The sequence below is a fragment of the Geodermatophilus arenarius genome, from assembly GCF_042654585.1.
GTDB lineage: Bacteria > Actinomycetota > Actinomycetes > Mycobacteriales > Geodermatophilaceae > Geodermatophilus > Geodermatophilus arenarius.
This window is the reverse complement of the sequence record NZ_JBHSGR010000029.1, coordinates 1-49,552: the sequence shown is the minus strand read 5'-3', so window position 1 is coordinate 49,552 and position 49,552 is coordinate 1. Positions and strand designations below refer to the sequence as shown.

The window sequence follows — 49,552 nt, the reverse complement described above, 5'->3', positions numbered from 1 at the left end:
CGCCGCGGCCGCCCGGCTGGCCCGCCGCCGCGGCGCGGAGGTCGCCGACCGGCTGCGCGCCGGCGCCGAGGAGGCCCTCGCCGCGCTGACCGGCTCGCTGACCCGCGCCGCGGCCGAGCGCGACGAGCTGGCCCGGCAGCGCACCGCCCGCGAGGCCGAGCTGCTCGAGGTCCGCACCCGGGTCCGCGCGGCGACCGCGGAGCTGGAGCGGCTCACCGACGAGGTGCACCGCGACGAGGTCGCCCGCGCCGAGCAGCGGCTGCGCATCGAGGCGCTGGAGGAGCGCGCCGCCGAGGAGTTCGGCGTCGACCTGCCCACGCTGGTCGCCGAGTACGGGCCGGCCGCTCCGGTGCCGCCCACCCCGGCGCAGGTCGCCGCCGCCGAGGCCGCAGGCGAGCCCGAGCCCGCCGCGGTGCCCTACGACCGCGCCACCCAGGAGCGCCGGGCCGCCCGCGCCGAGCGGGACCTCACCACCCTCGGCAAGGTCAACCCGCTGGCGCTGGAGGAGTTCGCCGCGCTCGAGGAGCGGCACACCTTCCTCGCCACCCAGCTCGAGGACCTCAGGGCCACCCGCCGGGACCTGCTGACCGTCGTCCGCGAGGTCGACGGGCGCATCCACGACGTGTTCGCGTCCGCGTTCGCCGACGTCGCCCGCGAGTTCGAGGGCGTCTTCGCCACCCTGTTCCCCGGCGGGCAGGGCCGGCTGGTGCTCACCGACCCCGAGGACATGCTCACCACCGGCGTGGAGATCGAGGCCCGCCCGCCGGGCAAGAAGGTCAAGCGGCTGTCGCTGCTGTCCGGCGGCGAGCGCTCGCTGACCGCCGTCGCGCTGCTGGTGTCGATCTTCCGAGCGCGGCCCTCGCCGTTCTACGTGCTCGACGAGGTCGAGGCCGCCCTCGACGACGTCAACCTGGGCCGGCTGCTCACCCTCGTCGAGCAGCTGCGGGCGACGTCGCAGCTGATCGTCATCACCCACCAGAAGCGGACGATGGAGATCGCCGACGCCCTCTACGGCGTGAGCATGCGCGGCGACGGCATCACCGGCGTCATCAGCCAGCGCCTGCGCGAGGCCGACGCCGCGTCCGCCTGAGGCGTCCTCAGACCCCGGAGGGGACCAGCAGGTCGACGACCAGCGGCAGGTGGTCCGAGGCGCCGGCGCCGTCGAGGACCCGCGCCCCGGCGACCTGGATGCCCGGGGTCACCCACACCTGGTCGATGCGCGCGTGCGGGGCGCGGGCGGGGTGGGTGAGGCCCTCCTCGCGCTGCCAGAAGCGCCACCGCGCCTGGTCCTCGCGCTCGCCCGCGACCTCCCAGGCGTCGGTGAACCGCTCGCGCAGGCCGGCGAGCTCGGGGGCGTCGGGGGCGGCGTTGAGGTCGCCGACCAGCACGCCGGTGGCCATGGATTCGGTGGTCAGCGCCGCCAGCAGCTCCACCTGCTCGGCGCGCTCGGCCGCCGACCGCGTCGTCAGGTGGGTGGTGGTCACCCACAGCGCGCCGCCGTCGAGCTCCACCAGGGTGCGCAGCGCGCTGCGCGGCTCGCCGCTGCCCGGCAGCGGGTGGACGTCGCTGACCAGGATCGGCAGCCGGGACAGCAGCGCGTTGCCGTACTGACGCCGTGGCGCGTCCCCGGGGCGGGCCTCGTCGATCGCCGGGCCCCACGCCAGCTGCACGTCCAGCGCCCGGGACAGCAGCAGCGCCTGGTCGACGTCCTCGCTGCGCTCGCCGAAGTGCCGGTCCACCTCCTGCAGGCAGATGACGTCGGCGTCGGCGGCGGCGAGCACCTTCGCCAGCCGCGGCAGGTCGTGCCGCCGGTCGTCGCCCACGCCGTGGTGCGTGTTGAAGGTGACCAGCCGGACGGGGATGGGCGGCTGGTCGGGCCCGGGGGCCGGCTTGACACCACGGGGATCGGTCACCCCGTCAGCCTGTCACCTCCGCCGCCGGGGCCGCAGCGGGCACCGGACCGGCCAGCGGCAGGTCGAGCACCTGCTGCAGGCACTCCTCGCCGTCGGCCCGGTGGTCGCTCACGTGCAGCACGAACCGCGCCCGCCGGCCCTCGAGCACCAGCTCGCCCACCTGGTTGCCGAAGAACGGCCCGGCCGCCTTGACCCACTCCACCGACGCGGGACGGACGCGGGCCGCCCGCGCGATCGCCCCGGTCAGCCGCCGCGCCCAGCGGCTCCAGCCGATGCGGAACCCGACCCGGATCGGGTGCGGCGCCTGGTTGTGCAGCGGCGAGACGGTGAGCTGGTGCACCCGCCCGGACAGGCCGCCGGGGGAGACCACCTCGGCGGCGTAGGCGTGGTGGACGTCGCCGGAGAGCACCACCGCCGTCGCCGGCGCCCGGCCGTGCTCGCCGCGGGCCGCGGCCAGCAGCGCGGCGGCCAGCCGGTCGAAGGAGTGCCCGAACGCGGCCCAGTGCTCGAGGTCGGCGGCCTGCCGCAGCGCCTCGGCCAGCCGGCCCAGCGGCCGCCCCTCGTGCCGGACCGCCAGCGCCTCGTCCCAGCGCTCGATCGCGTCGATCGCGTGGGGGAGCAGCCAGGGCAGCGACGTGCCGACCAGCAGGTGCTCGACGCCGTCCGCGACCGCGGCCCGCACCTGCTCCTCGATCCAGGCGAACTCGTCGTCGTCGACCATCCGGCGGGACTGCTCGTCGAGCACCCGCCCGGCCCGGCTGTCCACCACGAGCAGCCGCGCGTCGCCCCAGTGGCGCACGTAGCTCCAGCGCACCGACCGCGGGTCCCGGTCGGCGACCTCGGCCATCTCGCGCAGCACCGGCTCGGCGTCGGCCCCCTCGGGCAGCGCGCACACCGCCTGCCACGTCCCGCTGGCCGCCAGCTCGGCGGGGGAGAGGTTGCCCAGGTGCTGGTAGACCCAGTAGCTGACCATGCCGCCGGCGATGCGGTCGGCCCACCAGTCCGTCGTGGTCACCCGGCGCCGCCAGGCGGCCGAGGTGTTCCAGTCGTCGATCATCTCGTGGTCGTCGAACACCATGGACGACGGGACGGTGGCCAGCAGCCACCGCACCTGCGGGTCGCTCCAGGACTCGGCGTAGAGCCGCGTGTACTCCTCCAGGTCGTGCACCTGGGCGTCGTGGCGCACCGGCCCGCCCCGGCGCAGGCCCAGCCAGCTGCGCGTCGCCGGGGTCAGCTCGTCGGCGTAGACCTGGTCGCCGAGCAGCACCAGCGCGTCCGGCCACTCGTCCTCGGGCAGCGCCGCGACCCGCTCGGCGTAGGCGTCCAGCGCGTCGGGCGGGATGCCCTCGGCGACGTCGACGGTGCCCGGTGAGGCGTAGCGGCAGGAGCCGAAGGCCAGCCGGAAGGGCCCGGGCCGCCCGGGCGTGCGGATCCGGCTCGGCGGGAACGGCGAGCCCTCCTCGGGCCACACCCGGACGCCGTCGGTGCCGTCGGTCGACAGGTGCACCTCGTAGGGCGTGGTGCTGCCCGGCGCCAGCCCCTCGACGACGACGAGCGCGTAGTGGTGCCCGCCCACGCGGAAGGTGCGCGCGCTGCGCCCGAGGACGTCGACGGTGCACGGGCGGTCGGTCTCCACCCAAGCGGTCGCCGACACGGGGTCGACGTGTCGCAGGAGCGGGCCGAGCAGGAGGGCCGGGGGATCCCCGGCGGGCGGCGGCATGGCCGCCAGCCTCGCCCACCGACCCGGGTTCCGCCCAGAACCCGCTGAGCGCGAACTGGGAGACTGACCGGCATGGAGTTCGTGCTGATCGCGATCGCGATCGTCCTCGTGGCCCTGGTCGCCGGGGTGGGCCTCCTGGTGGGCCGCGGTCGCCGTACCACCCGGCTGGACGAGGACGCCGCCGCCGGCACCACGCTCACCCGCCCGCGGCCGCCCACGGCGCCACCGCCCGCGCCGCCGCGGGAGGACCGGCCGTCGGGTGCCACCGCCTCCGGTCAGGGTCTCGCGCCGGCCGAGCCGGACACCGTCTCGCCCGAGACGCCGCCCGCCGTCGAGCTGCCGCCGGCCGAGGCGGAGCCGGGCGTCGTCTTCGAGACGCCGCCGCCGTCGGCCGGCCGGCTGGTCCGGCTGCGCTCGCGGCTGGCCCGCTCGCAGTCCTCGCTCGGCCGCGGCCTGCTGACCGTGCTCGCCCGCGAGCGGCTCACCGAGGACGACTGGGAGGAGGTCGAGGAGACCCTGCTGGCCGCCGACGTCGGCGTCGCCGCGACCACCCAGATCGTCGAGCGGCTGCGCACCCAGTCGATGGTGCTGGCCACCGCCACGCCCGCCGACCTGCGCGCGCTGCTCGTCCGCGAGCTGACGGCCGTCCTCGGGCCCGACCTCGACCGGAGCCTGGCCACCGACCGGCACGGGGGGCGGCCCGGCGTGCTCCTCGTCGTCGGGGTCAACGGCGCCGGCAAGACGACGACGGTCGGCAAGATCGCCCGCGTGCTCGTCGGGGACGGCAAGAGCGTCGTCCTCGGTGCCGCCGACACCTTCCGCGCCGCCGCCGCCGACCAGCTCGAGACCTGGGGCGAGCGGGTGGGCGTGCTCACCGTCCGCGGGCGGGAGGGCGCCGACCCCGCGTCGGTGGCATTCGAGGCGGTGCGCACGGGCGTCGAGGCCGAGGTCGACACCGTCGTCGTCGACACCGCCGGGCGGCTGCACACCAAGTCCGGCCTCATGGACGAGCTGGGCAAGATCAAGCGGGTCGTGGAGAAGCAGAGCCCGGTCACCGAGACGCTGCTGGTCCTCGACGCCACCACCGGGCAGAACGGCATCGTGCAGGCGCGGGTGTTCACCCAGGCCGTCGACGTCACCGGCGTGGTGCTCACCAAGCTCGACGGCACCGCCAAGGGCGGCATCGTCGTCTCGGTGCAGCGCGAGCTCGGCATCCCGGTCAAGCTGATCGGCCTGGGCGAGGGCGCCGACGACCTCGCGCCGTTCGAGCCGGAGGCCTTCGCCGAGGGCCTGGTCGGCGCCGCGGACTAGCGGGAGGACCCCCTCCTCCCCACCCCTCGCACGCTCGGGGCGGTGCCCGGGAGGGCCGGACGACGTCGACGGAGGCTCAGACGCGGGTCGGGTCGAACCCGAAGGGCAGCTCGAGCCGGTGCGCGGCCAGCAGGTCGGCCTCGGAGAGCAGCTCGCGGGTCGGCCCGTCGGCGACCACGACGCCGCCGTCGAGCACCACCGAGCGCGGGCACAGCTGCAGGGCGTAGGGCAGGTCGTGGGTGACCATCAGCATGGTCACCGGCAGGGCCGTGAGGACCTCGGCCAGCTCGCGCCGGCCGGCCGGGTCCAGGTTCGACGACGGCTCGTCGAGCACCAGCACCTCCGGGTGCATCGACAGCACCGTGGCGACGGCGACCCGGCGGCGCTGGCCGAAGGACAGGTGGTGCGGCGGGCGGTCGGCGGCGCCGGCCATGCCGACCTGCTCCAGCGCCGCGGCCACCCGGGCGGCGACCTCGGGCTCGGGCAGGCCGAGGTTGCGCGGGCCGAAGGCGACGTCCTCGCCGACGGTCGGCATGAACAGCTGGTCGTCGGGGTCCTGGAAGACGATGCCGACCCGCCGGCGCACCTCCGCGAGGTTCCGCTTCTCCACCGGCAGCCCGCCGACGGTCACCCGGCCGCGCCCGCCGGCGAGGATCCCGTTGAGGTGCAGCACGAGCGTCGTCTTGCCCGCGCCGTTGGGCCCGAGCAGCGCCACCCGCTCGCCGGGCTCGAGCCGCAGGTCCACGCCGAACAGCGCCTGGTGGCCGTCGGGGTAGGCGAAGGCGAGGTCCTCCACGAGGAGTGCGGACGGGGGAGTGCTCACCCCAGCAGCATCCCCGCCGCGAGCACCGCGGCGGCGGACAGGGGCAGGCTCAGCGCCACCAGCCACGCCCCGGCGGGCACCGCGGCGACCGGCCCGGTGGGCAGCGCGCCGGTGTACCCGCGCGACAGCATCGCGAGGTGCACGCGCTCGCCGCGCTCGTAGGACCGCACGAACAGCGCCCCGGCGCCGGCGGCCACCACGCGCAGCGCCCCGGGCCCGCGGCTCCGGAAGCCGCGGGACTCCCGGGCCACCCGCATCCGGCGCAGCTCGCCGCCGACGACGTCGGCGTAGCGGACCATGAACGCGAGGATCTGCACGAGGACCGCCGGCAGCCGCAGCCGCTGCAGCCCGCGCACCAGCTCCCGCGGCTCGGTGGTGGCCGCGAGCACGGTGGCGGCGAGCACCGACAGCGTCGCCTTGGCCAGCAGCCCGAGGCCGGCGGCCAGCCCGCTCTCCGACAGGGACAGGCCGAGCACCTCGACCCGCGGGCCGCGCGACACGACCGGCAGCAGCAGCGCGAAGACCAGGAACGGCACCTCGACGACCAGCCCGCGGGCCAGCCGCCCGGCCGGCACCCGCGCGACGGCGGCCGCGGCGAGCACCAGGGCGGCGTACCCGGCGTAGGCGGCCGGTGCCCACCCCGCGTGCACCGGGGTGGCGACGACGACCAGCGCGAAGGCCAGCACCGCGACCAGCTTCACGTGCGGCTCGAGGCGGTGCACCACGCTGGTGCCGCTGACGTAGGCCGCGCCCAGCGGGCCGCCGTGCCCGGCGCCCACGTCAGTCCTCCGCGGAGGTGCTGCCCACCTCGGCCGGCCGGCCGCTCCGCCGGCGCAGCAGGAGGGTCAGGCCGCCGGCGAGCACCAGGGTGACCGCGACGCCGGCGATCCCGGCCAGCCCGCCCGACAGCCGGCCGTCGTCCACGCCCTCCACGGCGTAGTCGGCCAGCGGCGACCCGGCGGTGGCGCTGTCGCGGGCGGTGTCGGCGAAGCCGGTCTCGCCCGCGGCCCACTCCAGGCCGTCGGGGTGCGAGCTGGCGTAGTGGCTGACGAAGCCGGCGACGACGAGCGTGACGAGCAGGCCCACGAGCCACAGGCCGCGACGGCGGCTCATCGCACGGCCTCCTCGGTCCGCAGGCCCGGGCGGGTGGCGAGGTCGGCGGGGCGGCGCAGGTGCGCGGCGCCGTGCACGAGGTCCGGCCGCACCGACAGCACCGCGCCCAGCACCGCGACGGTGATGACCGCCTCGCCGATGCCGATGAGCACGTGGATGCCGCCCATGGCCGCGGCCACCGTGCCGAGGGGCACGTCGGCGACCCCGCCGGCGGCGAACAGCGCGACGAAGGCGAGCGCGGCCGCCGGCACCGACGCGAACGCCCCGGCACCGGCCGCGGCGAGCAGCCCGCCGCGGGTGCGCGGCAGGACCCGCAGCAGCAGGCGGAACAGGCCGTAGCCCACGCCGACGGCGACCACGCCCATGAGCGTCACGTTGGTGCCCAGCGCGGTGAGCCCGCCGTCGGCGAAGAGCACCGCCTGGACGACGAGGACGACGGTCGTGCAGAGCACCGCCGTCCAGGGCCCGACCAGGACCGCGGTGAGCGCGCCGCCGATCAGGTGGCCGCTGGTGCCGACGCCGACCGGGAAGTTGACCATCTGGACGGCGAAGACGAAGGCGGCGGTGAGGCCGGCCAGGGGAGCGGTGCGCTCGTCGAGCTCACGACGGGCGCCGCGCAGCGCGAGGGCGACCGCGCCGGCGGCCGCCGCGCCGGTGGCCACGGACGTCGGCGCGTCCAGGAAGCCGTCGGGGACGTGCACGCGGACCTCCACGGGACTCGCGGGCGGCCGGGTACCACCCGCGGGAACCTTATTGCACACCGTTTGCAACTGCACACCCCTCGCAGACGGACTCCGGGTGTGGCCGCGGCCACGCCCACGCGCCCCGGCAACACGGCCGTCACACGACCCCGGGACACGCGGCGCGGAGTTCACGGTCCGGAAACGCGGCGACGACGCCCCCGGAAACAACGCCCCGGCACCGTGAACGCCGCGTCGCCGCCAGGGAAGGGGGCGACCGCGACCCCGACCGTCCCCGGCCCGCCGGGGCCCGTTCCCTCGTTGCGGCCGACGGCCCACGACCCACCTCAGGAGGTTGCCGTGGTCAACACCGGCGACACCGCCTGGATCCTCACCAGCGCGGCTCTCGTGCTGTTGATGACGCCGGGCCTCGCGCTCTTCTACGGCGGCATGGTCCGCGCGAAGAGCGTCCTCAACATGATGATGATGAGCTTCGGCGCGCTGGCGCTCATCACCGTGCTCTGGGTGCTCTACGGCTACTCCGTCGCGTTCGGCGACGACGTCGGCCTCGGCCTGCTCGGCGACCCGGGCGAGTTCTTCGGGCTCAAGGGCCTCATGGAGGACACGACGAGCGAGGCCGGCGGCCTGCCGTCGATGGCCTTCGTCGGCTTCCAGGCGGTCTTCGCGATCATCACCGTCGCCCTGATCTCCGGCGCCATCGCCGACCGCGCCAGGTTCGGCTCCTGGATGGTCTTCGCCGGCATCTGGGCCACCGTCGTCTACTTCCCGGTCGCCCACTGGGTCTTCGACTTCACCCTCACCGACGACGACGGCGTGGTCACCCACACCGGCGGCTGGATCGCCAACGACCTGGCGGCGATCGACTTCGCCGGCGGCACCGCGGTGCACATCAACGCCGGTGCCGCGGGCCTCGCCCTGGCCCTGGTGCTCGGCAAGCGGCGCGGCTTCGGCCGCGAGGCCATGCGCCCGCACAACCTGCCGCTGGTCATGCTCGGCGCCGGCCTGCTGTGGTTCGGCTGGTTCGGCTTCAACGCCGGCTCCGCGCTCGCGGCCAACAACACCGCCGCCGTCGTCTGGGTCAACACCCTCGCCGCCACCGGCGCCGCCGTCCTCGGCTGGCTGGTCACCGAGAAGCTGCGCGACGGCCACGCCACCTCGCTGGGCGCCGCCTCCGGCGCCGTCGCGGGCCTGGTCGCCATCACCCCGGCCTGCTCCGCGGTCTCGCCGGTCGGCGCGATCATCGTGGGCGTCGTCGCCGGCGCGCTGTGCGCCCTCGCCGTCGGCCTGAAGTACCGCCTCGGTTACGACGACTCCCTCGACGTCGTCGGCGTGCACCTCGTCGGCGGCCTCTGGGGCACCCTGGCCATCGGCTTCCTGGCCGACCCCGACGCCCCGGCCGGCGTGGAGAGCCTCTTCTTCGGCGGCAGCGTCGACCAGCTCTGGCGGCAGGCCGTCGGGGCCGGCGCGGTGCTCGTGTTCTCCTTCGTCCTGACGCTGGTGATCGCCGCGGTCGTCAAGGCCGTCATGGGCTTCCGGGTCAGCGAGGAGGACGAGGTCGCCGGCATCGACACGGTCGTCCACGCGGAGTCCGGGTACGACTTCACCAGTCTCGGTGGCGGCAGCGGCTCCGCGCTGCACCAGGCCACCACCCCCAAGACCACGGAAGGGGTCCGGGCATGAAGCTCGTCACCGCCATCATCAAGCCCTTCAAGCTCGACGACGTGAAGAACGCCCTCGAGCTGATCGGGATCACCGGGCTCACCGTCAGCGAGGTCCAGGGCTTCGGCCGCCAGCGCGGCCACACCGAGGTCTACCGCGGCGCCGAGTACCAGGTGGACTTCGTCCCGAAGGTCCGCATCGAGGTCGTCGTCGGCGAGATCGAGGCCGCCCGCGTGGTGGACGCCGTCGTCGAGTCGGCCTCCACCGGCCAAATCGGCGACGGCAAGGTCTGGGTCACCACGATCGACGAGATCGTGCGGGTCCGGACCGGCGAGCGCGGCGAGGACGCGCTCTAGCCGGGTCCCGACCGGAGCCCGTCCGTCGGCCGGGGTGGTGGGGCGACCACCGCCCCGGCCGACGCCGGTGCAGCCCGTCGACCGAACCGACCAGGGGGGACCGTGCCGGACCTGAAGGGGCTGCCCGACCTGCCGCGCGCCGGGCGGGTGCGGGTGCTCGACGCCTGGCTGGGCGGCCTGCTGGCCGACGCCGTGGCCGGCACGCCGCCGCCGCGGCAGGGCCGGGGAGGCCCGCCCCCGCGCACCGGCACCGACGGCGTCGCGCTCGTGGCCGTGGGCAGCCTCGGCCGGCGCGAGCCGCCCCCGCACGGCGACCTGGACCTCGTGCTGGTCCACGACGGCCGGCCGGAGGTCGCCGCCCTCGCCGACGCCGTCTGGTACCCGATCTGGGACGCCGGCGTCCGGCTGGACCACTCGGTGCGCTCGGTGGCCGAGGCCGTGTCGGTGGCCTCCACCGACGTGAAGGCCGGCCTCGGCCTGCTCGACGCGCGGCTGGTCGCCGGCGACGCGGCCCTCGCCGCGGCGCTGCGCACCGCCACGCTGGCCAGCTGGCGGCAGTCGGCGTCGAGGCTGCTGCCGCAGCTGCGCGACCTGCGCCGCGGCCGCGCCCGCCAGGTCGGCGAGCTGGCCTTCCTCCTCGAGCCCGACCTCAAGGAGGCCTACGGCGGCCTGCGCGAGGGCCAGGTGCTGCGCGCGGTCGCCGCCGCCCAGCTCGGCGACGAGCCCTCCGCCGAGGCCGAGGCGGCCTACTCCTTCCTGCTCGACGTCCGCGACGAGCTGCGCCGCCGCTCGGGCCGGCCCACCGACGTCCTCGTGCGCCAGGAGCAGCGCCCGGTCGCCGCGGCGCTCGGTCTCGCCGACGAGGACGTGCTGCTGCGCGAGGTGAGCCTGGCCGGGCGCCGGCTGGCCTTCGTCGCCGACGACACCTGGCGGCGGGTGGAGGCCGCGCTGGTCCGGCGGCCGCGCGCCCGCTACCGCCGGGTGCGCCGCGAGCCGCTGGCCGAGGGCGTGGTGCGCCAGGGCGACGAGGTGGTGCTCGCCCGCGACGCGCGCCCGGCCGCCGACCCCGGGCTGGTGCTGCGCGGCGCCGCGGCCGCGGCCCGGGCCGACCTGCTGCTGTCGCCCTACACGCTCAAGGTGCTCGCCGTGCACTCGCCGCCGGTGCCCGAGCCGTGGCCGGCCGAGGTGCGCTGGTCCTTCCTGCGGCTGCTGGCCAGCGGCCGCGCGGCGGTGCCGGTCCTCGAGCAGCTGGACCAGGAGGGCCTGCTGGCCCGGCTGCTGCCGGAGTGGGACCGGGTGCGCTCACTGCCGCAGCGCCACCCGTGGCACCGGTTCACCGTCGACCGGCACCTGGTCGAGGCCGCCGCGGCCGCCGCCGAGCTCACCCACGACGTCGACCGGCCCGACCTGCTGCTGGTCGCGGCGCTGCTGCACGACGTCGGCAAGGGCTGGCCCGGCGACCACAGCGTCGTCGGGGAGCCGGTCGCCGCCGGCGTCGCCGAGCGCATGGGCTTCACGCCGGCCGACGTCGCCACCGTGGGCACGCTGGTCCGCCACCACCTGCTGCTGCCCGACACCGCCACCCGCCGCGACATCGACGACCCGGCCACCATCGAGCGGGTCGCCGACACGATCGGCCGGGACGCGCAGGTGCTGCACCTGCTGCACGCGCTGGCGCAGGCCGACGGCGCGGCCACCAGCACCTCGGCGTGGTCGCCGTGGAAGGCGCACCTGGTCGCGCACCTGGTGGCCCGCGTGCAGGCGCACCTCGGCGGCACCGTGGTCGACGGGGCCGACCCCGTGCTGCACCCCACCGAGCCGACGGTCACCCAGGCCGGCGGCGACGGCGCGGTCACCGTGGGGGTCGAGGACGTCGCCGACGGGCAGCAGGTGACCATCGGGGCGCCCGACTCGCACGGCCTGTTCAGCCGGCTCGCGGGGGTGCTCGCGCTCAACCAGCTCGACGTCCGGGCGGCGAAGGTGAACGTCGTCGAGGGCCGGGCGACCGCGGTGTTCGCCGTCCGCCCGCGGTTCGGCCGCGCGCCGCAGCCGACGATCCTGGCCGACGCCGTCCGCGCCGCCCTGGAGGGGACGCTGCCGCTGGCCGACCGGCTGCGCCAGCGCGAGGCCGACTACCGGCAGGACGCCGCCCGGTCCGTGCCGCCGCGGATCTCCTGGCACGACTCGGAGGTCAGCGGGGAGGCGACCAGCATCGTCGAGGTGCGCGCCGGCGACCGGGCGGGCCTGCTGTACCGGCTCACCGCCGCGCTCGTCGCCGAGGGCCTCGACGTCACCTCCGCGCGGATCGAGACCCTGGGGGCCGACGCCGCCGACTACTTCTACGTCTGCAACCCCGCCGGCTGCCCGATCGACGCCGGGCGGCGGGCCCGGGTCGAGGCGGCGCTGGTGGCCGCGGCGCGTGGCGCCGTCCCCGACCCGGCACGCACCGGCGGTGACACACCGGGCTGAGGCGACCCGGAACTGTCCGTGCCCCGTGCGACCGTCGGGACGAGGCGGGACGGACCGGTCCCGCAACCGACGCCGAGGGGGATCCGCGTGACCGTCCAGCAGACCGCAGCCCTGCCGACCTGGCCGTGCCGGGACTGCGGCGAGGACCGCGTGTTCGAGCAGCCGCCGTGCGCCGACGGGCACACCGACGACGCCGGTGGGTGCCCGGAGTGGATCTGCACCGGCTGCGGTGGTGCGCTCCTGGTCGGCGGGGCGGGGGTCGTCGGCGCGGCGGCGGTGCGGCGCGCGGCCTGAGCGGCACGCTCGACCGGGCCGGGACGTCCCGGCTGGATACCCTGGGGTCAGGTGGCGCGGCCCGTCCGCGCCCGTGACTGCTGAGGACTGCTCGTGTTCGAGACTCTCTCCGACCGCCTCGACAAGGTCTTCACCGGCCTGCGGGGCAAGGGCCGGCTCACCGACGCCGACATCGACGCCACCGCGCGCGAGATCCGCATCGCCCTGCTCGAGGCCGACGTCGCGCTGCCGGTCGTGCGTGCCTTCATCGCGGCGATCAAGGAGCGGGCGCGCGGCGCCGCGGTGTCGCAGGCGCTCAACCCGGCGCAGCAGGTCATCAAGATCGTCAACGAGGAGCTCATCGAGATCCTCGGCGGCGAGACCCGGCGGCTGCGCTACGCCAAGCAGTCGCCCACGGTGATCATGCTCGCCGGCCTGCAGGGCTCCGGTAAGACCACGCTGGCCGGCAAGCTCGGCCGCTGGCTGAAGTCCCAGGGGCACGCGCCGCTGCTGGTCGCCGCGGACCTGCAGCGGCCCAACGCGGTCAACCAGCTCTCGATCGTCGCCCAGCAGGCCGGGGTCGACGTCTTCGCGCCCGAGCCGGGCAACGGCGTCGGCGACCCGATCCGGGTGGCCGCCGACTCGATCGAGCACGCCCGCCGCACGATGCACGACGTCGTCGTCGTCGACACCGCCGGCCGGCTGGGCATCGACGCTGAGCTGATGGCGCAGGCCGCCGGCATCCGCGACGCCGTCCAGCCGGACGAGACGCTGTTCGTCGTCGACGCGATGATCGGCCAGGACGCCGTCACCACGGCCGAGGCGTTCCGCGACGGCGTCGGCTTCTCCGGCGTCGTGCTCACCAAGCTCGACGGCGACGCCCGCGGTGGTGCCGCGCTCTCGGTCCGCTACGTGACCGGGCAGCCGATCATGTTCGCCTCCACCGGCGAGAAGCTCACCGACTTCGACGTCTTCCACCCCGAGCGGATGGCCTCGCGCATCCTCGGCATGGGCGACGTGCTCACCCTCATCGAGCAGGCCGAGCAGGCCTTCGACGCCGAGCAGGCCGAGAAGATGGCCGGCAAGCTCGTCAGCCGCGAGGGCTTCACCCTCGAGGACTTCCTCGAGCAGATGATGGCCATCCGCAAGATGGGCCCGATCGCCAACCTGCTCGGCATGCTGCCCGGCGCGGGCGCGATGAAGGAGCAGCTCAAGCAGGTCGACGACCGCGACCTGGACCGCACCGCGGCGATCATCCGCTCGATGACCCCGCAGGAGCGGGTCGACTCGAAGATCATCAACGCGTCGCGGCGGGTGCGCATCGCCAACGGCTCGGGCGTGACCGTCACCGAGGTCAACCAGCTGCTGGAGCGCTTCGCGCAGGCCCAGAAGATGATGGGCCAGATGGCCGGCAGCATGGGTCTGCCGGGCATGGGCCCGATGTCGAAGAAGGCCCGCGGCCGGCAGATGCAGGCCCAGTCCTCCAAGAAGGGCAAGGGCAAGAAGGGCAAGGGCGGCGGCAAGGCCCCGGCCCGCCGGCCGATGGGCGCCCCGGGCCTGCCCCCGGGCGCCGGCTTCCCCGGTGGCCTGCCGGGCGGCATGCCCTCGCTGCCGCCGGGCCAGGCGCTGCCGGACCTCAGCAAGCTCGACTTCAGCAAGTTCGGGGACGAGCGGCCCGGGCGGTGACCGCCCCCTCCCTGCACCTGTCCGGGGTCGTCCTCCCCGAGGGCGAGCACCGCGACCTCTGGATCCGCGACGGCCGGGTCACCTTCGAGCGGGTCCCGGGCGCGGAGACCGTCTCCCGGGGCGGCTGGCTGCTGCCGGGCCTGGTCGACGCGCACTGCCACGTCGGCATCGGCCGCGGCGGGGTCCCCGTCGAGGACCTCGCCGGGCTGCGCGAGCAGGCGCTGGCCGAGCGGGCCGCCGGGGTGCTGGCGCTGCGCGACTGCGGCTCGCCGGTCGACACCCGGGCGCTGGACGACGAGCCCGACCTGCCGACGATCGTCCGCGCCGGCCGGCACCTGGCCGCGACCCGGCGCTACATCCCGGGGCTGGCCGTCGAGCTGGAGCCGGCCGGGCTGGTCGAGCAGGTGCGGGTGCAGGCCCGCCGCGGCGACGGCTGGGTGAAGCTGGTCGGCGACTGGATCGACCGGTCGGTGGGCGACCTCGCGCCCGAGTGGCCGGCCGACGTCGTGGCCGAGGCGATCGCGGCGGCGCACGAGGAGGGCGCGCGGGTCACCGCGCACACCTTCGGCACCGACGCGCTGCCGGACCTGATCCGCGCCGGCATCGACTGCGTCGAGCACGGCACCGGGCTCACCGAGGACCTGGTCGGCGAGATGGCCGCGCGCGGCACCGCCGTCGTCCCGACGCTGGTCAACGTGGAGAACTTCCCCGGCTTCGCCGCCGCGGGGGAGCGGAGGTTCCCGGCGTACGCGAGCACGATGCGGCGGCTGTACGCGTCCTCCGGCGCGGTGGTGCGGGCGGCGTTCGAGGCCGGCGTGCCGGTGTTCGCCGGCACCGACGCCGGCGGCGGCATCGAGCACGGCCGGATCGCCGACGAGGTCCGCGCGCTGTGCGACGCCGGCCTGCCCGCCGAGGCGGCGCTGGCCGCGGCGTCGTGGTCCGCGCGGGCCTGGCTGGGCCTGCCCGGCATCGAGGAGGGCGCGCCGGCCGACCTCACCGTCTACGACGGCGACCCGCGCGCCGACCTCGGCGTCCTGACCCGACCGCAGCTCACGGTGCTGCGCGGCCGGGTCGTCTGAGCGCGGTCAGACGTCGACGCCGGCGGCGGCGCAGGCGGTGCCGAACTCGGTGACCGGGCCGGTCAGGTCGGTGACCGCGGTGATGACGTCGCCGCCGGACCGCACGTCGTCGATCGCGGCGTCGGTGGCCGCGGACACGGCGTCGGCGGCGGCGAGCACCGGCGCGCCGGCGTCCCGGTGGCCGGCCGGGGCGTCGCGCAGCGCCTCGAGCAGCGGGACGACGCCGGCGGGGTCGACGTGGCCGGTCCCGTCGACCGCGACCAGCGACAGGCCGACGTAGCCGAACCACCCGGCCACCGCCTGGCACAGGCCCTCGTCGCCGGGGACGCCGGCGCCGGGGACCGGCAGGTCGTCGTCGCTCGCGGGCACGCTGCCGGTCCCGGGCGCGGGGTCGGTCACGGGCCCGGTCTCCCCGGCCTCCTCCACCGGCGGGGCGGCCGGCTCGGTTGGGGCCTCCGCACCCCGCGACACGGGCGTGGCCGAGCCGCTGACCGCGGTGGAGCAGGCGGCCAGCGAGGCGCCGGCGGTGAGGGCGAGGACGGCGGTGGCCAGGCGGCGGGGCGTGCGCACGGGGGACTCCAGGGTGGTCGAGCCGGGTGTCGGCGGGGGAGAGGCCGCCGGTCGGCGGCTCGCCGGGGACGACCGTCGCGGCCGGGACTTGCACCGCTCTTGCGGGCCGCTGACCGCGCGGCACAACCCGTTCGCGCGCCCTGGGAGACTCGTGCCGTGCTGTTGCGGATGTCCTCCCTGTTCCTGCGCACCCTGCGCGACGACCCGGCCGACGCCGAGGTCCCCAGCCACCGCCTGCTCGTGCGGGCCGGCTACATCCGCCGGGCCGCGCCGGGCGGCTTCACCTGGCTGCCGCTGGGCTACCGGGTCTTCCGCAACGTCGAGCGCGTCGTCCGCGAGGAGATGGACCGGATGGGCGCGCAGGAGGTCCACTTCCCGGCGCTGCTGCCCCGCGAGCCCTACGAGGCGACCAACCGCTGGACCGAGTACGGCCCCAACCTCTTCCGGCTGCAGGACCGCCGGGGCGCGGACTTCCTCCTCGGCCCCACGCACGAGGAGATGTTCACGCTCCTGGTGAAGGACCTGTACTCGTCGTACAAGGACCTGCCGCTGTCGCTGTACCAGATCCAGACCAAGTACCGGGACGAGGCGCGGCCCCGGGCCGGGCTGTTCCGCACCCGCGAGTTCACGATGAAGGACAGCTACTCCTTCGACGTCGACGACGCGGGGCTGGACGCCTCCTACGCCGCGCACCGCGCCGCCTACGTCCAGATCTTCGACCGGCTGGGCCTGGAGTACGTGATCGTCTCGGCGATGTCGGGCGCGATGGGCGGCTCCAGGAGCGAGGAGTTCCTGCACCCGACGGAGATCGGCGAGGACACCTTCGTCCGCTCGCCCGGCGGGTACGCGGCCAACGTCGAGGCGGTCAGCACCGTCGTCCCCGAGCCGCTGCCGATCGAGGGCCTGCCCGAGGCGCACGTCGAGGACACCCCCGACACCCCGACCATCGAGACGCTGGTCGCCGTCGCGCGGGAGCTGTTCCCCGACGCCGGCTACACGGCCGCCTCGACGCTCAAGAACGTCGTCGTCACGCTCGTGCACCCCGACGGCACCCGGGAGCCGCTGGTCATCGGCATCCCCGGCGACCGCGAGGTCGACGCCAAGCGGCTGGAGGCGCAGGTGGCGCCGGCCGAGGTGGAGCCGTTCACCGACTTCGAGGCGCACCCGGCGCTGGTCAAGGGCTACATCGGCCCGCAGGTGCTCGGGAAGGACAGCGAGTCGGGCATCCGCTACCTCGTCGACCCTCGGGTCGTCCCCGGCACCCGCTGGGTCACCGGCGCCAACGAGCCCGGCAGGCACGTGTTCGACCTGGTGGCCGGGCGCGACTTCTCCTGGGACGGCACCGTCGAGGCCGCCGAGGTGCTGCCCGGCGACCCCGCGCCCGACGGCTCGGGCCCGCTGGAGCTCGCCCGGGGCGTGGAGATCGGGCACATCTTCCAGCTGGGCCGCAAGTACGCCGACGCCCTGGGCCTGCAGGTGCTCGACGAGAACGGCAGGCTCGTCACGGTCACCATGGGCTCCTACGGCATCGGCGTCTCCCGCGCCGTCGCCGCGATCGCCGAGTCCACCCACGACGAGCTGGGCCTGGTCTGGCCGCGCGAGATCGCCCCGGCCGACGTGCACGTCGTCGCCACCGGCAAGGACGCCGCGGTGTTCGAGGCCGCGCAGGCGCTGTCCGACGAGCTGGTCGCCGCCGGCCTGACCGTCCTCTACGACGACCGGCCGAAGGTGTCGCCCGGGGTCAAGTTCAAGGACGCCGAGCTGCTCGGGATGCCGACCATCGTGACCGTCGGCCGCGGGCTCGCCGACGGCGTCGTCGAGCTGCGCGACCGGGCGACGGGCGAGCGGTCGGAGGTGCCGGTGGCCGACGCCGCCGCCGCGGTGCTCGCTCAGGTCCGGCCGGGGACCAGCTCGACCTCGTAGCCGTCGGCGTCCTCGAGGTAGGCCGCCCGGTGCCGCGGGCCGCCGGCGAACGGGTGGCGGTCGGCGAACAGCAGCCGCCACCCGTGCGCCGGCGCCGCGGCCACCAGCGCGTCGACGTCGTCGGCGGTGCCGGCCCAGAACGCGAGGTGGTTGAGGCCTGGCCGGCGGCGCTCGTGGGTGTCCGTGGTGAGGTCCGGCGACCGCTCGACGACGACGTAGACGTCGCCGAGCCGCCAGGACCGGCCGTGCTCCCACGACTGGTACGGCTGCGCGCCCAGCGCGGTCAGCAGCCAGCCCCACGAGCGCTCGGCGCGGGCCAGGTCGGGCACCCACAGCTCGACGTGGTGGAGCAGACCCCGGCTGGTCATGGCACGCCTCCCGGCATCTGGCATCATGGTCGGTCGAACACGGCGGTGCGCGGCCCTCTCACCGACGCCGGCCGTGTCCCTGGCTCCGCCCCGGCGTAACCCCACGCGTCCGTCCGGCGAGCACCGACGAACAGCGTTCGAGGAGATTCCGAGCCACCGTGGCCACCAAGATCAAGCTCATGCGTCTGGGCAAGATGCGTGCTCCGTACTACCGCATCGTCGTCGCCGACTCGCGCACCAAGCGCGAGGGCCGCGTCATCGAGACGATCGGCAAGTACCACCCGAAGGAGGAGCCCTCCTTCATCGAGGTCGACAGCGAGCGCGCGCAGTACTGGCTGGGCGTCGGCGCGCAGCCGACCGAGCCGGTCGCGGCCATCCTCCGCGTCACCGGTGACTGGCAGAAGTTCAAGGGCGAGCCGGCCCCGCCGCCCATGAAGGTCGCCGCCCCCAAGCCCGACCGCAAGGCCCTCTACGAGGAGGCCGTCCGCAGCGCCGGCGAGGAGCCGGCCGCCGGTGCGACCACCCCGAGGAAGAAGGCCGCTCCCAAGGCCGACGACGCCGCCGCCACGGTGGCCGAGGCCGCCGGTGCCGGTGGCGAGGGCCCGGCCGCCGGCGCCACCACGACGCCCGCCGAGTAAGACGTGCTCGAAGAGGCGCTCGAGCACCTGGTCAAGGGCATCGTCGACCACCCGCGCGACGTCACCGTCGACCTGGTCGGCGGCCGTCGCGGCAAGACCCTCGAGGTCCGGGTCCACCCCGACGACCTCGGCAAGGTGATCGGTCGCGGCGGGCGCACCGCCAAGGCGCTGCGCACCGTCATGACCGGCGTCGGCGGCCGCGGCCTGCGGGTCGACGTCGTCGACACCGACGGGCGCTGAGCCGCGCGGCTTGGACGCGCAGAACCCCTCCACCGACACCGTGGTGGTCGGCCGCATCGGCCGGCCCCACGGTGTCCGTGGTGAGGCCACCGTCGAGGTCCGCACCGACGACCCCGGGAAGCGCTTCCGCCCCGGCGCCGTCCTGCGCACCGTCCCCGCCGAGCGCGGGCCGCTGACCGTCGCCGGCGCCCGCTGGCACCGCGAGGTGCTGCTGCTCGCGTTCGAGGGCTACGACAGCCGCGAGACCGTCGAGACCCTCCGCGACACCCTGCTCGAGGTCCCGCTCGCCGACCTCCCGGCGCTGGAGGACCCCGACGACTTCTACGACCACCAGCTCGTCGGCCTGGCCGCCCGGCTGACCGACGGCACGCCGCTGGGCGAGGTCGCCGCGGTCCGCCACGAGGGCGCGGACCTGCTGGTCGTCGACCGCGGCGAGGCCGGCGAGCTGCTGGTCCCGTTCGTCACGGCGATCGTGCCGACCGTCGACGTGCCCGGCGGGTTCGTCGTCGTCGACCCGCCCGAGGGGCTGCTCGACCTGTGACCGACCCGTACCGCATCGACGTCGTCACGATCTTCCCGGAGTACCTGGCGCCGCTCCGGCAGTCGCTGCTCGGGAAGGCCGCCGAGCGCGGCCTGGTCGCCATCGGCGTGCACGACCTGCGGCAGTGGACCGACGACGTCCACCGCACCGTCGACGACGCCCCCTACGGCGGCGGCCCCGGCATGGTCATGCGCCCCGAGCCGTGGGCGCGCGCCCTGGAGGCCGTCCGCCCGCCCGGCACCCGCCTGGTCGTGCCCACGCCCGCCGGGCGCCCGTTCACCCAGGCCGTCGCCGCCGAGTGGGCCGCCGAGCCCGGGCTGGTGTTCGCCTGCGGCCGCTACGAGGGCATCGACCAGCGGGTGGCCGAGTGGGCCGCCGCGTCCGGGCCGGTGTCGGAGGTCTCGATCGGCGACTACGTGCTGGCCGGCGGCGAGTCCGCGGTGCTGGTGATGGTCGAGGCGGTCACCCGGCTGATCCCCGGCGTCGTCGGCAACCGCGAGTCGGTGGCGTTCGACTCGCACGCCGACGGGCTGCTCGAGGGCCCCTCCTACACCCGGCCGGCGTCCTGGCGCGGGCTGGACGTCCCGCCGGTGCTGCTCTCCGGCGACCACGCCGCGATCGCCCGCTGGCGCCGCGCGGAGTCGCTGCGGCGGACCGCGACCCGGCGTCCCGACCTGCTGGCCGCGCTGCCCGAGGACGCGCTGTCACCCGCCGACCGGGCGGTCCTCGACGGTGCCTGACCGCGCCTGGGTGCGTCCCACGGCGCGGGTCGTCGTCCTCGACCCCGACGGGCGGGTGCTGCTGCTCGGCGCCCGGCTGACCGACCCCGCCGTCCCGCCCGGCGACGTGCTGTTCTGGTACACGCCCGGCGGGGGAGTGGAGGACGGCGAGACCGTCCGCGAGGCCGCCGCCCGCGAGCTGGTCGAGGAGATCGGCCTGGTCGTCGACCCCGCGGCCCTCGAGGGCCCGGTGTGGTTCCGGCGGCACGTCGGCCCGTTCGCCGGCGTGCAGATCGACTCGCGGGAGACCTTCTTCGTCCTGCGCGACGTCGTCCACGAGGTGGACGCCACCGGCCGGACCGAGCTGGAGCTGCTCGGGGAGGAGCCGCACCGGTGGTGGACCGCCGCGGAGATCGCCGCGGCGGACGTGGAGTTCGCGCCCCGCGAGCTCGCCGCGGTGCTGCCCGAGCTGCTGGCCGGGCCGTGGCGCCGGCCACCCCGCGTGGTCGACTGACCGGCCCTGGGACCAGCCCGCCCCGGCCCGAGCTCGGCAGGGTGGCGCCCGTGTGGCACAGTAGAGAGTCGCTGCAGACCGGAGGCGCCGCCGACGGGCACTCCTCCCGGAGTCGCAGCCACCTGGTCCGGAGCGTGGGGCACCCCGATGCCCGGGCCGACGACGAGCCAACGCTGAGACCGAGGAATGCTGCGATGAACACCCTGGACGTACTCGACGCCGACTCGCTGCGCGACGACATCCCCGAGTTCCGCCCCGGGGACACCGTCAAGGTGCACGTCCGCGTCGTCGAGGGCAACCGCTCGCGCATCCAGGTCTTCCAGGGCGTCGTGATCCGGCGCCAGGGCGGCGGGATCCGCGAGACCTTCACCGTCCGCAAGGTCAGCTTCGGCGTGGGCGTGGAGCGCACCTTCCCGGTGCACACCCCGGTCGTCGAGAAGATCGAGGTGCTGACCCGCGGTGACGTCCGCCGGGCCAAGCTCTACTACCTGCGTGAGCTGCGCGGCAAGGCCGCCAAGATCAAGGAGCGTCGCGAGACCGTCGCGCGCTGACCGTCCCCGGCTCCGGCCGGACGACTCCGGGCCGGTCCGACCCGGCCTGACCACGGCGGGTCCTCCGCGGCCGTACGCTGGCTCCCGATGAGCAGCGATCGGTCCGGAGGGCCCGCCGACGTCGTCCCGGGGGACGACCCCACGCCCGAGCGGCCGGACACCGGTGGCCACCGCCGCACCTGGCGGCGGCGGGACGAGCCGGAGAAGAAGAGCTCGCTGCTGCGCGAGCTGCCGGTGCTGCTGCTCGTGGCCTTCGTGCTCGCGCTGCTGGTGAAGACCTTCCTCGCACAGGCCTTCTTCATCCCCTCCGGGTCGATGGAGCAGACGCTGCACGGCTGCACCGGCTGCACCGGGGACCGCGTCCTGGTCAACAAGGTCCCGTACTGGTTCGGCGATCCCGAGCCCGGCGACATCGTCGTCTTCGAGGGGCCGGACACCTGGACGCCCGAGGTCGAGGTCTCCGAGCCCTCGAACTGGTTCACCGGCGGGCTGCTGTGGCTGGGCCGGGCCGTCGGCGTGGCGCCGCCGAGCGAGGACGACTACGTCAAGCGCGTCATCGCCGTGGGCGGCCAGACCGTGCAGTGCTGCGACGCCGAGGGCCGGGTGACCGTCGACGGCGAGCCGCTCGACGAGCCCTACATCTACGAGGACACCCCGCTGGAGTCGCGCGCCTTCGGCCCCGTCACCGTGCCCGAGGGCCGGCTGTGGGTCATGGGGGACCACCGGTCGGCCTCGGCCGACTCCCGCTCGCACGTCGGCGACCGCTACGGCGGCACCGTCGCCGTCGACGACGTGATCGGCAAGGCCGCGCTGATCGTCTGGCCGGTGTCCCGGTTCGGCACGCTGGACTCCCCGGACATCCAGGGCACGGAGGCGGCCGCCGCCGCGGGCGCGGTCGGCCAGGTGCTCCCGCTGGGTGCGGGCCTCGCCGGCGCGCTGCCGGTCGCGGCGTGGAACCGCCGGCGCCGGCTGCGCCGCTCGCCCCCGGGCTGACCTCCGCCCGCCTCCCGACGGCGCCGTCCCTCCCCGAGGGACGGCGCCGTCGTCTTTCGTGCACCATTCCCGCAAACGGCGTCCCCATGTCGACAAATGCGGAACGGTCACCTCTCCGGTTTCTCGTGTGACGGGAGCTACCAATACCGGGTGCGGAAAAAATCCCCAGGAAGTGTTCAAGGACCGCGCCATTCATCCCGATGGAGTAGTCGAGAGCAACCCGGTCCACCGAAATGGAGAAAGTCGTGTCCGCACCCCTGGCGAGCGCTGCCCGAGGCGTCACCCGCGTGCTCCTCCTCGCCGACGCCCCCGTCCTGCGGCGCGGCCTGGTCAGCATGATCAACGAGACCGCCGGCATGCAGTCGGTGGGCACCCCCGGCGAGCTGCGCCGCGCCCTCACCCTCGTCGAGACCGCCCGGCCCGACGCCGTGGTCGTCGAGATGGGCGCCGGCCGCGCCGCCACCCTCAACGTCGTCCGCGACCTGCGCCGCCGCTTCCCGCGGGTCGCCGTCGTCGCCCTCGCGACCTCGGAGGACCCGGCCGTGGTCAACGAGGCCGTCGCCGCCGGTGTCCGCGGCTACCTGATGCTCAACACCTCGCCGACCCTGCTCGGCTGGGCGATCCTGGCCGCCCGCGCCGGCCGGACCGTCGTCGACCCGCAGATCCGCCGCGTCGAGCCCGCCGCCGCCCCGGTCGGCAAGCCGCTGACCCCCGAGGTGCCGCTCACCCGGCGCGAGCAGGACGTCCTCGACGAGCTGCTGCAGGGCCAGTCCAACCGGCAGATCGGCCGCAACCTGTTCATCAGCGAGGACACCGTCAAGTCGCACGTGAAGGCGATCCTGCGCAAGCTCGGCGCCCGCGACCGCGCGCACGCTGTCTCGCTGGTCCTGTCCTCCCGCTCCTCCGGCACCTGCACCTGCGGCGCCCACGCGCTGACCGCCCCCGCCCCGGCTCCGGCCGAGGTCTGATCCCGGCGCCCGGGCCCGGCAGCACCGCGCCGGGTCCGGCGCCCCCGGCCGGCCGTCCGCCTCCTCGGCGGCCGGACCGGGACGACGGGCCGGCCCCCTCTGACCCCGGGGGCCGGCCCGCCGCCGTCTGCGCGCCGGCCCGTCCTGCCGTCCCGGGGGCGGGTCGTGTCCCCGGGGCGTCGTAGTGTCGGACGGCGATGGCAGGCCGTCCTCCCCCCGCTCACCGGGCCGCCGCGACGCCGGTCCACCGCACCCGCCGTACGGACCCCGCCGGCGACCCGGGCCGCGACGACTCGCTCTGGGACATGGAGCGGTCGCTGCGCCGGCGCGGCTTCTCCGCCGTCGCCGGCGCCGACGAGGCCGGCCGCGGCGCGTGCGCCGGGCCGCTGGTCGCCGCCGCGTGCGTGCTCCCCGCCGGCCGCCGCGGACGGGTCCCCGGGCTGGCCGACTCCAAGCTCCTGACCGCCGCGGCGCGGGAGCGGGTCTACGCCGAGGTCGTCGACCGCGCGCTGTCCTGGTCGGTCGTGGTCGTCCCGGTCGCCGACCTCGACGCGCGCGGCATGCACGTCACCAACCTCGAGGCGCTGCGCCGCGCGGTCAGCGCGCTGGACCCGCCGGCGGACTACGTGCTCACCGACGGGTTCTCCGTGCCCGGCCTCGGGGTGCCGGCCCTGGCCGTGTGGAAGGGCGACCGGGTCGCCGCCTGCGTGGCCGCGGCGTCGGTGCTGGCCAAGGTGACCCGGGACCGGATCATGCTCGACGTGCACGAGCGCTTCCCCGAGTACGACTTCGCGGTGCACAAGGGCTACACGACCGAGGCGCACACCGCCGCGCTGGAGCGTCACGGGCCCTGTCCCGAGCACCGGTCGCGCTTCGTCAACGTCGTCCGCGCCCGCGACGCGCGCGCCGTCCGGGAACTCCAGCTCACCGCTGCCGGCGGCATGGTCGATGATGGGGGCATGCGCACGATCTCCGGAGAGCCGCGATGAGCACCGAGGACCTGGAGAAGTACGAGACCGAGATGGAGCTGCAGCTCTATCGCGAGTACCGGGACATCGTCCGGCAGTTCACCTACGTGGTGGAGACCGAGCGGCGCTTCTACCTGGCCAACGCCGTCGACCTGCAGGTCCGCGAGGCCGGCGGCGAGGTGTTCTTCGAGCTCAAGCTCTCCGACGCCTGGGTCTGGGACATGTACCGGCCGGCGCGGTTCGTCCGCAACGTGCGGGTGCTGACGTTCAAGGACGTCAACGTCGAGGAGCTGGACAAGCCCGACCTCGAGCTGCCCGACGGGCCCCGCATCACCTGATCGCATCCGCACGCCCGGGAGACTGACCGCCCGGGCCGGCGGGACCGCCCGCGCCGTCCACAGCCCGGGCCGCCGTCCACAGACCGCCGTGCCGGACCGTGCCGGGCGCCCGCCCGGGTCACGGTCGGCGGGTGTCCACGAGAACCGAACTCGGCAGCCGCGGGGAGACCATCGCCGCGGCCTACCTCACCGATGCCGGGCTGGCCGTCCTCGACCGCAACTGGCGGTGCCGCGACGGCGAGCTCGACATCGTTGCCCGCGAGGGCGCGGCCATCGTCTTCTGCGAGGTCAAGACCCGCCGGGCCACCGGCTTCGGCCACCCCGTCGAGGCGGTGACCGCGGCCAAGCAGCGGCGGCTGCGCACGCTGGCCCAGCGGTGGCTGGCCGCCCACGACGAGCACGCGCCCGACCTGCGCTTCGACGTCGTCGGCGTGCTGGTGCGCCCAGCCGCGCCGGCGCTGGTCACCCACCTGCGCGGGGCGTTCTCGTGACGCTCGCCCGCACCTGGTCGGTCGGGCTGGCCGGGGTGTCCGGTGCGATGGTCGAGGTCGAGGTGGACATGTCCGCCGGCGTCCCCGGCGTGGCGCTCGTCGGCCTGCCCGACGCCGTGGTGCGCCAGTCGGTCGACCGCGTCCGGGCGGCCGTGGTCAACACCGGGGCGTCCTGGCCGATGCGCCGGATCACCATCGGGCTGTCGCCGGCGTCGATGCCCAAGCAGGGCAGCGGCTTCGACCTCGCGCTGGCCGCCGCCGTGCTCGCCGCGGCCGGCACGTTCCCGTCCGACGCCGCCGACGGGCTGGTGCTGCTCGGCGAGCTCGGGCTCGACGGCTCGGTGCGCGCGGTGCGCGGCGTCCTGCCCGCCGTGCTGGCCGCCGCCCGGGCCGGGCACGGCACCGTCGTCGTCCCGGCCGGCAACGCGGAGGAGGCGGCGCTGGTCGACGGCGTCGACGTCCTCGCCGCACGCACCCTCGGCGACCTGGTGGCCCACCTGTCCGGGCGCGCCCGGCTGGCGCCGCACGCCCGCGGGCCGCTGCCCCCGCCGGCACCGGCGCCGGACCTCGGCGACGTCGTCGGCCAGGCCGCGGGCCGGCGCGCGGTGGAGGTGGCCGCGGCCGGCGGGCACCACCTGCTCCTCACCGGGCCGCCGGGGGCGGGGAAGACGATGCTCGCGGAGCGGCTGCCCGGCCTGCTGCCCGTCCTCGACGAGCGGGCCGCGCTCGAGGTCACCGCCATCCACTCGGTCGCCGGCACGCTGCCTCCGGACGCGCCGCTGCTCAGCCGGCCGCCGTTCGAGGCGCCGCACCACTCGGCCACGATGGCCGCCCTCGTCGGCGGCGGGTCGGGCGCCATCCGTCCCGGCGCGCTGTGCCGCGCCCACCGCGGCGTGCTGTTCCTGGACGAGGCGCCGGAGTTCGCCCGGGCGACGCTGGACACGCTGCGCCAGCCCCTCGAGCGCGGCCAGGTCACGATCAGCCGGGCCGCCGGGTCGGCGACCTTCCCGTGCCGCGCCCAGCTGGTGCTCGCCGCCAACCCGTGCCCGTGCGCCAGCGCGGCCGGTGACTCCGTCTGCACCTGCAGCCCGCTGGAGCGCCGCCGGTACCGGTCCCGGCTGTCCGGCCCGCTGCTGGACCGCATCGACCTGCGCATCGAGCTGCCGCCGGTCACCCGCGCCGCCTGGCTGGACACCCGTGCGGCCCCCGAGCCGACCGCCGAGGTGGCGGCCCGCGTCGCCGCCGCCCGCGGAGCCGCCGCCGCCCGGCTGCGCGGCACCGGCCTGCTGCTCAACAGCCACGTCCCCGGGCGGCTGCTGCGGGAGCGCTGGGCGGTGCCGCGGCCGGCGCTGGCGCTGGCCGAGCGCGCGCTGGACCGCGGCCTGCTGTCGGTGCGCGGGCTGGACCGCGTGCTGCGGGTGTCCTGGACGCTGGCCGACCTCGCCGGTCGGGCGGTCCCCGACGGCGGCGATGTGGCCGAGGCGCTGGGCATGCGGCTGCAGCGGGTGGCGGCGTGACCGACCCGGCCCTCGAGGAGGACCTCGAGGACGCGCTCGCCGGCCCGGCCGCGGTCGACGGGGTGGCCGTCCCGGGCATCCGGCGCGCCCGCGCCTGGCTGACCCGCGCCGCGGAGCCGGGCTCGGTGGCCCTGTGGCGGTGGGTCGACGACGTCGGCCCGGTCGCGGCGGTGCGCGCCCTGCGGGCCGGGACGGCGCCCGAGCGGGCCCGCGCCCTGGTCGGCGTGCGCGCCGAGCAGGACGCCAGCCTCGCCGACCTCCGCCGGGCGGAGCGGTGCGGGGCCCGGCTGGTGGTCCCCGAGGACGACGAGTGGCCCGCGCTGCCGCTGCACGCGCTGACCGTCGCCACGCACACCGATGGCGACGGCGAGGGCCGGCGCGACCGGACCACCGCGCTCGTGCCGCCGGTCGCCCTGTGGGTGCGCGGGGACCCGCCGCTCGAGCCGACCGTCGACCGCTCCGTGGCCGTCGTCGGCGCGCGGGCGTCCACGGCCTACGGCGAGCACGTGGCCGCCGACCTCGGCGCGCAGCTGGGGGAGCGCGGCTGGACGGTCGTCTCCGGCGGTGCCTACGGCATCGACGTCGCCGCCCACCGCGGCGCCCTGGCCGCGGGTGCCCCCACCGTGGTGGTGCTCGCCTGCGGGGTCGACCGGGCCTACCCGGCCGCCCACTCCGCGGTGTTCGAGCGCATCGTCAGCGGCGGCGGCCTGCTGGTCAGCGAGTGGCCGCCGGGCGCGGCTCCGCACCGGCACCGCTTCCTCGTCCGCAACCGGATCATCGCCGGGCTCACCCGCGGCACCGTGGTGGTCGAGGCCGCGGCCCGCTCCGGCGCGCAGGCCACCGCCCGGCGCGCCCGCGCGCTGGGCAAGGAGGTGCTCGTCGTGCCCGGCCCCGTGACGAGCGCGATGTCGGTCGGCTGCCACGAGCTGCTGCGGGAGCAGGAGTCCGGCGCGCGGCTGGTCAGCAACGCCGCGCAGGTCGTCGAGGCGGTCGGCAGCCTCGGGGACGACCTGGCCGCTCCGGAGCGACGGCCCACGTTCCCCCGCGACGGCCTGTCCGACCTGGCCCGCCGGGTGCTCGACGCCTGCCCGGTGCGGACCGGCGTGAGCGCCGAGCGGCTGGCCGCGGTCGCCGGCTGCGACCCGCTGGAGGCCATGCGGGTGCTGCCCGGCCTCGAGGTCGCCGACCTCGTGCAGTGGACCGGCACCGGCTGGCGGCTGGCCCCACCGCCGCGCACGGGACGCGGCGGGTGACCCGGCGGCCGGTCCCCGGGGGCTCGCCTCCCGGGTGCTGAGGGGCCGGCCCGCCCGCACCGGTCGTGGGCGACCGGACGGCGCGGCGGCTTGACCCACGGACGGTGCCGTCGGACGGTCGGAGAGTGACCGCCCGGACCGCCGACGCCCGCGCCGCGCTGCCGCCGGCGCTCACGGCCGCGCTCGAGGGCTACGAGGACGCGCTGCGGCACGAGCGGGACCTGTCCGAGCACACCGTCCGCGGCTACGTCACCGACGCCGTCTGGCTGCTCGACCACCTCGCCCGCCGCGGCGGCACGCGGGTCGACGAGCTGGACCTCGCCGCGCTGCGCAGCTGGCTGGCCCAGGGCCGCACGCGCGGCGCCAGCCGCGCGACCACCGCCCGCCGCGCCGCCGCCGCCCGCTCGTTCACCGCCTGGCTGCGCCGCTCGGGGCACACCCCCGAGGACGTCGGCCTGCGGTTGGTCAGCCCCAAGGCGCACCGGACGCTGCCCGACGTGCTCGCCCCCGACCAGGCCCGCGCCGTCGTCGAGTCCACCGCCGGCGCCGACGACCCCGTGGGCCTGCGCGACGCCGTCGTCCTCGAGCTGCTGTACGCCAGCGGCATCCGGGTCAGCGAGCTGGTCGGCCTCGACGTCGACGACGTCGACCGCGGCCGCCGGCTGCTGCGGGTCCTCGGCAAGGGCCGCAAGGAGCGCAGCGTGCCCTACGGCGCACCGGCCGAGCGGGCGCTCGACGCCTGGCTGACCCGGGGCCGCCCGGCGCTGGCCACCTCCGACTCCGGCCCGGCGCTGCTGCTCGGCCGGCGCGGGCGGCGGCTGGACCCGCGCGAGGCCCGCCGGACCGTGCACGCCGCGGTGGCCCGCGCGCCGGGCGCGCCCGACGTCGGCCCGCACGGGCTGCGGCACTCCGCGGCCACCCACGTCCTGGAGGGCGGCGCCGACCTGCGCTCCGTCCAGGAGCTGCTCGGCCACGCTAGCCTCGCGACGACGCAGATCTACACGCACGTGACCGTCGAGCGGCTGCGTGCGGTGCACGCCCAGGCGCACCCGCGGGCCTGAGCCGAGCGCCCACCCGAACGACCGTCCCCGGGTCCGGCAGGACCCCAGCCACCACGAAGCGGGAGACCCGACGTGCCCGAGGCCACCATCCACCGGATCGGCGGCGAGTCCGAGGAGGACGCCGACGCCGCGCTGGCCGAGCTGTGGGCGCAGTACGTCGCCGACCGCGCCCCCGAGCTGCGCGACCGGCTGATCCTGCACTACGCGCCGCTGGTCAAGTACGTCGCCGGCCGGGTCGGCAGCGGCCTGCCGGCGCACGTCGAGCAGGCCGACCTGGTCTCCTACGGCACCTTCGGGCTCATCGACGCGATCACCCGCTACCAGCCCTCGCGCGAGGTCAAGTTCGAGAGCTACGCGATGTCCCGCATCCGCGGCGCGATCATCGACGAGCTGCGCAGCACCGACTGGATCCCGCGGTCGGTGCGGATGCGCGCCCGGCAGTTCGAGCGGACGGTCGCCACGCTGGAGAACCAGCTCCAGCGCAGCCCGACCGACGAGGAGATCGCCGCGGCGATGGAGATGGACGTCGAGGACGTGCGCAAGTTCCTCGGCCAGCTCTCCCTGGTCAACGTCGTCGCCCTCGACGAGCTGCTCACCGACGACGACGGCGGCGCGCCCCGGCTGGTCGACACGCTGCAGGACGCCAACGCCCTCGACCCGCAGGCGATGGCCGAGCACGGCGAGGCCCGCCAGCTGCTCGCCCGCGCCGTCGAGCAGCTGCCCGAGCGGGAGAAGGTCGTCGTCAGCCTCTACTACTTCGAGGGCCTGACGCTGGCCGACATCGGCCGCGTCCTCGGCGTCACCGAGAGCCGCATCTGCCAGCTGCACACCAAGGCCGTGCTGCACCTGCGCACCAAGCTCGCCGACATCGCCTGAGCCGCCGGTGGTGCTCGAGCACGCGCTCCTCCCGGTCCGCCCGGGCCGGGAGGAGGAGTTCGAGGCGGCCTTCGGGCGCGCGCGGCCGCTCGTCGAGGCGTCTCCGGGGTTCCGCTCCCTGCGGCTGTCCCGCTGCCTCGAGCGCCCGGGGACCTACCTGCTGCTGGTCGAGTGGGACCGGCTGGAGGACCACACCGAGGGGTTCCGGGGCTCGGTCGGCTACCGGGAGTGGAAGGCGCTGCTGCACTCCTTCTACGACCCGTTCCCGGTGGTCGAGCACTTCACCGACGTGGTGGCGACCGGGGATCAGGCCGCGACGCGGCGCCGCAGCGCGGCCTCGATCGGCCCGGACAGGAACAGCAGGAACATCGCCCAGTAGTGCACGCCCGGCAGCAGCGTGCCGGCCAGGAGGGCGACGAGGAACAGCCCGCTGGCGACCAGTGACGGCCACGGGGGTTGGACCGGGGCGGCGGCGTCGCGGCGCAGGGCGGGGCGCCGCCACAGCAGCAGGCTGATCGCCGTGAGGCAGAACGAGCTCAGGGTGATGGTGCCGATGTAGAGCGCCACCGCGGGCCGGTCGGTGCCGTAGCGGGCCGACACCTGGGTGGCGAAGGGCAGCAGGACGATCGTCAGGATCCACAGCAGGTTGGCGGTGAGGAACGCCTGGTCGTAGGACCCCACGGTCTCGACCACCCGGTGGTGGACCAGCCAGAGTCGCGCGATCACGACGAAGCTGAGGAAGAACGCGCCGATCTGTGACGACTCGTCGGCCAGCAGCGTGCCGAGGCCGGTCCGCGGCTCCGCGCCGTCGAGCAGCTCGGTCAGCGGCAGCACCAGCAGGGTGATGGCGATGGCGACGACCGCGTCGAGGAACGCGACGAAACGGTCGAGGCCCCGTTCGGTCTGCACCCCGCGCAGGCTAGGGGCGGCGGCCGGTCCGGCAGCGGTCCCCGCGCGTCACCCGAGCGGCAGCAGGCGCACGCGCGGCGGGCGCAGCAGCGACAGCGGGTCCAGGTACACCTCGCCGCGCCGCAGACCCCAGTGGAGGCAGGCGGCGGCCGGGCAGCCGGCGTGCCCGGCCGCCAGGGTCCCGAGCGGGGAGCCGCGGGCGACGCGCTGCCCGGCCGCGACGGCGGGGTCGACCGGCTCGTAGGTCGTCCGCAGCCCGTCGGAGTGGTCGACGCTCACCACCGGCCGGCCCGCCACCTGCCCGGCGAAGACGACGACGCCGTCCCCGGCCGCCACCACGACGTCACCGGCGGCGCCGGCGAGGTCCGCGCCGCGGTGCCCGGGGCCGTAGGGCGAGGGCGGGGGAGCGAACGGCCGGGTGACGACCGGCGGCCCGCCCAGCGGTGCGGTCCAGGCGGGGACGGCGGGAACGCCCGGCTCCGCGACGGCGGGCGCCGGCCCGAGCAGGGCGGCGCAGGCCAGCAGGAGGACGAGCAGCGGGCGGGCGGGCACGCCGCCGAGGCTCCCCGCCGGGGGGCCGCAGCGGGCCCCCGGCAGCGCACCTGTGGACGGCCCGGGCACGGGGGAGGAGCGGTCCCGCCCGGCGCGTATGCTGTCCGGTGCGACCCGCCGTGCTGGCGGGTCGACTCCGCGCGTCCTCCACCCGCCAGCACGGCGGGGCAGCCCCACCTCGGTCCCGGTCCACCCGGGTCGGTGGCGCCGCGGGACGCCAGGGCGGGACACCACCCGGTGCCCGCGTCAACCGAGGAGCGCGGCCGCCGGGCGGCCGCGCGCGAGCACGAGAGGCTGCGCCCCCATGGCAGTCGTCAGCATGAAGCAGCTGCTCGACAGCGGCGTCCACTTCGGGCACCAGACCCGTCGCTGGAACCCGAAGATGAAGCGCTTCATCTTCACCGAGCGCAACGGCATCTACATCATCGACCTGCAGCAGACGCTCGGGTACATCGACTCGGCCTACGAGTTCGTCAAGCAGACGGTCTCGCACGGCGGCACGATCCTGTTCGTCGGCACCAAGCGCCAGGCGCAGGAGGTCGTCGCCGAGCAGGCGCAGCGCGTCGGCATGCCCTACGTCAACCAGCGCTGGCTGGGCGGCATGCTCACCAACTTCTCCACCGTCCACAAGCGGCTCCAGCGGCTCAAGGAGCTCGAGGACATGGAGCAGACCGGCGTGATGGCCGGCCTGTCCAAGAAGGAGCAGCTGGGCCTGACCCGCGAGAAGGCCAAGCTCGAGCGCAGCCTCGGCGGCATCCGCGACATGCAGAAGGTGCCCAGCGCCATCTGGATCGTGGACACCAAGAAGGAGCACATCGCCGTCGGCGAGGCCCGCAAGCTGGGCATCCCGGTCGTCGCGATCCTCGACACCAACTGCGACCCCGACGAGGTCGACTACAAGATCCCGGGCAACGACGACGCGATCCGCGCCATCAACGTCCTGACCCGCGTGATCGCCGACGCCGTCGCGGACGGCCTCATGGCCCGCTCGGCCGCGCAGGCCAACGCCGGCCGCGAGGACGGCGCCGAGCAGGCCATCGGTGGCGACGAGCCGCTGCCGGACTGGGAGCGCGAGCTGCTGACCGGTGGCGCCGAGACCGCGACCGAGCAGCCCTCGGACACCTCCGCCACCGCCCCGGCCCCCACCGCCGGCGAGGCCTGAGAACTCCCGCACCGCCCGGCCGCACCGCGCGTGCGGCCGGGCGGCGCGCCGCCCGCGGGCGTCCTCGGGACGCCCACCCCTCCACACCGACGAGGAAGTGACATGCCTGCCTTCACCGCCGCCGACGTCAAGCGGCTCCGCGACGCCACCGGCGCCGGCATGATGGACGCCAAGAAGGCCCTCACCGAGGCCGACGGCGAGTACGACAAGGCCATCGAGCTGCTGCGCATCAAGGGCGCCAAGGACGTCGGCAAGCGCCTTGAGCGCTCCACGACCAACGGCATCGTCGTCAGCAAGCACGGCGCGCTGCTCGAGCTCGACTGCGAGACCGACTTCGTCGCCAAGAACGCCGACTTCGTGGCGCTCGCCGAGCGGCTCGTCGAGATCGTGCTGGAGCAGTCGCCGGCCGACCTCGACGCGCTGATGGCGACCGAGGTCGACGGCCAGACCGTCGCCAAGCTGATCGAGGCCGAGTCCGCCCGCATCGGCGAGAAGCTCGTCCTCTCCCGCTTCGCCACCTTCGAGGGCCCGACCGCGGTGTACCTGCACAAGCGGGCCACCGACCTGCCGCCGGCCATCGGCGTCGCCGTCCAGTACCAGGGCGGCGACGAGGAGGCCGCGCGCGCCCTGGCGATGCACATCGCCGCCGCCCGCCCGCGCTTCCTGTCCCGCGAGGAGGTCCCGGCGGAGGCCGTCGAGACCGAGCGCCGGGTCGCCGAGCAGACGGCCAAGGAGGAGGGCAAGCCCGAGCAGGCGATCGTCAAGATCGTCGAGGGCCGGGTCAACGCCTACTACAAGGACTTCGTCCTGCTCGAGCAGCCGTCGATCACCGAGCCCAAGCGCACGGTGAAGCAGGTCATCGACGAGGCCGGCCTGACCGTGCAGCGGTTCGCCCGCTTCGAGGTCGGCCAGGCCTGACGAGCCGCAGGCGACGGAGACACCACGCCACCGGCCCCGTCCCATCCCCGGGACGGGGCCGGTGGTGTCTCCGGGCCCGGCTGGCGAGCGCCGGGCTCTCTGTCAGGATCACCGAGAACCACGTCGAGCGAGGGAAGAGCTGTTGACCGAGACCGCCACGACGCAGACGACCGAGGCACCCCACCCGCCGCTGTCGGCCCCGAGCGCCTTCCAGCCCGCTGACGGCGCCGGCTACCAGCGGGTGCTGCTCAAGCTCTCCGGCGAGGCCTTCGGCGGCGGCAAGGTCGGCGTCGACTCCGGGATCGTCCACGACATCGCCACCCAGCTGGCCGAGGTCGTCCACGGCGGCACGCAGGTCGCCGTCGTCGTCGGCGGGGGCAACTTCTTCCGCGGCGCCGAGCTGTCCCAGGCGGGCATGGACCGCCGGCACGCCGACTACATGGGCATGCTCGGCACGGTCATGAACTGCCTGGCGCTGCAGGCCTTCTGCGAGCAGGTGGGCCTGGAGACCCGGGTGCAGACGGCGATCACCATGGGCCAGGTCGCCGAGCCCTACATCCCGCGCAAGGCCGTCCGGCACCTGGAGAAGGGCCGGCTGGTCATCTTCGGCGCCGGCGCCGGCATGCCGTACTTCTCCACCGACACCGTCGCCGCCCAGCGCGCGCTGGAGATCGGCTGCCAGGTGCTGCTCATGGCCAAGAACGGCGTCGACGGCGTCTACGACGACGACCCGCGCACCAACCCGGCGGCGACCATGTACGACGAGCTGGACTACACCACGGTCCTCGCCGACCAGCTCAAGGTCGCCGACGCCACGGCCATCAGCCTGTGCATGGACAACCAGATGCCGATCGTGGTCTTCAACCTGCTGCGCGACGGCAACATCGCCCGCGCGGTGGCGGGTGAGAGGATCGGGACGCTGATCAGCTGAGCGGGCGCCGGAACGCGCACGCCGCACCGCAGGACGACGGCGGGGACGATCCCGCCGCAGGAGGAGAGACCGTGATCGACGACACCCTGCTCGACGCCGAGGAGCGGATGGACAAGGCCCTGTCGGTCGCGCGGGAGGACCTCGGCTCGGTGCGCACCGGCCGCGCGGCGCCCTCGATGTTCAACAAGGTCCTGGTCGACTACTACGGCGCGCCGACCCCGGTGCCGCAGATGTCGTCGATCACGGTGCCCGAGGCGCGCATGGCGGTCATCAAGCCCTACGACAACAGCCAGCTGTCGGCCATCGAGAAGGCCATCCGCGACAGCGACCTGGGCGTCAACCCGACCAACGACGGGCAGATCATCCGCGTGGTCTTCCCGCAGCTGACCGAGGAGCGCCGTCGCGACCTGGTCAAGCAGGCCCGGTCCAAGGGCGAGGACGCCAAGGTCGCCATCCGCAACGTGCGCCGCCGCAGCAAGGAGGAGCTCGACCGGATCGCCAAGGACGGCGAGGCCGGCGAGGACGACGTGCGCCGCGCGGAGAAGGAGCTCGACGACCTCACCGCCCAGCACGTGGCGGCCATCGACGAGGCCGTGAAGAACAAGGAGTCCGAGCTGCTCGAGGTCTGAGCCGCTCGCCCCGATCCCTGCCATGACCTCCCGTCCCGACGCCGCCGGGGCCGGCCCGTCCGGGGACGCCGACACCGGGCCGATCCCCGTGGTCCGGCGTCCCTCGCCGCCCCCGCCGCCCGGCCCGCTCCGGCCGGTGCCCCCGCCGACCGGCCCCGTCGCGACGGCCCCGGTCCCCGCCGCGCCGGGCACCCAGGAGATGGCGGTGCCGGCCGCCGGCATCGCCGTCCCGCCCGTCCCCGGGGCACCGGCGGCGCCCGGCCCCGACACGGTCGGCGACGACGCCGGGACCGCACCGCAGGAGCGGAGGAGCGGCCGGGCCGGGCGTGACCTGGTCGCCGCCATCGGCGTCGGCCTGGGCCTCGGCGCGGTCATCCTCGCCTCGCTGCTGCTCTACCGGCCGGCGTTCCTGGTGGTCGTCGTCGCGGCGATCCTGGTCGGCATCGTCGAGCTGGTCCGCGCGCTCGAGGCCGGCGGTGCCCGCCCGCCGCTCGCCCCGGTGCTGGTCGGTGCCGTCGCGATGCTGGTGCTGGCGTGGACCCGCGGCCCCGACGGCCTCGTCGTCGGCTTCCTGCTCACCGTCGTCGCGGTGCTGCTGTGGCGGCTCGGCGACGGCCCCGGGGACTACCGCCGCGACGCCGCCGCCGGCGTCCTGGTCACCCTCTACGTGCCGCTGCTGGCCGGTTTCGCGGTCCTGCTGCTCGTCCCCGACGACGGCGCCGCGCGCGTGCTCGCGTTCATCGCCACCGTGGTCGGCAACGACGTCGGCGGATACGCCGCGGGCGTGCTGTTCGGCCGGCACCCCATGGCGCCGTCGGTGAGCCCGAAGAAGTCGTGGGAGGGCATGGCCGGGTCGGTCGTGGCCTGCGTCGCCGTCGCCACCCCGATCGTCGTGCTCGCCCTCGACGGCCCGTGGTGGGGCGGCGTGCTCGTCGGCGTCGCGCTCGCGGTCACCGCCACGGTGGGCGACCTCGGCGAGTCGCTGATCAAGCGGGACCTCGGCATCAAGGACATGGGCACGCTGCTGCCCGGCCACGGCGGGATCATGGACCGGCTCGACAGCCTGCTGCCCTCGGCGGCGGTGGCCTACCTCCTGCTGTCCTGGGTCGCGCCGCCCGGCTGAGGCGGCCAGGGGGCGCCGATCTCCCACGTCGACCCGACCGCGGCGAAGCCGCGGCGGGCGTACCAGTGGCGCGGCCAGTCGTCGGCGTCGGCCTCGAGGGTGACGAGGTCGCAGCCGGCGTCCGCGGCCAGCTCCAGCAGCCGGGCGAGGACGGCGTCGGCGTGGCCGCGTCCCCGGGCGGCCGGCTCGGTCATCACCGACTCGACCGCCGCGGTCGCGCCGTCGACCCGCAGCTGCCCGGCCGCGACGACCCGGCCGCCCTCCCGCACCACGACGTCGGTCACCGCGACGACCCGGTCGTTGCGGGCCTCCCGGCCCACCAGCTGGGCGACCACCTCGTCGAGGTCCGGGCTCCCCGCCAGGTCGCGCCGCCACCCCGCCTCCCACAGCGGGTGCACCTCCTCCTGCGCGACCACCTCCGCCCGCTCCGCCCCGGGCGGGCCGGGGCCGGCGGGACGGGCCATGACCAGCAGCTCGCCGGCCTCCCAGCCCGCCGCGGCCAGCTCGTGCGCGACCGCACCGGCACCGGGCCGGCGCAGCACCGCCGCGCGGTGGACCCAGCCGGCGTCCGCGGCGACCTCGCCGGCCGTCCGCGCCACCGTGGCCGCGTCGACGGGGTCGTCGAGCACCAGCCGGTTGTCGTCGCGGGAGTGCGCGAAGCGGGGGTCGAGGACGGCCACCCCGCCGGGGACGTCGCGCACCTCGGCGGCCCGCCGGGTGCGCAGCGACAACCCGTGCGCCAGGGCCCGGCCCAGCGCGTCGTCCGGGGCGGGCAGGACCGGAGGCACCGGCGGGCGGTAGGGCACGACGGCGACCACCGCCGCCGTCGGGAGGGGGCCGTACAGGTGCGGGAAGCGCATGCCCGCGGGGTCGGTGCCGACGCCGGGCTCCTCGACCACCGGGTCGGTCAGGCGGGCCGGGTCGACGACGAGCAGGACCAGGTCGCGCCGGCCCGGGAACAGCCGCGCGGCCGGCAGGTGGACCTGCTCCGGGTGCGACAGGTGCACGAACGGCGCCCCGGCCGGCGGCACCGCACCGGCGGACAGTGCGGCCCGCCAGTCGGCCGGGGCGCACAGGTGGACGAGGACGCTCATGCCCCCGGGGTCTCGTCCGGGTCGATCCCGCGCGCGGCCAGCGCCTGCTCGATCGCCTCGCAGACGGCACGGACGACGGCCACCCGCGCCCACCGCTTGTCGTCCCCGGCGACCAGCGTCCACCGTCCCGCCGGGTGGTCGGTGCGCGCGAGCATCTCCTCGACGGCGGCCTCGTACGCCGGGCGCTTCTCCCGGTTGCGCCAGTCCTCGTCGGTGAGCTTCCAGGCCCGGTAGGGGTCGGCCGCGCGGGACTCGAAGCGGCGCAGCTGCTCCTCGGGCGAGACGTGCAGCCAGAACTTGACCAGGACCATGCCCTCGGCGGCCAGCGTCGTCTCCAGGTCGACGATCTCGCCGTAGGCCCGCTGCCACGCCTCCTCGCCGGCGAACCCCTCCACCCGCTCGACCAGCACGCGGCCGTACCAGGTGCGGTCGAGGACGGCCATGCCGCCCCAGCCGGGCAGCACGGGCCAGAACCGCCAGAGGAAGTGGTGCCGCTTCTCGGTCGGGGTGGGGGCGGCGAACTGCGCCACCCGCACGTGCCGGGGGTCCAGCTCGTCGACCAGCCGCTTGATCGCGCCGCCCTTGCCCGAGGCGTCCCAGCCCTCGAACAGCACGCAGACCGGCGGGCCGAGCGGGGTGCCCAGCTGCCCGCCGAGGAACAGCCGGAGGTGCACCAGGCGCTGCTGCGCGGCGGCCAGCTGTTCCTTGGCCTCGCGCTTGCCCAGCCGGAGGGTCAGGTCCACGTCGTCGAGTCGGCCCACCTCGCCGAGCCTGGCGTACGCGGCCCCGCCTGTCAGGTCGGCAGCTGCGCGTGCTGGCGGATCCAGGCGTGCATGGCGATCCCCGCCGCGACGCCGGCGTTGACCGAGCGGGTCGAGCCGAACTGCGCGATGGACAGGACGTCGTCGGCCACCGCCCGTGCCTCCTCCGACAGCCCGGTGCCCTCCTGGCCGAACAGCAGCACGCAGGCCCGGGGGAGGTCGGCGGTCTCGATCGGCCGGGCGCCGGGCAGGTTGTCGACGGCGAGCACCGGCACGCCCCGCTCCCGCGCCCAGGCGCCGAGCGCGGCGGCGTCGGGGTGGTGCCGCACGGTCAGGTACCGGTCGGTGACCATCGCTCCCCGGCGGTTCCACCGCTTCCGGCCGACGACGTGCACCTCCGCGGCGAGGAAGGCGTTGGCCGTGCGCACGACCGTCCCGATGTTGAGGTCGTGCCGCCAGTTCTCGATGGCGACGTGGAACCCGTGCCGGCGCCGGTCGAGGTCGGCGACGATCGCCTCGACGGCCCAGTAGCGGTACCGGTCGACGACGTTGCGCCGGTCCCCGTGCGCCAGCAGCTCGGGGTCGTAGCGCGGGTCCTCCGGCCACGGCCCCTCCCACGGGCCGACGCCGACCGAGTCGAGCGGGACGGGTGCGCGCTCGGCCTCGGACACCCGGCCGACGCTAGCGGGCCGCACCCCGCCGCCCGGCCGCGCCTCCGTCACCCGGTCGGGTCCGTCGGGCACGATGACCACTCCACGGGGTGAGCATCGGATGACAGTCAGTGACAGCGAGGTGGGATGGCGGCGCGGCAGGACGGCGACCCCGAGGAGGCCGGCACCCCGGTCGAGCCGTGGGGGGAGTGGCTGCCCGGGTGGGTGAACGAGCCCGGCCCCGGGGCGGCTGACGAGGACGCCCCGGTCGAGGAGGTCCTCGAGGACGCCCCGGTCGATGACGCCCCGGTCGGGGAGGTCCTCGAGGACCTCCCGCTCGACGAGGGGCCGGTCGACGAGGTCGCCGAGGACGCCCCGGTCGAGGAGGCGCCGGTCGGCGGGGCCGCGGACGACGAGGACGTCCTCGAGACCCCCGTGCCGGCAGCCGACGACCTCGACGGCACCGCCGCCGGGGAGCACCCGGAGGTGGCGAGCGCCGAGGACGACGGGCCGGGGACGTCCTCTCCTGGCGGTCCTCCCGTGACCGGCTCCCCGGCGACCGCGGCCCCGGACGCGGTGCCGGTCCCGGAGGCCCTGCCGGTCCCGGCGATCGCCGAGGTCGTGACGCCTCGTGTGGTCGTCCGCCCGCGGGTGCGGCCCCGGCGTCGGGTCGGCGTCGCCGTGGCGGCGGGCGTGCTCGCCGCCTGCGGCGTCACCGGTGCGGTCCTGCTGGCGGGTGCCTCGTCCGGCTCGGTCCCGACGGCGGCCGTGCAGTCCTCGCCGTCGGCGGTCGCCGCGCCGACGCGGGCCGTCCCGGCGCCGAGGCCGTCCGTCGTCGCCGGTGTCGTCCCCCTCGCCCCGACGACCAGCGTGCCCGCGCCGGCCACGTCCGCGCCGGTCACCGACCCCGCCCCGGCCCCGGTGCGGACCAGCGCGACGCCGTCCCCTGCGACGACCCCGGACGCCCCGCTGCCGGCGGTCGTCGCGCCGGAGCCGTCCGCGGCACCGGAGGTCGTCCCGGTGCCGCCGCCGGTCGGACCGGCGGAACCCCCCGGATCCGGGACGGACGCGGTGCCGACCACCGAGCCGGCCACGCCGACGGGATCGGTCGAGGAGCCCGTGCCCACCCCGACCCCGACGACGACCCCGGCGCCGCCCCCGACCCCGACACCGACCCCGCCGCCCTCGACCTCGACCGAGGACGACCTCCCGGACCCGGACGGCGAGGTGGCGCCCACCCCGACCCCCGCACCCACCTCCGCACCGACGACGGGGGCACCGGTGCCCACCGCCGCGCCGACGGGCGCAGGGGCGTCCTGAGCGAGCGACCTCACCCGCACGGCGGCCCACGCCCGGCCCGGGGGTGGGACGATGGAGGGGTCATGACTGCCCTGCCGCTCGTCCTCGACGCCCCCCGCCGGGGCAAGCCGCCGCGCCACCTCGCCGACCTCACCCGCGAGGAGGCGCGCGCCGCCGTCGCCGAGCTCGGGCAGCCGGCGTTCCGCGCCGACCAGCTCGCCCGGCACTTCTTCCGCGGCACCACCGACCCGGCGCGGATGACCGACGTGCCCGCCGCGGTGCGCGAGACGCTGTCCGAGGCGCTGCTGCCGGGCCTGCTCACGCCCGTGCGCCACCAGTCGGCCGACGGCGGGCGCACCCGCAAGACGCTGTGGCGGCTGCACGACGGCGCGCTGGTCGAGAGCGTGCTCATGCGCTACCCCGACCGGGCCACCGTCTGCATCTCCAGCCAGGCCGGCTGCGGCATGGCCTGCCCCTTCTGCGCCACCGGCCAGAACGGGCTGACCCGCAACCTCTCGGCGGCCGAGATCATCGGCCAGGCGGTCGCCGCCGCCGCGGCCATGGCGTCGGGGGAGATCCCCGGCGGGCCGGGCCGGCTGTCCAACGTCGTCTTCATGGGCATGGGCGAGCCGCTGGCCAACTACGCCCGGGTCCGCCGCACGCTGGACGCGCTGCTCACCTCCGCGCCGTGGGGCCTGGGCCTGTCGCAGCGGTCGGTCACCGTCTCCACCGTGGGCCTGGTGCCGGCGATCCGGCGGCTGACCGAGGAGGGCCTGGGCGTCACCCTCGCGGTGAGCCTGCACGCCCCCGACGACGAGCTGCGCGACACCCTCGTGCCGATCAACACCCGGTACAAGGTGGCCGACGTCGTCGACGCGGCCGACGCCTACGCCGCGCGCACCGGACGCCGCTACTCGGTGGAGTACGCCCTCATCCGCGACGTGAACGACCAGCCCGAGCGCGCCGACCTGCTCGGCCGGCTGCTGTCGGAGCGGCTCGCGCACGTCAACCTCATCCCGCTGAACCCGACGCCGGGCAGCCCCTGGGACGCCAGCCCGCTGCCCGCGCAGCGGGAGTTCGTGGCCCGGCTGCGCGCGCACGGGGTGCCGACGACGGTCCGCGACACCCGCGGCCAGGACATCGACGGTGCCTGCGGCCAGCTGGCCGCGGCCGACCGCGCCGAGGGCGTGCCGACCGTGGCCACGCCGGTCCCGGCGCTGGAGACCCCGGTCGAGCTGGGAGCCGAGGCGGACGCGTGAGCACCGGGGACGCCGCGTGAGCACCGGGGACGCCGCGTGAGCACCGAGGTCCCCACCGCCGAGGCGCACGAGCACAGCCACGCCGACGTCTCGGGCGGCTGGCTGCGGGCCGCCGTCTTCGGCGCGATGGACGGGCTGGTGACCAACACCGCGCTGGTCGCGGGTGTCGGCGGTGGCGGCGCCTCGTCGCACGCGATCGTGCTCTCCGGCGTCGCCAGCCTGGTCGCCGGGGCGATCTCGATGGCGCTGGGGGAGTACACCTCGGTCAGCACGCAGAACGAGCAGCTCGACCTCGAGGTGGAGAAGGAGCGCCGCGAGCTCGCGCGCAACCCCCAGGGCGAGCTGGCCGAGCTGGTGCAGATGCTGCGCGTGCGGGGCGTCGACGCCGACCTCGCCGAGCGGGTCGCCGTCCAGCTGCACCGCGACCCCGACACGGCGCTGCGGCTGCACGTGGTCGCCGAGCTGGGGCTCAACCCGGCCGACAAGCCCTCGCCGTGGACCGCGGCGGTCTCCTCGTTCCTCACCTTCGCCACCGGCGCGGTGATCCCGCTGCTGCCCTACCTGCTCGGGTTCTCGGTCCTCGCCGCGGCGCTGGTCTGCGGCGCGGTCGGCCTGGCCGCGGCCGGAGCGCTGTCCTCGCGCTTCACCCCGCGCTCCTGGTGGTCCGCGGCCCTGCGGCAGCTGCTGTTCGGGGCGCTGGCAGCGGGAGCGACGTACGCCATCGGCGCGGCGATCGGCGTCGCGGTCTCCTGACACGACGACGCCCGACCCGGCGGGGGCCGGATCGGGCGTCGAGTGTCCGTCGAGGGCTACCTGCGCCAGGCGGTGCGCTTGCGGTGCAGGTCCCACAGCAGCACCACGACCAGGCCGGCGGAGATGCCGAACAGCCACAGGTCCTCCATGCGGCCCTCGTGGTTGCCCCACGTGTAGGACAGCATGACCAGCACGGTCAGCCAGCCGGCGATCTGCGCCCACTTGCCGGTGCGGGCGTGCCAGCCCCAGTCCTCGGGCCGCTCCTCGTCGACCGGGTGCTCCCCGGCGCGGACGACGCCCTCCTCGCGGTTGGGCTGGTTGACGCGCGTGGTCTGCGGGTCGTGCTGGCGGACCCCGGGGCCGGACTGCTCGCTCACGCCCCTCATCCTGCCAGCCCCGTCCGCGGGTCACCGGTCGAGGTGTGGTGGGCGGGTCGCGTCCCGCGTCGGGGAGGATGCCGCTCATGAGCGAGCCGCGCGAGGTGACCGTGCTGGGCTCGACCGGGTCGATCGGCCGGCAGGCGATCGCGGTCGCCGAGCAGAACCCCGGCCGGCTGCGGATCACCGCGCTGGCCGCCGGCGGCGGCGACGTGGCCCGGCTGGCCGAGCAGGCGCTGACCCTCGGCGTCCGCACGGTCGCGGTGGCCCGCGCGACCGCCGCCCAGGACCTGCAGCTGGCCTTCTACGCGGCGGCCTCCCAGCGCGGCTGGGCGCGGGGCGAGTACGCGCTGCCGGAGATCCTCGCCGGGCCGCGCGCCGCCGAGGAGCTCGCCGCCCGCCCCGCCGACGTGGTCCTCAACGGGATCACCGGCTCGATCGGGCTGGGCCCCACCCTGGCCGCGCTGCGGGCCGGCAACGTCGTCGCGCTGGCCAACAAGGAGTCCCTGGTCGCCGGCGGGGACCTCGTGACCGCCGCGGCCGCGCCCGGCCAGCTGGTGCCGGTGGACTCCGAGCACTCGGCGCTGGCGCAGTGCCTGCGCGGCGGGCGCAGGAGCGAGGTCGCCCGGCTGGTGCTCACCGCCAGCGGCGGGCCGTTCCGCGGGCGCAGCGCCGCCGACCTCGCCGACGTCACCGTCGAGCAGGCGCTGGCGCACCCCACGTGGGCCATGGGCCCGGTGGTGACGATCAACTCGGCCACGCTGGTCAACAAGGGCCTGGAGCTGATCGAGGCGCACCTGCTGTTCGGGGTGCCCTACGCCGACATCGACGTCGTGGTGCACCCGCAGTCGATTGTGCACTCGATGGTCACCTTCGCCGACGGCGCCACCATCGCCCAGGCCAGCCCGCCGGACATGCGGCTGCCGATCGCGCTGGCGCTGGCCTGGCCCGACCGGCTGCCGCACGTGCAGTCCGCGCTGGACTGGTCGACGGCGAGCACCTGGGAGTTCGCGCCGCTGGACGCCGACGCGTTCCCGGCGGTGCGGCTCGCGCGCGCGGCGGGGGAGGCCGGGGGCGTCGTCCCGGCGCTGTACAACGCGGCCAACGAGGAGGCGGTGGCGGCGTTCCTCGCCGGGCGGCTGCGTTTCCCGGACGTCGTCGGCCTGGTCGCGCGTACCCTCGACGACGCGCCGGACCTCGGCGCTCCCACCTGCGTCGACGACGTGCTGGCCGCGGAGCGCTGGGCCCGGCAGCACGCCCGCGCCGCTCTCGCCGGAGGCCCCAGCTGAGCATCCTCCTGACGGTCCTCGGGATCGTCGCGTTCGCGATCGGCCTGTTGTTCAGCATCGGCTTCCACGAGTTCGGCCACTTCTTCTGGGCGCGGAAGTTCGGCATGCGCGTGCCGCAGTTCATGGTCGGCTTCGGCCCGACGGTGTTCTCCCGGACGCGCGGCGAGACCGAGTACGGCATCAAGGCGATCCCGCTCGGCGGCTACATCCGCATCGTCGGCATGATCCCGCCGGCCGAGGAGAACGAGAGCAAGCGCGCCACCCGGATGCGGACGTTCATCGCCGAGGTGCGCGGCCAGGCCCTCGACGACGTCCGGCCCAGCGACGCCGGCCGGGTCTTCTACGCCAAGCCCTGGTGGCAGCGCGTGATCGTCATGTTCGCCGGGCCGTTCCACAACCTGGTGCTCGCGGTGGTGTTCTTCGCGATCACGCTCACCGCGATCGGCACCAACGTCATCACCACCCAGCTCGACACGGTCCCCGCCTGCGTCGTCCCGGCCGGTGCGGAGAGCATCGCCGTCGCCGAGGAGCAGGGCGGCGACGTCTGCGACATCCCGATCGTCACCAGCGGCGCCGACGCCGGGCAGCTCTGCGAGGAGGGCACCCCCGGGTGCGCGACGCCGGTGCCCAGCCCCGCCGCCCAGGCCGGGCTGCGGCCGGGCGACACGATCGTGGCGATCGGCGGCCGGCAGGTCGACCCGACCGGCTACGACAGCTGGACCACGGTGCAGCAGGCGATCCGCTCCTCGGCGGGGGAGCCGCTGGCCCTCGCCGTCGAGCGCGACGGCGTGCGCCGGGAGCTCACCGTCACGCCGATCGAGAACGTCGTCCCCACCGACGACGGCGAGGGCACGATGACCGCCGGCTACCTCGGCGTCAGCCCGGTGTTCGGCTTCGCCCGCCAGTCGGTGTCCGACCTGCCCGGCTACTTCGGCATGGTCGTGTCCCAGTCGGTGCAGCGCCTGGTGGAGATCCCCGAGCGCGTCCCGCAGCTGTTCCGCGCCGCCTTCCTCGGCGAGGAGCGCGACGAGAACGGCCCCATCGGCGTCGTCGGCGTCGGGCGGATCTCCGGCGAGGTCTTCGCCATCGAGCAGATCAGCGGCATGGAGAAGCTGAGCTTCTTCCTCGGCCTGCTGGCCAGCGTCAACCTCGTGCTGTTCCTGTTCAACCTGCTGCCGCTGTACCCGCTCGACGGCGGGCACGTGGCCGGGGCGCTGTACGAGAAGGCCCGCTCGGTGGTCGCCCGCTGGCGCGGCCGGCCCGACCCCGGCCCGTTCGACATCGCCCGGCTGATGCCGGTCGCCTACGTCGTCGCCGGGCTGTTCATCGCGCTGTCGGGGCTGCTGCTCGTCGCCGACGTCGTCAACCCGATCACACTCCAGTAGGCGTCGGCGCCGACCCCGCGGGAGCGGGGATACTCGTGGTCATGGCCATCCCCGTCGCTCTCGGCATGCCCGCCGCGCCCCCGCCCGTCCTGGCCCCGCGCCGGAAGACGCGGCAGCTGGACGTCGGCGGCGTGGGCGTCGGCAGCGACTCCCCGGTCAGCGTGCAGTCGATGACGACGACGAAGACCGCCGACGTCAACGCCACCCTGCAGCAGATCGCCGAGCTGACCGCCGCCGGCTGCCAGATCGTGCGGGTCGCCGTCCCCGACACCGACGACGCCGAGGCGCTGCCGGCGATCGCGAAGAAGTCGCAGATCCCGGTCATCGCCGACATCCACTTCCAGCCGCGGTACGTGTTCGCCGCGATCGACGCCGGCTGCGCCGCGGTGCGCGTCAACCCCGGCAACATCAAGAAGTTCGACGACCGGGTCGGCGAGATCGCGAGGGCGGCCAAGGACGCCGGCATCCCGATCCGCATCGGCGTCAACGCCGGCTCGCTCGACAAGCGGCTGCTGGCCAAGTACGGCAAGGCCACCCCGGAGGCGCTGGTCGAGTCGGCGCTGTGGGAGTGCTCGCTGTTCGAGGAGCACGACTTCCGCGACATCAAGATCTCGGTCAAGCACAACGACCCGGTGGTCATGGTGCGCGCCTACGAGCTGCTCGCCGCGCAGTGCGACTACCCGCTGCACCTCGGCGTCACCGAGGCCGGGCCCGCGTTCCAGGGGACGATCAAGTCCGCCGTCGCGTTCGGCGCGCTGCTGTCGCAGGGCATCGGCGACACCATCCGCGTCTCGCTCTCGGCGCCGCCGGTCGAGGAGGTCAAGGTCGGCACCCAGATCCTGGAGTCGCTGAACCTGCGCCAGCGCGGCCTGGAGATCGTCAGCTGCCCCTCGTGCGGCCGGGCGCAGGTCGACGTGTACAAGCTCGCGAACGAGGTGACCGCCGGCCTCGACGGGCTCGAGGTGCCGCTGCGGGTCGCCGTCATGGGCTGCGTCGTCAACGGCCCCGGCGAGGCCCGCGAGGCCGACCTCGGCGTCGCGTCGGGCAACGGCAAGGGGCAGATCTTCGTCAAGGGGCAGGTCGTCAAGACCGTCCCCGAGTCGCAGATCGTCGAGACGCTCATCGAGGAGGCCATGCGCCTCGCCGCCGAGATGCCTGCCGGCGAGCAGGTCGACGCCGGCACGCCGTCCGGCCCGCCGGTCGTCACCGTCAGCTGACCCTCCCCGTCCGTCCTCCTGGGCCCGACCCGTGCTCCGCTCGCCGACCGCCCGCGTCCTCGACGAGACCGACGAGCCGGCCGTCCGCCGGCTGCTGGCCTCCGACCCGGTCGCGGCGTGCGTGCTGGCCGGCCGCGTGGAGGCGGCCGGGACCGCACCGTCGACCCTCGGGGCGCCGCTGTGGGGGATGGGCGCCGGCCGCAGCCTCGACGCCGTCTGCCTGGCCGGGGCCAACCTCATCCCGTTCGCCGTCCCCGGCGCCGAGCGGGCCGCGGCCGAGGCGTTCGCCGAGCGCGCCCGCCGGGCCGGCCGACGCTGCTCGACGATCGTCGGGCCGGCCGCGGCCGTCGCCCCGCTGTGGGAGCTGCTCGAGCCCGCCTGGGGCCCGTGCCGCGACCACCGGCCCCGGCAGCCGCTCCTGGCCATCGACGGCCCGCCGGCGATCGCCCCCGAGCCGCGGGTCCGGCCGGTGCGCCCGCGCGAGGTCGACGTGCTGCTGCCCGCGGCGGTGGCCATGTTCACCGAGGAGGTCGGCGTCAGCCCGCTGCGGACCGACGGCGGCGTCGGCTACCGGGCGCGGGTCGAGGACCTCGTCCGCGCCGGCCAGTCGCTGGCCTGGATCGAGGACGGCCGGGTGCTGTTCAAGGCCGAGATCGGCGCGGTCTCGCGGGCGGCGTGCCAGGTGCAGGGCGTGTGGACCGCGCCGGAGGTGCGCGGCCGGGGCATCGGCGCCGCCGGGATGGCCGCCGTCGTCGAGTACGCGCGGACCATGATCGCCCCGGTGGTCAGCCTCTACGTCAACGACTACAACGCCCCCGCCCGTGCGGTGTACGACCGGGTCGGGTTCCGCGAGGTCGGCCGCTACGCCAGCGTCCTCTTCTAGGAGGACCACCCTTCCCCCCACGCCTCGCGAGCCCGGCGCGGGTCCCTGAAGGGTGGCCGTCCCAGCACGTCGCCACCGGAACGTCGGACCGTTCTGAGAGGCTGTGCCGTCGTGGCAGCACGACGCACGGCGGTCCTCGGCACGGTCCTCACCCTCCTCTCCGCACCGGCCCTCGCCGCCTGCTCCGGCAGCTCGGAGGACGACGTCCGCGCCGCCGCGCGGGCCTTCCTCGACGACTGGGCCGGGGGCGACACCGGCGCCGCGGCCGACGCCACCACCGACCCCGACGCCGCCACCGCGCTGCTCGGGCAGACCGCCACCGACCTGCCCGGGGCCACGCTCGACGCCGAGCTCGGCGACGTCACCGTCCAGGACGGCACCGCCACCGCCGGCTGGACCGCCACCTGGGACCTCGCCGCGGCACCCGACTGGACCTACGAGGCCACCCTCGAGCTGCGGGAGGGGGACGGCGACGGTGCGGGCGCCTGGCGGGTGGTCGCCGAGCCCACGCTGGTACACCCCGAGCTGGGGGAGGGCCAGCGACTGCAGCTGACCCGGTCGCTGCCCGAGCGTGCCGCGATCACCGACGCTGCCGGCCAGCCGCTGTTCACCCCGACCGAGGTCGTCAACGTCGGCGTCGACACCGGCCAGGTCGCCGACCTGCCGTCGCTGGCCGCGGCGCTGTCGTCGGCCACCGGCGTGCCCGCCGAGGAGATCACCGCCGACGTCCAGGCCGCCCCGGCCGGCCAGTTCGTCCCCGTCATCACCCTGCGGCGGCCGGACTTCGAGGCCATCCGCGCCCAGGTCTTCAACCTGCCCGGCGCGGTCTTCCCCACCGAGACGCGGCTGCTCGCGCCGTCGGCCCGGTTCGCCTCCGCGCTGCTCGGCCGGGTCGGGGCGGCCACGGCCGAGGTGCTCGAGGAGACCACCGGGGACGACGAGGCGGTGTACGCGGCGGGGGACCAGCTCGGCCTCTCCGGCCTGCAGCGCGCCTACCAGGAGCAGCTCACCGGCACCCCCGGCTTCACCGTCTCGGTGGTGAGCACCGACGAGTCCACCGGCGACGCCGGCCAGGAGGTCGGCGCCGTCGCCCCCGTCCCCGGCCGGCCGATCCGGACTCCGCTGGTCCGCGCGCTGCAGGACGCCGCCGACGGCGCCGTCGCCACCCAGCCGCTGGCGACCCACCTGGTCGTGGTCCGGCCCGGCACGGGCGAGGTGCTCGCCGTCTCCTCGAACGAGGTCGCGGCGGCCGGCAACGCCCTGACCGGCCAGTACCCGCCGGGCTCGAGCATGAAGACGATCACGGCGACCGCGCTCCTGTCCGCCGGCGCGCTGACCCCGGACACCCCGGTCCCCTGCCCGGGGACGACGGTCGTCGAGGGCCGCGAGTTCGAGAACCAGGACCAGTTCGACCTCGGCACCGTGCCCTTCACCGAGGCCTTCGCCCAGTCCTGCAACACCACCTTCATCCAGGCCGGCCTGCAGCTGCCCGACGACGCCCTGGCCGCGGCGGCCGCCTCCTACGGGGTGGGCAGCGACTGGCAGCTGCCGGTCGACGTGTTCAGCGGCAGCGTCCCGGCCGACGCCACCGGCACCACGAAGGCCGCGGACGCGATCGGCCAGGGCCAGGTGCTCGTGAGCCCGGCGCAGATGGCGCTGGTGGTCGCGGGCGTGGCCGGCGGCACCCCGGCCGCCCCGGTCGAGGTGGTCGGCGCGGACCCGGCGGGCCCCGCACCGGCCGGCCCGGGCCAGGCGGTGCTCGACCAGCTCCGGCCGATGATGCGCCAGGTCGTGCTGAGCGGGACCGCGCAGGCGCTGGCCGACCGCGGCGAGGTCTACGGCAAGACCGGCACCGCCGAGTTCGGCAGCAACACCCCGCCGGACGCGCACGGCTGGTTCACCGGTTACCAGCTCGGCGGCCCGCAGGGCGACATCGCGTTCGCGGTGCTGGTCGAGGGCGGGCAGTCCAGCAGCGCCGCCGTCGCCGTCACCGACGCCTTCCTCGGCGCGCTGGGGTGAGGACCTCCCTGCCCCCTCGCAGGCCCGCGGCGGGCCCCTGCGGGGAGGCCGGGGAGCTCAGTCGAGACCGGGCAGGGCCGACGTGACGGGGGTGCGGCCGGCCGCGGCGCGCCAGGTCACGGCGCGCTCCTCGCCGGCGCCCAGGGAGTCGACGGCGAGCTGCCGCACCCCGGGCTCCTCCGCGGCGTCGAGCAGCGCCACCCAGGCCGCGGAGACGCCGTCCTCGAGCACGACCGCCAGGGCCGCGGCGTCGACCGGCGAGAGCACCGGGAAGGGCAGCTCGTAGCCGGCCTCGGCGGGTACCGGGTCGGCGTCGCGCTCGTCGAGCAGCTCCGCCAGGCGGTCGCGGGAGTCCCGGTGGGCCTGCTCGGCGTCGGCGGCGGGCGACCGGCCGTCGGCCGGCAGGGCGGCCCCGACGACGCCGTACCCCCACACCGCCGCGTGCTCGGCGGCCACCACCGCGCGCAGCGCGGTGTCTTCCGCGCTCCCGGCGGTCCCGTCCTCGGTCACTGCGGCCCCCTCACGCCAGCGCGGCGGCGTGCCCGCGCAGCCCCGCCGCGATCGACCCCAGCAGCGCGGCCCCGGCACCCGAGGCGTCCACGCAGGCGGCCGCGTGCGCGGCGGCCGCGGCGGCCACCTGGTCGCGCAGCCACGCGCGCAGGTCCCCGCCCGCGGGCGGGGCCGGCGGGGGGGACGACGACGGGGTCGCC

53 protein-coding genes and 1 pseudogene are annotated in these 49,552 nt (G+C 76.0%); 38 read left to right on the top strand and 16 right to left on the bottom strand.

All coding sequences use genetic code 11. The features are described from left to right. Positions 1–1,090: AAA family ATPase (locus tag ACFO3M_RS20825; protein WP_465253861.1), on the top strand; the 1,090-nt coding region annotated here is incomplete at its 5' end. A 7-nt stretch (positions 1,091–1,097) separates the two neighbouring features. Here the strand turns inward: ACFO3M_RS20825 and ACFO3M_RS20820 are convergent. Beyond that, positions 1,098–1,913, bottom strand: a complete 816-nt coding sequence (locus tag ACFO3M_RS20820; protein WP_387993498.1) for an endonuclease/exonuclease/phosphatase family protein — start codon at positions 1,911–1,913, stop codon at positions 1,098–1,100. Between the two features lie 4 nt (positions 1,914–1,917). After that, positions 1,918–3,633: an alkaline phosphatase D family protein gene (locus ACFO3M_RS20815; RefSeq protein ID WP_458167597.1), complete on the bottom strand. Its 1,716-nt coding sequence runs from the start codon at positions 3,631–3,633 to the stop codon at positions 1,918–1,920. Between the two features lie 72 nt (positions 3,634–3,705). Between ACFO3M_RS20815 and ftsY the strand changes: the two genes are divergently transcribed. Then, a complete protein-coding gene (gene ftsY / locus ACFO3M_RS20810; RefSeq protein WP_387993492.1) occupies positions 3,706–4,944 on the top strand; it encodes a signal recognition particle-docking protein FtsY in 1,239 nt (412 codons plus the stop codon). Positions 4,945–5,020: 76 nt separating this feature from the next. Here the strand turns inward: ftsY and ACFO3M_RS20805 are convergent, their stop codons facing one another. Genes ACFO3M_RS20805 through ACFO3M_RS20790 form a run of 4 tightly spaced genes read right to left on the bottom strand, consistent with a single transcriptional unit; the run spans position 5,021 to position 7,581 of the window. Next, complete coding sequence (locus ACFO3M_RS20805; RefSeq protein ID WP_387993489.1) at positions 5,021–5,767, bottom strand: energy-coupling factor ABC transporter ATP-binding protein; 747 nt, start codon at positions 5,765–5,767, stop codon at positions 5,021–5,023. Then, positions 5,764–6,546, bottom strand: a complete 783-nt coding sequence (gene cbiQ, locus ACFO3M_RS20800) for a cobalt ECF transporter T component CbiQ (RefSeq protein ID WP_387993486.1) — start codon at positions 6,544–6,546, stop codon at positions 5,764–5,766. The genes ACFO3M_RS20805 and cbiQ overlap by 4 nt, the downstream gene beginning before the upstream one ends. A gap of 1 nt (position 6,547) precedes the next feature. After that, complete coding sequence (locus ACFO3M_RS20795) at positions 6,548–6,880, bottom strand: PDGLE domain-containing protein (RefSeq protein ID WP_387993483.1); 333 nt, start codon at positions 6,878–6,880, stop codon at positions 6,548–6,550. Continuing rightward, complete coding sequence (locus tag ACFO3M_RS20790) at positions 6,877–7,581, bottom strand: energy-coupling factor ABC transporter permease (RefSeq protein WP_387993473.1); 705 nt, start codon at positions 7,579–7,581, stop codon at positions 6,877–6,879. Before ACFO3M_RS20790 ends, ACFO3M_RS20795 begins: the two co-directional genes overlap by 4 nt. 339 nt (positions 7,582–7,920) lie before the next feature. Here ACFO3M_RS20790 and ACFO3M_RS20785 point away from each other — a divergent pair, with 339 nt between their 5' ends. The 6 genes from ACFO3M_RS20785 (at position 7,921) to ACFO3M_RS20760 (ending at position 15,103) form a co-directional block, all read left to right on the top strand. Beyond that, positions 7,921–9,261: an ammonium transporter gene (locus ACFO3M_RS20785; RefSeq protein WP_387993470.1), complete on the top strand. Its 1,341-nt coding sequence runs from the start codon at positions 7,921–7,923 to the stop codon at positions 9,259–9,261. Then, complete coding sequence (locus ACFO3M_RS20780; protein WP_073421809.1) at positions 9,258–9,596, top strand: P-II family nitrogen regulator; 339 nt, start codon at positions 9,258–9,260, stop codon at positions 9,594–9,596. The genes ACFO3M_RS20785 and ACFO3M_RS20780 overlap by 4 nt, the downstream gene beginning before the upstream one ends. A 102-nt stretch (positions 9,597–9,698) precedes the next feature. After that, on the top strand, positions 9,699–12,065 hold the full coding sequence (locus tag ACFO3M_RS20775) for a [protein-PII] uridylyltransferase (RefSeq protein WP_387993467.1): 2,367 nt from the start codon (positions 9,699–9,701) through the stop codon (positions 12,063–12,065). Positions 12,066–12,152: 87 nt separating this feature from the next. Beyond that, entirely contained in the window at positions 12,153–12,359 is a 207-nt protein-coding gene (locus tag ACFO3M_RS20770; protein ID WP_387993465.1) for a hypothetical protein, read from the top strand. 93 nt (positions 12,360–12,452) lie between these two features. Next, positions 12,453–14,024 carry a signal recognition particle protein gene (ffh, locus tag ACFO3M_RS20765; RefSeq protein WP_387993463.1) on the top strand — a complete coding sequence of 524 codons (1,572 nt, stop codon included), beginning with the start codon at positions 12,453–12,455 and terminating at the stop codon, positions 14,022–14,024. Then, on the top strand, positions 14,021–15,103 hold the full coding sequence (locus ACFO3M_RS20760) for an amidohydrolase family protein (protein ID WP_387993461.1): 1,083 nt from the start codon (positions 14,021–14,023) through the stop codon (positions 15,101–15,103). Before ffh ends, ACFO3M_RS20760 begins: the two co-directional genes overlap by 4 nt. Before the next feature lie 6 nt (positions 15,104–15,109). Here the strand turns inward: ACFO3M_RS20760 and ACFO3M_RS20755 are convergent, their stop codons facing one another. Further along, a complete protein-coding gene (locus ACFO3M_RS20755) occupies positions 15,110–15,673 on the bottom strand; it encodes a hypothetical protein (protein WP_387993459.1) in 564 nt (187 codons plus the stop codon). Positions 15,674–15,829: 156 nt separating this feature from the next. Here ACFO3M_RS20755 and ACFO3M_RS20750 point away from each other — a divergent pair, with 156 nt between their 5' ends. Then, a complete protein-coding gene (locus ACFO3M_RS20750) occupies positions 15,830–17,596 on the top strand; it encodes a proline--tRNA ligase (RefSeq protein WP_387993456.1) in 1,767 nt (588 codons plus the stop codon). Here the strand turns inward: ACFO3M_RS20750 and ACFO3M_RS20745 are convergent. Beyond that, on the bottom strand, positions 17,563–17,964 hold the full coding sequence (locus ACFO3M_RS20745; RefSeq protein ID WP_387993453.1) for a VOC family protein: 402 nt from the start codon (positions 17,962–17,964) through the stop codon (positions 17,563–17,565). The two genes, ACFO3M_RS20750 and ACFO3M_RS20745, sit on opposite strands and share 34 nt — an antisense overlap. Before the next feature lie 158 nt (positions 17,965–18,122). On the opposite strand from ACFO3M_RS20745, the gene rpsP reads away from it, so the two are divergent. From rpsP to ACFO3M_RS20665, 16 genes are all read left to right on the top strand, one after another. Further along, positions 18,123–18,602 carry a 30S ribosomal protein S16 gene (gene rpsP, locus ACFO3M_RS20740; protein WP_387993450.1) on the top strand — a complete coding sequence of 160 codons (480 nt, stop codon included), beginning with the start codon at positions 18,123–18,125 and terminating at the stop codon, positions 18,600–18,602. A gap of 3 nt (positions 18,603–18,605) precedes the next feature. Then, positions 18,606–18,842: an RNA-binding protein gene (locus tag ACFO3M_RS20735; protein ID WP_387993447.1), complete on the top strand. Its 237-nt coding sequence runs from the start codon at positions 18,606–18,608 to the stop codon at positions 18,840–18,842. A 10-nt stretch (positions 18,843–18,852) separates the two neighbouring features. Beyond that, entirely contained in the window at positions 18,853–19,383 is a 531-nt protein-coding gene (gene rimM / locus ACFO3M_RS20730) for a ribosome maturation factor RimM (RefSeq protein WP_387993444.1), read from the top strand. Continuing rightward, entirely contained in the window at positions 19,380–20,123 is a 744-nt protein-coding gene (gene trmD / locus ACFO3M_RS20725) for a tRNA (guanosine(37)-N1)-methyltransferase TrmD (protein WP_387993442.1), read from the top strand. The genes rimM and trmD overlap by 4 nt, the downstream gene beginning before the upstream one ends. Then, complete coding sequence (locus tag ACFO3M_RS20720) at positions 20,116–20,616, top strand: NUDIX hydrolase (RefSeq protein WP_387993440.1); 501 nt, start codon at positions 20,116–20,118, stop codon at positions 20,614–20,616. The genes trmD and ACFO3M_RS20720 overlap by 8 nt, the downstream gene beginning before the upstream one ends. A 194-nt stretch (positions 20,617–20,810) precedes the next feature. After that, positions 20,811–21,167, top strand: coding sequence for a 50S ribosomal protein L19 (gene rplS / locus ACFO3M_RS20715; protein WP_387993438.1), 357 nt, complete (start codon positions 20,811–20,813; stop codon positions 21,165–21,167). 87 nt (positions 21,168–21,254) lie between these two features. Next, positions 21,255–22,160 carry a signal peptidase I gene (gene lepB, locus ACFO3M_RS20710; protein ID WP_387993435.1) on the top strand — a complete coding sequence of 302 codons (906 nt, stop codon included), beginning with the start codon at positions 21,255–21,257 and terminating at the stop codon, positions 22,158–22,160. Positions 22,161–22,405: 245 nt separating this feature from the next. Further along, positions 22,406–23,128 carry a LuxR C-terminal-related transcriptional regulator gene (locus ACFO3M_RS20705; RefSeq protein ID WP_387993432.1) on the top strand — a complete coding sequence of 241 codons (723 nt, stop codon included), beginning with the start codon at positions 22,406–22,408 and terminating at the stop codon, positions 23,126–23,128. Positions 23,129–23,325: 197 nt separating this feature from the next. Next, the gene (locus tag ACFO3M_RS20700) at positions 23,326–24,117 is read left to right on the top strand and encodes a ribonuclease HII (protein WP_387993429.1); all 792 of its coding nucleotides are present in this window, start codon (positions 23,326–23,328) and stop codon (positions 24,115–24,117) included. Further along, entirely contained in the window at positions 24,114–24,434 is a 321-nt protein-coding gene (locus tag ACFO3M_RS20695) for a DUF2469 domain-containing protein (protein WP_387993427.1), read from the top strand. The genes ACFO3M_RS20700 and ACFO3M_RS20695 overlap by 4 nt, the downstream gene beginning before the upstream one ends. 131 nt (positions 24,435–24,565) lie before the next feature. Further along, positions 24,566–24,925 (top strand): YraN family protein, encoded by a 360-nt coding sequence (locus ACFO3M_RS20690; RefSeq protein ID WP_387993424.1) that lies wholly within the window; start codon positions 24,566–24,568, stop codon positions 24,923–24,925. Next, positions 24,922–26,442 (top strand): YifB family Mg chelatase-like AAA ATPase, encoded by a 1,521-nt coding sequence (locus tag ACFO3M_RS20685; RefSeq protein WP_387993422.1) that lies wholly within the window; start codon positions 24,922–24,924, stop codon positions 26,440–26,442. Before ACFO3M_RS20690 ends, ACFO3M_RS20685 begins: the two co-directional genes overlap by 4 nt. Continuing rightward, positions 26,439–27,695: a DNA-processing protein DprA gene (gene dprA / locus ACFO3M_RS20680; RefSeq protein ID WP_387993419.1), complete on the top strand. Its 1,257-nt coding sequence runs from the start codon at positions 26,439–26,441 to the stop codon at positions 27,693–27,695. Before ACFO3M_RS20685 ends, dprA begins: the two co-directional genes overlap by 4 nt. 125 nt (positions 27,696–27,820) lie before the next feature. After that, positions 27,821–28,756 carry a tyrosine recombinase gene (locus ACFO3M_RS20675; RefSeq protein WP_387993416.1) on the top strand — a complete coding sequence of 312 codons (936 nt, stop codon included), beginning with the start codon at positions 27,821–27,823 and terminating at the stop codon, positions 28,754–28,756. 72 nt (positions 28,757–28,828) lie between these two features. Further along, positions 28,829–29,632: an RNA polymerase sigma factor WhiG gene (gene whiG, locus ACFO3M_RS20670; RefSeq protein ID WP_387993413.1), complete on the top strand. Its 804-nt coding sequence runs from the start codon at positions 28,829–28,831 to the stop codon at positions 29,630–29,632. A 7-nt stretch (positions 29,633–29,639) separates the two neighbouring features. Continuing rightward, positions 29,640–30,011, top strand: a complete 372-nt coding sequence (locus tag ACFO3M_RS20665; RefSeq protein WP_387993410.1) for an antibiotic biosynthesis monooxygenase family protein — start codon at positions 29,640–29,642, stop codon at positions 30,009–30,011. Here ACFO3M_RS20665 and ACFO3M_RS20660 read toward each other — a convergent pair. Both ACFO3M_RS20660 and ACFO3M_RS20655 read right to left on the bottom strand, forming a co-directional pair. Continuing rightward, positions 29,939–30,541: a TMEM175 family protein gene (locus ACFO3M_RS20660; protein WP_387993408.1), complete on the bottom strand. Its 603-nt coding sequence runs from the start codon at positions 30,539–30,541 to the stop codon at positions 29,939–29,941. The genes ACFO3M_RS20665 and ACFO3M_RS20660 overlap by 73 nt on opposite strands. Before the next feature lie 48 nt (positions 30,542–30,589). Next, positions 30,590–31,093 (bottom strand): M23 family metallopeptidase, encoded by a 504-nt coding sequence (locus ACFO3M_RS20655; protein ID WP_387993405.1) that lies wholly within the window; start codon positions 31,091–31,093, stop codon positions 30,590–30,592. A 304-nt stretch (positions 31,094–31,397) separates the two neighbouring features. On the opposite strand from ACFO3M_RS20655, the gene rpsB reads away from it, so the two are divergent. The 5 genes from rpsB (at position 31,398) to ACFO3M_RS20630 (ending at position 35,856) form a co-directional block, all read left to right on the top strand. Next, complete coding sequence (gene rpsB, locus ACFO3M_RS20650) at positions 31,398–32,255, top strand: 30S ribosomal protein S2 (RefSeq protein WP_387993402.1); 858 nt, start codon at positions 31,398–31,400, stop codon at positions 32,253–32,255. A gap of 102 nt (positions 32,256–32,357) precedes the next feature. Continuing rightward, the gene (gene tsf / locus ACFO3M_RS20645) at positions 32,358–33,173 is read left to right on the top strand and encodes a translation elongation factor Ts (RefSeq protein WP_387993399.1); all 816 of its coding nucleotides are present in this window, start codon (positions 32,358–32,360) and stop codon (positions 33,171–33,173) included. Positions 33,174–33,315: 142 nt separating this feature from the next. Next, positions 33,316–34,104, top strand: a complete 789-nt coding sequence (gene pyrH, locus ACFO3M_RS20640; RefSeq protein WP_456903815.1) for a UMP kinase — start codon at positions 33,316–33,318, stop codon at positions 34,102–34,104. Between the two features lie 71 nt (positions 34,105–34,175). Continuing rightward, on the top strand, positions 34,176–34,733 hold the full coding sequence (gene frr / locus ACFO3M_RS20635; protein WP_387993397.1) for a ribosome recycling factor: 558 nt from the start codon (positions 34,176–34,178) through the stop codon (positions 34,731–34,733). Between the two features lie 22 nt (positions 34,734–34,755). Next, the gene (locus tag ACFO3M_RS20630; RefSeq protein WP_387993395.1) at positions 34,756–35,856 is read left to right on the top strand and encodes a phosphatidate cytidylyltransferase; all 1,101 of its coding nucleotides are present in this window, start codon (positions 34,756–34,758) and stop codon (positions 35,854–35,856) included. Here the strand turns inward: ACFO3M_RS20630 and ACFO3M_RS20625 are convergent. The 3 genes from ACFO3M_RS20625 to ACFO3M_RS20615 are packed head-to-tail and all read right to left on the bottom strand — an operon-like array spanning position 35,820 to position 38,382. Beyond that, entirely contained in the window at positions 35,820–36,950 is a 1,131-nt protein-coding gene (locus ACFO3M_RS20625) for a GNAT family N-acetyltransferase (RefSeq protein ID WP_387993392.1), read from the bottom strand. The genes ACFO3M_RS20630 and ACFO3M_RS20625 overlap by 37 nt on opposite strands. Then, positions 36,947–37,711: a polyphosphate kinase 2 family protein gene (locus ACFO3M_RS20620; RefSeq protein ID WP_387993389.1), complete on the bottom strand. Its 765-nt coding sequence runs from the start codon at positions 37,709–37,711 to the stop codon at positions 36,947–36,949. The genes ACFO3M_RS20625 and ACFO3M_RS20620 overlap by 4 nt, the downstream gene beginning before the upstream one ends. A gap of 32 nt (positions 37,712–37,743) precedes the next feature. Next, on the bottom strand, positions 37,744–38,382 hold the full coding sequence (locus tag ACFO3M_RS20615; protein WP_387993386.1) for a TrmH family RNA methyltransferase: 639 nt from the start codon (positions 38,380–38,382) through the stop codon (positions 37,744–37,746). 126 nt (positions 38,383–38,508) lie between these two features. Between ACFO3M_RS20615 and ACFO3M_RS20610 the strand changes: the two genes are divergently transcribed. The 3 genes from ACFO3M_RS20610 to ACFO3M_RS20600 all read left to right on the top strand — a co-directional run bounded on the left by ACFO3M_RS20610 (position 38,509) and on the right by ACFO3M_RS20600 (position 41,672). After that, positions 38,509–39,681 (top strand): hypothetical protein, encoded by a 1,173-nt coding sequence (locus ACFO3M_RS20610; RefSeq protein ID WP_387993383.1) that lies wholly within the window; start codon positions 38,509–38,511, stop codon positions 39,679–39,681. 62 nt (positions 39,682–39,743) lie between these two features. Beyond that, entirely contained in the window at positions 39,744–40,919 is a 1,176-nt protein-coding gene (gene rlmN, locus ACFO3M_RS20605) for a dual-specificity RNA methyltransferase RlmN (RefSeq protein ID WP_387993381.1), read from the top strand. Positions 40,920–40,955: 36 nt separating this feature from the next. After that, positions 40,956–41,672: a VIT1/CCC1 transporter family protein gene (locus ACFO3M_RS20600; protein WP_387993378.1), complete on the top strand. Its 717-nt coding sequence runs from the start codon at positions 40,956–40,958 to the stop codon at positions 41,670–41,672. A 56-nt stretch (positions 41,673–41,728) separates the two neighbouring features. Here ACFO3M_RS20600 and ACFO3M_RS20595 read toward each other — a convergent pair whose 3' ends face one another. Then, entirely contained in the window at positions 41,729–42,049 is a 321-nt protein-coding gene (locus ACFO3M_RS20595) for a DUF2631 domain-containing protein (protein ID WP_387993375.1), read from the bottom strand. Positions 42,050–42,135: 86 nt separating this feature from the next. On the opposite strand from ACFO3M_RS20595, the gene dxr reads away from it, so the two are divergent. The 5 genes from dxr to ACFO3M_RS20570 all read left to right on the top strand — a co-directional run bounded on the left by dxr (position 42,136) and on the right by ACFO3M_RS20570 (position 48,842). Beyond that, positions 42,136–43,338 (top strand): 1-deoxy-D-xylulose-5-phosphate reductoisomerase, encoded by a 1,203-nt coding sequence (gene dxr / locus ACFO3M_RS20590; RefSeq protein ID WP_387993373.1) that lies wholly within the window; start codon positions 42,136–42,138, stop codon positions 43,336–43,338. Next, entirely contained in the window at positions 43,260–44,723 is a 1,464-nt protein-coding gene (locus ACFO3M_RS20585; RefSeq protein ID WP_387993504.1) for a M50 family metallopeptidase, read from the top strand. The genes dxr and ACFO3M_RS20585 overlap by 79 nt, the downstream gene beginning before the upstream one ends. A gap of 41 nt (positions 44,724–44,764) precedes the next feature. After that, on the top strand, positions 44,765–45,940 hold the full coding sequence (ispG, locus tag ACFO3M_RS20580) for a flavodoxin-dependent (E)-4-hydroxy-3-methylbut-2-enyl-diphosphate synthase (protein ID WP_456903804.1): 1,176 nt from the start codon (positions 44,765–44,767) through the stop codon (positions 45,938–45,940). Positions 45,941–45,971: 31 nt separating this feature from the next. Further along, on the top strand, positions 45,972–46,823 hold the full coding sequence (locus tag ACFO3M_RS20575; protein ID WP_387993370.1) for a GNAT family N-acetyltransferase: 852 nt from the start codon (positions 45,972–45,974) through the stop codon (positions 46,821–46,823). Positions 46,824–46,934: 111 nt separating this feature from the next. Then, a complete protein-coding gene (locus ACFO3M_RS20570; protein ID WP_387993367.1) occupies positions 46,935–48,842 on the top strand; it encodes a penicillin-binding transpeptidase domain-containing protein in 1,908 nt (635 codons plus the stop codon). A 57-nt stretch (positions 48,843–48,899) separates the two neighbouring features. Here ACFO3M_RS20570 and ACFO3M_RS20565 read toward each other — a convergent pair whose 3' ends face one another. Then, positions 48,900–49,352 (bottom strand): ferritin-like domain-containing protein, encoded by a 453-nt coding sequence (locus ACFO3M_RS20565; RefSeq protein WP_387993365.1) that lies wholly within the window; start codon positions 49,350–49,352, stop codon positions 48,900–48,902. Positions 49,353–49,362: 10 nt separating this feature from the next. After that, positions 49,363–49,552 (bottom strand): annotated as a pseudogene (locus ACFO3M_RS20560) (hypothetical protein); the annotation flags it as partial.

Bases quoted from the DNA above. Each gene is read 5' to 3' on its own strand.
- ACFO3M_RS20630 (WP_387993395.1), top strand. From the start codon at position 34,756: ATGACCTCCCGTCCCGACGCCGCCGGGGCCGGCCCGTCCGGGGACGCC.
- ACFO3M_RS20695 (WP_387993427.1), top strand. From the start codon at position 24,114: ATGAGCACCGAGGACCTGGAGAAGTACGAGACCGAGATGGAGCTGCAG.
- ACFO3M_RS20745 (WP_387993453.1), bottom strand. From the start codon at position 17,964: ATGACCAGCCGGGGTCTGCTCCACCACGTCGAGCTGTGGGTGCCCGAC.
- ACFO3M_RS20610 (WP_387993383.1), top strand. From the start codon at position 38,509: ATGGCGGCGCGGCAGGACGGCGACCCCGAGGAGGCCGGCACCCCGGTC.
- lepB (WP_387993435.1), top strand. From the start codon at position 21,255: ATGAGCAGCGATCGGTCCGGAGGGCCCGCCGACGTCGTCCCGGGGGAC.
- ACFO3M_RS20795 (WP_387993483.1), bottom strand. From the start codon at position 6,880: ATGAGCCGCCGTCGCGGCCTGTGGCTCGTGGGCCTGCTCGTCACGCTC.
- dxr (WP_387993373.1), top strand. From the start codon at position 42,136: ATGAGCGAGCCGCGCGAGGTGACCGTGCTGGGCTCGACCGGGTCGATC.
- ftsY (WP_387993492.1), top strand. From the start codon at position 3,706: ATGGAGTTCGTGCTGATCGCGATCGCGATCGTCCTCGTGGCCCTGGTC.
- rpsB (WP_387993402.1), top strand. From the start codon at position 31,398: ATGGCAGTCGTCAGCATGAAGCAGCTGCTCGACAGCGGCGTCCACTTC.
- rlmN (WP_387993381.1), top strand. From the start codon at position 39,744: ATGACTGCCCTGCCGCTCGTCCTCGACGCCCCCCGCCGGGGCAAGCCG.
- tsf (WP_387993399.1), top strand. From the start codon at position 32,358: ATGCCTGCCTTCACCGCCGCCGACGTCAAGCGGCTCCGCGACGCCACC.
- ACFO3M_RS20815 (WP_458167597.1), bottom strand. From the start codon at position 3,633: ATGCCGCCGCCCGCCGGGGATCCCCCGGCCCTCCTGCTCGGCCCGCTC.
- ACFO3M_RS20700 (WP_387993429.1), top strand. From the start codon at position 23,326: ATGGCAGGCCGTCCTCCCCCCGCTCACCGGGCCGCCGCGACGCCGGTC.
- ispG (WP_456903804.1), top strand. From the start codon at position 44,765: ATGGCCATCCCCGTCGCTCTCGGCATGCCCGCCGCGCCCCCGCCCGTC.
- ACFO3M_RS20625 (WP_387993392.1), bottom strand. From the start codon at position 36,950: ATGAGCGTCCTCGTCCACCTGTGCGCCCCGGCCGACTGGCGGGCCGCA.
- rplS (WP_387993438.1), top strand. From the start codon at position 20,811: ATGAACACCCTGGACGTACTCGACGCCGACTCGCTGCGCGACGACATC.
- ACFO3M_RS20780 (WP_073421809.1), top strand. From the start codon at position 9,258: ATGAAGCTCGTCACCGCCATCATCAAGCCCTTCAAGCTCGACGACGTG.